Here is a 57671-nt window from a genome sequence, read left to right on the forward strand (position 1 = left end):
GGGTGAACTCCGGGATGCTGATCGGGATCGTCGCGCTGGTCCTCGGACTCGCCCCGGCGATCGTCGGGGTACGCCTGGCCTACGTCAACCCACCCGAATCCGCGGGCCGGCGCCGCGGTGTGCTGATCGCGGTGCTCGGGCTCGGGATCATCTGGATCGGCGGCTTCATCGGCGCCTTCGCCTCCCTCGGCGGCATCTGACGCTCACTCGGGCAATCGGGGTACCGCGGCGAGCAGCTCGCGGGTGTACTCGGCCTGCGGGTCGGCGTACACCTGCATGGTCGGGCCGCGTTCGACGACCCGACCCGAGCGCAGCACCAGGACCGAATCGCAGGTGTGCCGGACCACCATCAGGTCGTGGCTGACGAAGACCAGGGTCAGCCCGAAACCGGTCACCAGGTCGTTGAGCAGGTTCAGCACCTGCGCCCGTACCGAGACATCGAGGGCGGAGACCGCCTCGTCGGCGATCAGCACCTGCGGGTTGGGCGCCAGTGCCCGGGCGATCGCGATCCGCTGCCGCTGCCCGCCGGAGAACTCGTGCGGATAACGGCGCCCCGAATCGGCGGGCAGGCCGACCGCATCGAGCACCTCCCGGACCCGGGCCGGCCGGTCGGTCGGTACATCCTCGCGGCCGCGCAGCAACGGGGAGCGCAGCGGTTCGGAGATGATGTCGCTCACCCGCATCCGCGGGTTCAGCGAGGAGCGTGGATCCTGGAACACCAGCTGCACCGCCGATCGCAGGAATCCCAACCGGGATTCGGGAAGCGCGATATCGGTGCCGTTCAGCCGGATGCTGCCGGAGGTGGGCCGGTCGAGGGCCGCCATCATCCGGATCAGCGTCGATTTGCCCGACCCGGACTCCCCCACGATGCCGAGCCGCTCACCGCGGGCCAGGGTCAGGCTGACGTCGTCGACCGCGGTCACGCGACGGCCGGAGCCGGTGAACACCCGGCTCACGTTCTCGACCTCGAAGACCGGGTCGCTCATTCGATCGCCTCCCCGGCATAGAAGTCCGCGACCACCGGCAACCGGGCGCCGGGTTCGACCCGGTCCAGCTGCGCGGTCGCCAGCAGGCCGCGGGTGTAACCGTGCTGCGGGTCGCGGAGCAGCTCGGCGGTCGGCCCCCGTTCGACGATCGACCCGTCGAGCATCACCACCAGCTCGTCGCAGACCTGGGCGACGACCGCCAGGTCGTGGCTGATGAACAGGCAGGCGGCCTGCACCTCGGTCAGCGATCGGTCCAGCAACCGCAGCACCCGGGCCTGCACGGTGACATCGAGGGCGGTGGTCGGTTCGTCGCAGATCACCAGCTCGGGCCGGTTGATCAGCGCCATCGCCAGCACCACCCGTTGCCGCTGGCCGCCGGAGAGCTGGTGCGGGAAGGACTTCGCGATTCGGGCCGGGTCATCGAGCCCGACCTCCTGGAGGATCTGCAGCACCTGATCCCGACCACTGCTCCCCCGCCCGGCGCGATGCAGCTGCCAGACCTCGGCGACCTGCCGACCGATCCGCATCGTCGGGTCGAGTGCGGTCATCGGTTCCTGGAAGACCATCGACATCCGGTCCCCGCGCAGCGGTGCCACCTCCCGATCCGGGCGGCCGAGCAGTTCCCGACCGTCGAAACGCACCGATCCCTGTGTCCGTGCGGTTTCCGGGAGCAGTCCCATCAGCGCGAGCGCCGTCAGCGACTTGCCGGATCCGGATTCGCCGATCAGTCCGACCCGGGCGCCGCGCTCGATCGTCAGGTCGATGCCGTGCAGCACCTCCCGGCCGGCCGGGCCGCTGCTGTCCGCGAAGGCGACCCGCAGGTCCGCCACCTGCACCAGTGGCGCCATCAGCGGACCTCCTTCAGCCGCGGGTCGAGCAGATCCCGCAGGCCGTCGCCGAGCAGGTTGAACCCGAGCACCGCGCCGGCGATCGCCAGCCCCGGCCAGAGCGCCTGCAGCGGGTCGGTGAACAGGTAGGTCACCGCCTCCCGCAGCATCCGGCCCCAGGTCGGCGTGGGCGGCGGCGTACCCAACCCCAGATAGGAGAGCGCCGCCTCGGCGAGGATCGCTATCCCGAAGGACACCGAGGCCTGCACCCCGATCACCGGGGCCACATTGGGCAGCACATGCCGCAGCGCGATGCCCAACCGGGTGGTGCCGGCGGCCCGGGCGGCGAGCACGTAGTCGCTGCTCATCACCGACAGTGTCGCGGCCCGGGTGACCCGGGTGAAGGCGGGGATGGTGGCGATGCCGATCGCCAGCATCGCGGTCCAGGTCGAGCCACCGAGGGTGGCGGCCAGCAGGATCGCCAGCAGCAGGGCCGGGAAGGCGTACAGGATGTCCACCCCGCGCAGCAGCACCTCACCGCCCCAGCCGCGCAGCATCCCGGCGATGATGCCCAGCGGTACGCCGATCAGCGCGGCCACCGCCACCGCGATGATGCCGACCAGCAGGCAGGTCTGCGCACCGACCATCAGCATCGACAGGTTGTCCAGGCCGACGAAGTTGGCGCCGAGCAGATGCGGCCAGCCCGGTTCGGCCATCGACAGCGACGGGTCGACCAGTGTCGGGTCGAAGGGGGTCCAGACCAGCGAGACCAGCGCGGTCAGCACGACCATCCCGACCAGTACGGTCCCGATCCAGAGTCCGGCGCGCTTCATCGGTTCGACCTCAGCCGGGGATCGAGCAGCAGGTAGGACAGGTCGACCAGGGTGTTGATGAGCAGCACCGCGAAGGCCAGCAGCATCACCGTGCCCTGCACCAGCACCAGGTCGCGCTGGGAGGCGGCGGTCAGCAGCTGCGAACCCAGGCCGGGGATCGAGAACACGTTCTCGATCACGATCGCCCCCACCAGCAGGGTCGACAGCTGCAGCCCGAGCACGGTGACCACCGACAGCGATGCGTTGCGCAACCCGTGCCGCAGCAGCGCCGGCAGCTGCCGCCAGCCGATCGCCCGCGCGGTGCGGTAGTAGTCCTCGCTGAGCACCTCCAGGGTCGCCGAGCGGACGTAGCGGGCCAGGACCGCGGCCTGGACCAGTGCCAGCGAGAGCACCGGCAGCACCAGCCGGGCGGCCCAGCCGGCCGGATCCTGGGTGAGCGGGACGTAGCCGTTCGCCGGCAGCCAGCGCAGCTTCACCGCGAACAGGTAGACCGCCATGATGCCGGCCCAGAACGCCGGGATCGCCAACCCCAGCTGGGAAAGCGCGGACAGGATCACCCCGTCCAGGTGGCGCCGGCGGAGCGCGGCGAGCATCCCCACCGGCACCGCGATCAGGATCGCGACCAGCATGCCCAGCCCGACCAGCCAGGCCGTCACCCCGAGCTTGCTGATGATCTGGCTGGACACCGAGCGGCGGCTGAGCAGCGAGGTGCCGAAGTCGCCGCGCAGCATGCCGGTCACCCATTCCCAGTAGCGCTCGGACAGCGGCTGGTCCAGCCCGAGCCGCCGCCGCATCGCCTCCACCGCCATCGGGTCGGCGTTCGCACCGAGGATCACCTGGGCCAGGTCCCCGGGCAGGATCCAGCAGAGCACGAAGATCAGGATCGAGGCGATCACCAACGAGACGGCGAAGATCGCCAACCGCAGCAGGACTCGTCTCAGGACCGGTGGCATCTGGTCAGCGGGACGCGATCGTGGTCAGGTCGAAGCTGAGCGTGGTGGCGTTCTGCGGTACGCCGGTGATCTCCGGGCGGGTGATCACCAGATTGGGCAGCAGGAACAGCCAGTCGGCGGCGGCATCGCTGGACATCAGCTTCGCGGCCTCCTTGAGCTTGGGCGCCTGCTCGGCGGCCGGGCCGCGGTCGGCCTCGGCGACCAGCCGCTGGAACTCGGGATTGTCGTAGTGGAAGTAGTAGTCGGGGTTGGCGAAGCGGACGATGTCGCGGGCCTCGACATGGGAGACGATCGACATGTCGTAGTCGCCCCTGGTCAGCACGGTGTCCACCCAGCGGGCCGGGAACTCGAGCTGGTCGATGGTGGCCTCGATGCCGACCTGCTTGAGCTGGGAGGCGACGAACTGGCCGGCGGAGGTGGCGTACGGCAGGGTCGGCAAGCGCAACCGCAGCCGCAGGTTCTGCACACCCGCCTCGGCGAGCAGCTGCTTCGCCTTCTCCGGGTCGTAGGGGAAGTCACCGGTGCGGTCCTCGTACCAGGGATCGGTGGGCGGCACCATCGCACCGATCAGGAGACCCTTGCCCGCCCAGACGGTGTCCCGCAGTCCCTTCTTGTCGATCGCGTACCGGATCGCCTGCCGGACCCGCGGATCGCTGAGACCCGGCGAGCGGTTGTTCATCGACAGCACCACCTCACCGTTGGTGGTGCCCTCCACGACCGTGAACCGGGACGGGTCCTCGAACTGCGGCAGCGCCGCCGGCGCCTGCAGGTTGGAGATGATGTCCAGCTCCCCCGACAGCATCGCGGCGTTCATCGCGTTCGGATCGCTGAAGTAGCGGAAGGTGACCTCGTCGAAGCGCGCCGGGGTGGCCCAGTAGTTGGTGTTCTTGCCCAGTGTCACCGACACTCCCGGCAGCCACTCGGTGAGCTGGAACGGCCCCGAACCGGCGGTCTGCGCGGCCAGATCGGTGCCGGCCTCGGAGTCGAACACCATCCCGGCGGTCGACGACATGTCCCACAGCCACATGTTGGAGGGCCGGGTCAGCTTGACCGTGAGGGTGTTGGTGTCGGTCGCGGTGGCCTGTTCGACGAGCGAGAGCTGCCGCTTCAGGGTCGCGGTCGCGTTGCCGGAGCGGATCCGATCCATCGACCAGACCACGTCCTTCGCCGTCACCGGGCGCCCGGAGGCGAACTTCGCCGACGGATCCATGATGAAGGTGTAGGTGAGATTGTCCGGCGAGACGTCCCAGCGCTGGGCGAGCAGCGGCTGCAGCTTGCCCTGGCTGTCCACCTTCACCAGCGTCTCGTAGACGTTGTAGAGCATCACCTGGGAGATCGCGGCCGCATCGTTGGCGGTCGGATCCATCGTCGGCGGCTGGGCGGTGGCGCCGACCAGCAGGGTCTTGGTCTCGGCGTTCCCACCGCCACCCTCGCTCGGTGAGCAACCGGCCGCCAGCAGCATCAGCAGGGACAGCAGCAGGGCGAGCACGCCGGTACGCGGACGGACTCGAACCGTCCTGCGGGAACGCTGCGACATCGACGGCTCCTTCTCCGACCAGCCCACGGATGGGGTCACTGTAGCCACACCCCCGGGGTGCTCGCCCCCGTCGACGCGAACCCGGGATGATGTCGTTATGGTTCGGTTCTCCTGGCAACGGATGGCGCTGCGAGCTTTCGACCTCAGCGAGCGTTCGGTACGCCGGGGTCGCGATTCGCAGCGCCGCCGCGTCGAACGGTGGCGGAACCGGCTCTTCCTGATCTGCCAGTGCGCGATCACCGCCGGGGTGGCCTGGTGGGCGTCGATGAAACTGCTCGGCGACCCGCTGCCGGTGTTCGCGCCGGTGGCCGCGGTGGTCACCCTGGGCTCCAGCTACGGGCAGCGGTTGAGCCGCGGGGTGGAGATCGCCGTCGGGGTGGCGGTCGGGGTGTTCTTCGGCGACGTGTTCGTCTATCTGTTCGGCACCGGGGTGTGGCAGATCATCGTGGTGACGATCCTGGCCATGTCGGTGGCGACCTGGCTGGGTGCGCGGAATCTGATGATCACCCAGGCCGGGGTGCAGGCGATCATCGTGATGACCCTGCTGCCGAACCCGGGTGCCGGGTTCGGGCGGTGGCTGACCGCGCTGATCGGCTGTGCGCTCGCGCTGCTGGTGACCACGGTGGCCCCGGCGGGCCCGCTGACCCGGCCGCGGATCCTGGCGGCGGGCGTGCTCAGCGAGGCCGCCGACACCCTGAATGCGATCCGCGAGGCGCTCACCGACGGCGACCCGGAGGCCGGTGACCGGGTGCTGGACCGGGCCCGGCGCAGCGAGGGCGCCCTGGAGCGGTTGAACGATGCGGTCGAGGAAGGGATGGCGGTGGTGCGCTATTCGCCGTTCCGGCGGCGCAATCTGCCGCACATGCAGGACCTGTCCCAGATCGTCGACCCGCTGGACCGGATGGCCCGCAACCTGCGGGTGCTGGCCCGGCGCAGTGCGGTGGCGCTCTATCGCAGCGAGACCATCCCGCAGGCGTACCTGTCGTTGATGGGTTCCCTGGCCGAGGACATCAAGTGGTGCTCCGGTGAGCTGTACGCCCGGCGGCTGCCGACCGGCATCCGGCAGCGGATGGAGACCCTCGGCGAACGCAGCTCCCACCTGATGCTGTCGGAGTCGTTGTCGGCGGTGGTGCTGTTCGCCCAGATGCGATCGATCATGGTCGACCTGGTGCAGCTCTCCGGCATGGACTACGCCGACGCCCGCGAGCTCATCCCCGACATGGACTGACCCGACGCTCGTCGAGTAGCGACCCATGCGCAGCGAAGCGGAGCAATGGGTCGCGTGTCGAGATGAGCCCCGCACGTCGGCTGGGCTGGTCGAAGCCCCGGTTCACCCCGATTTTGGATCCCGGCCCGACGCGTGTAATGTATTCCAAGCACAACGACGCGGGGTGGAGCAGCTCGGTAGCTCGCTGGGCTCATAACCCAGAGGTCACAGGTTCAAATCCTGTCCCCGCTACCAAAGTGCGAGAGGCCCTGCCGGGAACCGGCAGGGCCTCTTGTCATCCCTCGCGGAGCCAACCGCGCACGGAGTCCCTCACGCACCGCCGGCCACTCGGACCGCAGGATCGAGAACACCACGGTGTCCCGGAAGGTGCCGTCATGACGGCGCAGGTCCCGCCGGATCACCCCTTCGCGGACGGCGCCGAGCTTGGCGATCGCCGCCTGGGAACGCTCGTTGTTCGCATCGGTCTGGATCTTGATCCGACCGAACCCGCAGTCCTCGAAAAGATGGCGCAACAGCAGGTATTTCACCTCGGGATTCACTCTCGTACCCCAGGTCGACGGGCTGAGCATCGTGCTGCCGATGTGCGCCTTCTCGTTGTGCAGGTCGATGTCCATGATCGAAGTGGTCCCGACGACCGCGCCGCCGGCCAGGTCACGGATCGTGTACTGCACCTTCACCGCGGGATCCCAGATCAGCTCCCGGGCGTATTCCTCGGCATCGCGCGGGCGTCCCGCCGCCACCGATGGATTGACCTCCCAGACCCGTGGGTCGTCCATGGCGGCGAACAGCTCCGGGGCATCGGCAGGGGTGGTCGCGGTCAGTCGGACGGTCTCGCCGACGAGTTCACGATGATCGGGACGCATGGTCATGGGCACAGGTTTGCACGCCCCCGGCAGTCGGAACCGATCCGTCCAAGGACACCGCTCGCAGCGCGTTCCGTAAGCTTGGACCATGCAGCTCGACGAGGCCCAGCTCGACCGCGCGATCGGGGCGTTGACCGGCGCGGCGTGCGGGGACGCGCTCGGCGCCGGTTACGAGTTCGAGACCGTCGAACTGGACGGCCGGCCCGAGATGATCGGCGGTGGACTCGGGGATTTCGCCCCCGGTGAATGGACCGACGACACCGCCCAGACCTTCGCCATCGCCCGGGTCGCGGCGACCGGTCGGGACCTGCGCGACACCACGGCCCTGAACGCCATCGCCCGCGGCTTCGCGGCCTGGTACGCCGGCGATCCGCCCGATGTCGGGGTGCATACCAGCAATGTCCTGGGAGCCGCCGGTCACCATCCCACCGCGGCCACCATGCGCGCCGTCTCCGACTCCATCGCCGCCCGCGGGCAGCGCACCGGTGGCAACGGCACCCTGATGCGTACCGCACCGGTCGCACTCGCCCACCTCGACGACCCGGCCGCCCTGATCGAAGCGGCCGGGCTGATCGCCCGACTCACCCATCACGATCCCGTCGGCGCCCAGGCCTGCGCGCTCTGGTGCCTGGCGATCCGGCACACGATCCTCACCGGTGAACTGCCCGCCCTGATCGACCTGGTCGATCAGCTCCCCCGGACCAGCCAGGACTTCTGGCGGACGGCGATCGAGAAGGCGGAATCCCTTCCCTCACAGCATTTCAACCCGAACGGCTACGTCGTCACCGCGCTGCAGGCGGCCTGGTCGGCGATCACCTCCTCCGACGGGCTGGTACCCGGCCTCGAGGCCGCCATCGCGATCGGCAACGACACCGACACCGTCGCCTGCATCGCCGGAGCGCTGCTCGGTGCGCGCTGGGGCCACTCCGCGATCCCGGACCAGTGGCGGGAGATCGTGCACGGCTGGGAGAACGCGCGGCTCGACGATCTGGCCGAGCTGGCGGTCCGCACGGTCCGCGGCGGAGCGGCCGGCTAGGTCAACAACCCGGCCATCAACGCCCGGGCCCGGGCACCCCTGGTGACGATGTCACCGTGCCCGCTGTCCACCACGCGCACCCCGACATCGACCCCCTGCCGACCCAGCGAGACCGCGAGCCCGATGGTCAGCGGCAGCGGTACCGAGGTGTCCCGCCAGCCCTGCAGAATCCGAACCGGGGCAGGGATTCCGGTCGGCACCCTGACCCGCTCCCGCAGCTGCCGACCCAGACCACCCCGGCCCGCCGGGTGGCGCAGCAGGGACGGCACCTCGAACCCCGACACCAGCTCCATGATCTCGAAGATCTCCAGCTCCCGGATCTCCCGCAGCACCCGCTGCCCGAGCGGGGTAAACGAGTCGCTCACCCGCAGGTCCGGGCGGACCAGGTCCGCCGCCGCGGCGACCATCAGCAGCGGGCTGCCGCAACCGGCCGCGATCCGGGCCGGGGTGCGCGGGCCGATCAGTCCGAAGATCCACTCGAGCTGACTGGCCGGACAGAGCGCCACCACCCCGGCCAGCTCCAGTTCGGGTGCCAGCTCCGGCGCCCGATACCCGGCCCAGAGCGCCGCATGCCCACCCTGGGAGCCACCGGTGGACAGCCATTTCCTGCCCAGCTGGGGTTCGTGACGCCTGGCGGCCTGCAGGCCGCGGACCATCGCCAACGCCTCGTCCGGTCCGTCCAGATAGGAATGGATGCCGTTGACGATCAGATAGTCCGGCGCCACCACGGCCCACCCCCGGGCCAGCAGCCCGGTGAGATAGTCGTTCTCCTCCGGTGGCCGGGGCCGGTGCTCGGGAGTGGTCAGCGGTCCGAGACCGTTCGTCCCGTGGCCGTGCACGACCACCGGCCAACCGCCCGCCGGCGGCGTACCCTCGGGAAGCTGCAGCTCGGTGACGGCGATCGTGTCGAAACCGTCGGTGGACCGCACCGGATGCCGCAGCCGCACCCCCCGGCCAGCGTCGATCAACGGGGTGATCTGTTCGGCCACCGGTTCCGCGACGGTCATCGGACGCCCTTGATCGGCAGCACCGCCAGGGCCCCGAGCGCGGCCAGCACGATCGTGAACAGGAACAGATTCGTGTAGTTCGAGCCGCCGCCGAGCCCCACCACCCAGGCACCGACGATCGGCCCGATCACCTGTGGCAGCTGATAGGACAGCGCCACGATGCCGAGGTCCTTACCGGCGTCGTCGACCGAGGGGATCAGTTCGGTCATCATCGCCACATCGACCGAGATGAAGGCGCCCTGCCCGGCGCCGACGATGCCCAACCCGATCAGGAACATCGTCTGATCGCCGGCCAGCATCGCCACCACCAGGCCGGCCACGGTCAGCGCACTGGCGGAGAACACGATCGTCTTGCGTCGGCCGGTGCGATCGGAGATCCAGCCGAAGAGCACGGTGGTCACCATGTTGGCGACCACGAAGACGCTGTAGCTGACCGCCTGCACCGCCGAGGCGCGCTCCGGTGGGACACCGAGGGAGTCGATGATCAGGAAGAGCAGGAACAGCGACACCGTCAGGATCGACATGGTGATGCAGAACCGGCACACCCAGGCCCACGCGAAATCCTTGTAGCGCACGGGATTCAGCCAGTAGGTGGCCAGAATCTCGCGGGCCCGCAACGGTTCGACCGGGGTGGTCCGTCGGGCGTCGCGGTAGCCGAAGCAGAGCGCCAGGTTGAGCACCAGGCAGATCGTCCCGGGCACCAGGAACCAGGGGGCCTGTTGATCCTGCGGCAAGGCCGCGATGATCGCCGCGCCGGCGACGGTGGCGACACCGGCCGAGACCCCGGTGGCCGCCGAGACCCGGGCCCTGATCCGGGCCGGGATCTGGTCGGCGAGCAGGGTGTGCTGGCCCATCGCGACCGCCGCGATGCCGATCTGGGTGATGCACCAGCCGAGCACCAGCAGCGGCACCACGTGGGCGTACGCGAGCACCAGCGCACCGGCCAGGATGACCACGGCCCCGCCCGCCATCCACGGTCTGCGCATCCCCCAGCCCAGCCGGGTCCGGTCGCTCAACCGGCCGAACAGCGGGGTGAGCACCAGGGTGACCACACCGCCGATGCTGGTGATCACCGCCAGGTTCCGGTCCTTGCTCTCCGGGCCGAGGAGGTAGACGACCTTGGGGATCGCGGCGCCCATCATGCCGTTGAAGGCGATCGTCACGCCGAACCAGGCGAGGATGAACAGCGGCAGGAAGGCCGGGCCCTGCCGCTGCCCGATGATGCCCTCGGCGGGGGTCTCCGGGGAGTCGGTGGCCGCCGTGCTGGACATCAGCGCACCGTCCCGGGTGCGTCGTGCAGGGTCCGCAGCACCGCGATCACGCTGGCCTCCCAGTGCCGGGCGGCCAGCGAGATGCCGGCGAAGCTGTTGCTCTCATGGGTCTGCCCGGCCGCCTCGAACAGGCTGGCCGGGGTGCCCTCGGCCAGCAACCTGGTCAGATAGGCGCGGGCGTCACCGACCAACGGGTCGAGTCCGGCGGCCATCAGGTACGCCGGCGGCAGACCGGCCAGCGAGTCGGCGAGCAGCGGTGAGGCCAGTGGGTCCCGGGGATCGGCACCGGCCAGATACATCGAGACGACCTCGTTCACGTCGGCCATTGCGGCGTCCTCTCCGCCCCCGAGGTCGGAGAGGACGCCGCGATCCAGGTGGCCCCCGGTGAGGTCCAGCGCCGGGACCTCGAGCAGTTGCAACCGCACCGGGTGGTTGGCCCGGTCCCGGTTGGCCAGGCAGGCCGCGGCGGCCAGGTTGCCGCCCGCGCTGGCGCCGGTGACCGCGAGCCCGGTCGGATCGATGCCGTGGTCCGCGCCGTGGCGGGCCAGCTGGTCGAGCACCGCGTACACCTGCTCGAGCGCGTTCGGGAAGGGCAGCTCCGGTGCCAGGGCGTAGTCGACCGCGAGGATCGCGACCTCGGCGCCCACGCAGCGTTCGCGGGCGGCCGCATCGAAGCTCGGGTAGTCGATCCCGCCCTGCCGGAAGGCGCCGCCGAACAGTGCGATCACCCCGGGCAGGGCTCGGTCGCCGGCACCGGGTGGGCGATGCATCCGCACCCGGACGTCCGGTGCGTCGGGCACCGGGACCAGCCATTCGCACGTGTCGGTCCGGGGCCCGGGCCGGCCGGCGTTGCGCCACAGATCGGTGTTCACCCGCAGCGCGCGTTCCCGGCGCTCCGGCATCGGGGTGCCCGGGACGGGGTCGTCACCGGTGGCGACGCGGCGGGCGATCTCGGCGCGGACGATGGGATCCAGCGGGGCACGCGAGGTCATGACATCTCCTTCGACATCGGGCGGACCGAACGGTCTTGATGATGTTTACATGGAAACGCAGTTCAGGCAAGGGGTCTCGGGCGATGGCCGAAACGGCCCGTCGATCAGGTGGAGGCGCGCAGCACCAGCTCACCGGACAGCAGCACCCGGGCCGGCGGTCGCCGTCGGTCGGCCAGCTGGGCGAGCAGCAGGTCGGCGGCCAACCGGCCGGACTCGGCGAACGGCTGCCGGATCGTGGTCAGCCCGGCCACCGCCGCGATCTCGCCGTCGTCGACCCCGATCACCCGCAGCTGCTCCGGCACCTGCAGCCCGCGCCCGCGGGCGGCGGCCAGCACGGCCGCCCCGAGCCGGTCGTGATTGGCGACCACGGCGACCGGCCCGGCGTCGAACGCTCCCCCGTCGCTCAGCCCACCGAGCCAGTGGTCGAGCCGGCGCACCGCCTCGCCGAAGTCGGGGGTCACCGGCACCGAGGTGAGGGGCAGGCCGGCGGCCTGGATCGCATCGGAACGGACCAGACCCGCCGACCGGAAGTCGGCGGCCTGCGGTTCGTGCACGAAGTACGCCTGCCGATGCCCGAGGCCCAGCAGGTGCTCGGCGATCAGCCGACCGGCACCGGTGTCGTCGAACTCGACCCGGCTGAACGCGGGGTGATCGGAGTCGACGAGCACGACCGGCAACCGGCTCTCCTCGAGCCGGGCCGCCCCGTCGCCGGAGACCGGCACCCCCATCACGATCACCCCGGCGACATCGCTGCGCAGCGGCAGCGAATCCAGGTGCGGTTCGATGGCGGCGGCCGAGGAGGGCTGGTCGCGGACCAGGGCCTCCATCCCGCGCGGCTGCACGACCGCGAAGATCCCGTTCAGCCGCTCGGCGTACGAACCGTAGCTGGAGAACGGCGCGAGCACCGCGATCCGTGCGCCCGCCCCGCGCGCCCGGTCGGCCATCTCCGCCGAGGGCCGGTAGTCCAGCCGCCGGATCGCCTCGAGCACCTTGCGCCGAGTGGGTTCGGAGACCTGATCGGGATGGTTGATCGCCCGGGAGACGGTGGCGATGCTCACCCCCGCTTCCCGGGCGACCCCCTTGATGCTGCGTCCACCCCGGCGTTCCACGCGCCCACCCTAACGGGGGCCGCGGCACTCACCAGCCCCAGTGTCGCCGCTGCGCACTGATCGCCCAGGCATTGATCCGCGGCACATCGGCGCGCTCCGGCAGCGGGGTGCGCCGGGTGTCGAGCAGTCCGCGGACCTCGGCCGAGACCCGGGCGATCTCCTGTGACACCTCGGTCCGCGGCACCTCACCGCGCTTCACCGCGAGCACCCGTTGCCGCTGCCGTTCGGCCAACGGCAGGGTGAGGTGACCGGTCTGCGCGATCTCCCGGCCCTGGTAGGCCAATCGCAGTGCGTGGCTGCCGTACTTGACGTCCCAGCCGTACCGCGCGATCAGTTCGGGCCGGTTCGGCACGTTCCGCTTCGACTGGCCGAGCATCCGTTGGTGCTGGGAATGCATGTAACCGAGGAATCGCTCGATCGCCACCTGGGAAAGGAAAGCCGGACGCAATCCACGCAGCTCCTCCCCCAACGGCGTCCGCACGATGAGCGATTCCGGCGGTGCGAACAGCGGCAGCAACACCGTCGGATTGCCCTTGATCGCCAGCCGCAGATACTTGCGCAGCGAATAGAGGATCAGGTCGGTGTCACCCGGGCCGCTGCGCGCACCCTCGGGCTGGGTGCGCCACACGTAGTCCTCGCGGGGCCGATCGACACCGAAGACGTACGCCTCCGGTTCGAGGTAGACACCCAGCTCGTCGTGGTCGTCGGTGCCCTCGATCGCGATGCCGTGCACGCCGCTGCCGACCACCGAACGGAGGATCTCCCCGCCCAGGGCCACGGCCCGGTCGCCGTATTCGACGTTCATCGCGTTCATGCTGCTCACCTGCTCGACTCTCGATCTCCGAGGTTCCTCGCGGAACCTCAACGAGGGTACGAAATGCGGTGCGTGCGGGCCACCGATTTTGACCCCGTCCCCCAGTGCGCGAGCCCCCAGAGCGCGAACGCTCAGTGCTCGAGGTACTCCCGGGCCCATTCATCGTCATCGAGACGCAGGTAACCGTCGCGGTGCGCCTCCCGGATCACATCGACCGAGTTGCCGACCGGGCGGCCGAGGGCGGCGTACTTGCCGGCGATCCGCGAGAAGTAGGTGTTCACGGTGGTCTCGGCGATGTGCCGGCCCTCCATCTTGCGGCCGATCGCCTTCTTGGGTACGCCCTGGGCGAGCAGGGTGAGCCCTTCGACCTCGCGCGGTGCCAGTTTGGCGACCAGGTCCGGATCGTTGAGCAGCACGTACGCCAGCTCGCCGCTCACCGCGTATTCGCCGGCGGCGGCCAGTTCGACGGCCTCCAGCACCGCGCCCTCGCCGCCGTCGGCCTTCAGCACCAGGCCGACCGCACCGGCCGCCATCGCACCGCGGATCGGTATCGGGACGACCGAGGAGGTGTGCAGCACGACCTTGATCCCGCGGCCGGTCAGCTCCCGGATGGTGTCCTCCGGGTGCTCCTGGTCGCGCACCCCGAGCAGGTCGAGCAGCACCACCTCGGCGTCCAGACCGTCGGCGAGCAGTTCGGCGACCGAGTACGCCTCCCGGGTCAGCAGCAGCTTGTCGGGCCGCTCGGCGGCCAGCGCCCGCAGCCCGTAGAGGCAGACCCAGTGATCATCCAGTGCCGCCACCCGGACCGGTCCGTTGCCACGATTCATCCTCGGATCCTCATCCATCCTCGGCTCCCCTGCCAGTCATCCGATCGTGGGACAGTCCCGGGCCGACCGGGGTGGGCCGTAGCGTGCAGAACCCGTCCCCGCGCTCCAACCGCACCGCCCGGGCATCGGGCGGTGCACCGACCCAGTCACCGGCGAACACCGCCACCAGCTCACCCAGATTGCTGACCACCACCCGTTCATCGGACCACGGTTCACGGTCGAAGGCGACCAGCAGCCGCAACAATTCCTGCTCCAATCCGGCCACATCCCGGGTGCCCAGGCGCAGTTCCAGCAGCCAGCCACGCTCCCGCACCGCGATCAACCGGTTCGCCAGGGCCGGTGTCGGCCCCCCGAACTGCACCTCATCGCGCACCTCGAGCTCCAGTTGCCGCGCCCGGCGTTCGGTCGTCGGGGCACCGAGGGCCACCCGGCCGGTCGCGACCCCGGTGAGGAAGGGCACGATGCGCTGGCTCACCCGCCGCAGCCTGGCCTCCCGCACCCGGTTGCGCACCTCCCGTTCATGGGTCCGGACCTCCGCGGCGTCCAGTCGGCCCAGCTCGGCGAGCAACCGGGGCCCGTACACCCCGACCACCAGCCGGAGGATCAGGATCGCCAGCAGCAGCGTCGGTGCGGTGATCGCGCCGGCGTAGGCGACCATCGTGCGGGCCAGACCGAAACGCCACCACCCCGCCACCACGATCCCGGCCCAGACCGCCGCGGTCTGGGCCAGCCCGACCGTCAGCGGATAGACGACCAGCTGCGGCATCAGAACCGGGATCACGCCGCCGGCCAGGAAGAAGTAGAAGGCGTTACCGGTCCCGGCCGGGATCGCGAGGACGTTCAGGAACAGGCCGACCAGGCAGGCCAGCGGTGCGAGCACCGCCAGCAGGGCCGGGTTCGTACCGCGCCAGATCGCCCATCCGGTGGCGGCCCCGGCCAGGCTCACCAGCAGCGTCCCGAGGATGGCCGGAGCGAGCCGCTCCAGATCCGGCGCCAGCAGTGCCAGCATCAACACATTCCCCACCAGGATGGGAATCATCGCGATCACCGTGCCGCGCCGCATCGCCTGCCAGGTCTCCGCGAGCACCGCCGTCGAGGGTGTCGGTGCCCGCCAGCCGAGCAGCACCTGGGTGCCCTCGCCCGACGACCGGATCTCGGCGGATCCGCCGACGTCGGCCATCGGTTCGGTGATCGAGCCGACGATCCCCCCGCGCCCCGGGCCGCCACCGGTACCGCTCGCATCGAACCCGCGGCCGTCGTCGCTGATCTCGACCTCCACCCGGGGACCCGCCGAGCGCCAGTGCACCCGCACGGTGGATGCACCGGAGTGCCGGTCGGCGTTGCGGATGGCCTCCCGGATCGCACCGGTGAACGCGCTCTCCACCGGGGTCGGCAGCTCTGGGGGCTGCCCCACGGTGTCGATCCGGATCGCGACCTCGCGCTGCAACTCGCCGAGCCCGGTGAGCAGGCTCTGGTCGGTCCGCTGCCGCGAGCGGGTGAGCAGGGCGACCGTGCGCGCGGCGGCCTCCCGGATCGGGTCGACACCGATCGTCCCGGGCCGGGCGACCACGCGCAGGGTGTGCAGCACCTCATCGTGCAGGAGTTGCTCCACCGCCCGCGTCTGGCGCTGCTGCACCCGGCCCAGCTCCTCATCGAGCAGCACCCGCCGGCGATCGGTGACCGAGGCGTCCACGGTCGCTCCCACCGCGCGCAGCGCCTCCACCGCGAGCACCACGGTCCAGGCCAGTTGCAGCCCGGACACCCCTTCGGCCAACCCGGCCCGCAGCGACTCCCCCGAACCGACGATCGCGACCAGGCGTACCCCCAGACAGGCGAGCATCAGCACGATCCCGGTGCGCCAGCGGTGCCGCCCACCGAAGACCAGCACGAAGCAGAGCATCGAGTTGACCACCGTCGTCGGCCACCAGGCGATCTGCCACACCCCCGGCGGCTGACCGACCAGCAGCAGCACCAGCCCGGCCAGGCAGAGCACGCCGAGCACCCGGGCCAGCAGCGTGCGCTCCCCACTGCGGCCGAACCGCAGCGCCCCGAGCACCACCGCGACCTGGACCACCGCGATCAGCAGCAATCCGACCCGGCCCAGCGCACCCACCCGGCGGTACTCCTGGAGCACCACGGGCAGATAGAAGAAGACCGAGACGCTGATCGGCACGACGAACATCCAGCGCAGCCCGCGGTCGATCACGCTCGACCAGCCTGGCCCCCGGGGTGAGTCCGCCATAAGCGGAAGCCTAGGGACAGCGGCACCGATCGGCGCGCATTTCAGCGAATGACATCCGTCATCGGAATCGGGGCGTCATCGGAAACGGGGCGTCATCGGAATCGGGCCGTGTGGTGTGATGGCCGGTATGAAAGAACCGACCGCCGGGGCGTACCCGCTGCACGAACGGACCCTCGACAACGGACTGCGGGTGATCGTCTCCCCCGATCATCACGCGCCGGCGGTGGCGGTGAACCTCTGGTACGACGTCGGCTCGCGGCACGAGCAGCCGGGCCGGACCGGGTTCGCGCACCTGTTCGAGCATCTGATGTTCCAGGGCTCGGCGAATGTCGCCGCCGGTCAGCACATCGCGCTGCTTCAGGCGGCCGGCGCCTCGGTGAACGCGACGACCTGGTTCGACCGCACCAACTATTTCGAGGCGCTGCCCACCGGTGGGCTGGAGCTGGCGCTCTGGTTGGAGGCGGACCGGTTGGCCTCGCTGCCCGTCGCGGTCGGCCAGCAGAATCTGGACAACCAGCGCGAGGTGGTCAAGGAGGAGAAGCGTCAGCGCTACGACAACGTGCCCTATGGCGATGTGATGGAGCGCCTGGTCGAGCTCACCTTCCCCGCCGACCATCCCTACGGGCACACCACGATCGGTTCGATGGCCGACCTGGACGCCGCGACCCTGGACGACGTGCACGCCTTCTTCCGCACCTTCTATCTGCCGAACAATGCGGTGCTCACCCTGGTCGGGGATGTCGAACCGGAGCAGGGTTTCGCGCTGGCGGACCGCTACTTCGGGCAGATCCCGGCCGGGCCCGCGGCGCCACGACCGGTGGCGACACCGCTGCCGGCCATCGATGGCCTGCCGCGCGCCGAGGTGAGCGCGGCGGTACCGGCGGACGCGGCGTACTTCAGCTGGCGGTTGCCCGCCCTGGGTACCCGGGAGCAGGACGCGGTCGACCTGGCGCTGTCGGTGCTCGGCGGGTCGCAGACCAGCCGGTTGCACCGCGAGCTGGTACGCCGCAGCGAGGTCGCCACCGATGCCTCGGCCAGCGCGCTGCCGCTGATCGGCGGCACCTCCTTCGGCTTCGCCTCGGTCCGCTGCCGGGAGGGCACCAGCCCCGAGCGCGCCGAACAGGCCCTGGTCGCCGAGCTGACCCGGTTGGCCGAGGACGGGCCGAGTGAGGAGGAGCTGCAGCGGGCCCGCGCCCAGTTCGAGCGCGCCTGGCTGCAATCGCTGTCCAGGTTGGAAACCCGGGCCGATCAGATCTCCGGGAGCGCAACCCTGCTCGATGACCCCGGCCGGGTCAACACCCGGGTCGGTGAGGTGCTCTCGATCGGTGCCGACGAGGTCCGCCGGGCGGCCCGCACGCACCTGGATCCCGAGCACCGGGCCACCCTGATCTACCGCCGAAGCGAGGAGTCCCGATGAGCAGCACCGCTCCCGAGGTCCGCGCGCCCGAGACCTGGCACTACCCCACCCCGGAGGAATCCTTTCTGGACAACGGAATCCGGGTGCTGGTGCATCAGATGCCCGGCCAGCAGGTGATCTCGGCGGTGCTGCAGCTGGACCTGCCGCTGACCGCCGAGCCGCGCGAACTGGAGGGTGTCGCGACGATCTGTGCCCGCGTGCTCGACGAGGGCTCGGTCGCCCATCCCGGTGATCGGTTCGCCGAGGTGCTGGAGACCGAGGGTGCGGCTTTCTATGCAGCACAGGGATTCTCCGGTCTGCAGGCGATGATCGACGTGCCCGCCCGCCGGCTCGGGCCTGCGCTGGAACTGCTCGCCGAGGCGGTTCGGCGCCCCGAGTTGAACGCCTCCGACGTGGAGCGTCAGGTGGCGCTGCGGCTGGCCGAGATCGACCAGTTGCGCGCCAATTCGGCCCAGCTCGCCTCGACCAGTTTCCGCGAGCTGGTCTTCGATCCGATCAGCCGCGTGCAGCGGATGGCCGGCGGCGGCCCGGAGACCGTCCGGGCGATCACCCCGGACGCGGTGCGGGCCTTCCACCGCGACCACTACGGCCCGCGGGGGGCGACGCTGATCCTCGCCGGTGACTTCACCGAGGACCCGGTGCCGCTGGCCGCCGCGGCCCTCGGCGACTGGTCGGTGGCCGACCAGGCCCCGGCCTCGCATCCGGCGGCCGTCCCGGGTACGCCGGCGGCGGTGCTGCTGCCCCGGCCGGGTGCCGTGCAGGCCGACCTGCGGCTCGGCGGGTTCGGCATCGACCGGACCGATCCCCGGTGGCCGGCGCTGCAGGTGGCCTCCTACGCCGTCGGCGGCGCCTTCTTGAGCCGGTTGAACAAGGTGCTCCGCGAGGAGCGTGGGTACACCTACGGGGTCGGGCTGCAGCAGGCACCACTGCGCGCCGGTGGCAGCTATGCGGTGGCCGGCAGTTTCCGTACCGAGGTGGCCGGCCCCGCGCTGGCCGAGGCACGGGCGCTGCTCGACCTCGGTGACGCGCCGATCACCGAGGCCGAGGTCCGCGACGCCCAGAACTTCTTCACCGGGGTGTCGCCGCTGCGATACTCGACCGCCGACGGGCTCGCCGACCAGACGGCCATGCTGGTGCAGCAGGGCCTGCAGCCGGACTGGATGAACGGTTATCTGGCCGGCATCCGCGCCACCACCGCCGAAACCGCCACCGCGGCGTACCAGCAGATCGTCGATCTCGACGCGCTCAGCCTGGTCGTCGTCGGTGACGCCGAGGCCCTCACCGACCCGATCCGCGAGGCCGGGTTCGCGGTCTGAGCGTCCCCGCGATGCAGGCCCACCAAGGAGAAATCCACGCGTCGTCCATCGCACCGGGCCCTGACCTCCCGCAAGGATCTCGACGACTGGGCCGAAGAGCGGGGTCATGGCGCGCCGCGCGCGAGCCGGCCTCAGATAGTCAGTTGCCCATCGCGGAGGCGGCCCGGCGGACGGCCGCCGCGGCCTCCTCGTTCTTCTGCTGGTAGGTCGCCAGATCGCCGGAGCGCAGGGCGTTCCCGGCCTCGGCGTACGCCCGGTCGGCGTCCTGGAGGGCCTGGCGGGCGGCCGGCAGATCCTGCGGCTGCCCCGGCCCCGGAGGCGGCGGCGCGCCACCCTCGGGCTGCTCACCGGTGGAGGCCCCCGCGGCTCCGAACACCTGGTCCAGCGCCTGCTGCAGGGTGTCGCCGACGCCGGTCTTCTCCCCGAAGCGCACGGTGACGAACTGCAGCGCCGGGAAGCTACCGGGACCGGCGTCACCGCGCTGGGTGTAGTACGGCTGGGCGTACAGCACCCCACCGGCCAGCGGCAGCGACAACAGGTTGCCCGGGATCACCGCCGCCGAGGACTGCTGGAAGGCCCGCAGCCGGTCGGCGATCTGGTTGTTGGCGCGGATGTCGTTGTAGACCTGGTTCGGGCCGCGCACCTCGGTGGCGGTCATCCGCAGGATCTGCAGCTTGCCGTAGTCGGGGCTGGTCGCCTCGGAGTTCACCGCCAGATAGGCACCCAGATTCTCACGCTGGTTGGGCACGAACACGCTGGTCTGCGAATAGGTCGGCTGCTGCTGGCCGGGCAGCCGGATGGACAGCAGATAGGGCCGTTCCTTCTGCGCCCCCGGGGTCACCGGGTCGGTCGGCAGCACCCACAGGTCGTTGCCCTGGAACCAGGCGAACGGATCGGTGACGTGGTAGCGGGTCAGCAGCTGGCGCTGCACCTTCACCTGGTCATCGGGATAGCGCAGGTGCTCCAGCAGCGCCGGCGGGATCGTCGACTTGTCCGAGACCGCACCGGGGAACACCTTGCGCCAGGTCTGCAGGATCGGGTCGGCCTCATCCCAGGCGTAGAGCTTGACGGTGCCGTCGTAGGCGTCGACCGTCGCTTTCACCGAGTTGCGCAGGTAGTTGATCTGGGTGTCCGGGCGACCCTGGGTGCCGGTCGGGGTCTGGCTGTCGGTGATCGTCTGCTGCCAGGAGATGCTGCGGCTGTTCGGGTAGTTGTTGGTGGTGGTGTAGCCGTCCAGCACCCACTGCACACGCCCGTCGACGATCGTCGGATAGGCGTTGGAGTCGATCTGCAGCCACGGTGCCGCGGCCTGGACGCGTTCCTGCGGGGTGCGGTTGTAGATGATCTTGGACTCCGGGTTCACCCGGCGCGACAGCAGGATGTTGGCGTCGGCGAAGCGGGTGGCGTAGAGCACCCGGTCGAACCAGTTCCCGATCGGTACGCCGCCCTTGCCGGTGTAGGTGGTCCGGGTCTCGCTGCCACCGGGGCCGCCGTTGGGGCTGTCGATCTCCAGCGGCGTGGAACCGGCCGGGCCGCCGACGATCGAGTAGTCGGTGTGCTGCTCGCCGAAGTAGATCCGCTTCTCGTAGTCACCCACCTGCTGCTGCAGGTCGATCCAGACCGGCGCACCGTTGGCGTCGCGCTGGTTGCCGTAGGCCGCGACCAGGCCGTAGCCGTGGGTGTAGGTGGTGCGGATGTTGTTCCAGGAGCGGTCCTGCAGGCCGCCCAGGTTGAGCTCGCGGGCCGCGACCACGGTGTCGGTCTCCCGCCCGTCGATCTGGTAGCGATCCACATCGAGCACCGACGGGAAGCTGTAGTAGCCGCGGACCTGCTGCAACTGCTCGAAAGTCGGGGCCACCACGGCCGGGTCGATCAGCCGGATACCGGGCAGCGCGTCCGCATCGGCCCGCAACTGGGCCGGGTTGGCATTGTTGGTGACCGCGTAGTTGCTGATCTCGGCATTGTCGATGCCATAGGCGTCCCGGGTGGCCGCGATGTGCTGCTCGATGTAGGGGCGTTCCTTGTCGGGCTCGTTCGGATTGACCTCGAGGCCCTGCACACCGGCCGGGTAGAGCATGGTGAGCAGCACACTGGCCACCACGGTGAGCGCCAGCGCCGCCAGCGGCAACAGCCAGCGCTGCAGCCAGATGTTGGCCAGGAACAGCGCGGCGCAGAGCGCGGTGATCACCGCGACCACCAGGGAGGCGTTCACCCGGGCGTGGTCATCGGTGTAGGACATGCCGGTCAGCAACCGGTTGGTGGTGATCTGGTAGGCGTACCGGTCGAAGAACGCGCTCACCGCGAAGCAGAGCACGGTCAGCCCGATCAGCACCGACAGGTGCGCCTGGGCCTTCGGGGAGGTGCGCCGACGCTCGTTGCGCGCCACCCGCAGCGCACCCATCACGTAGTGCATCACCGCGGCCGCGATGGTGGAGAACGCGAACAGGGTCGCGGCGAAGCTGATCACGAACCGCCACCACGGGTAGGCGAAGACGTAGAAGGAGACGTCCAGGCCGAAACGCGGGTCCACCTCGCCGAAGGGGGTGGCATTGCGCCAGGCCAGGAAGGTGGTCAGCTCGCTCGCCGCGGAGACCCCGGCGAGCAGCGCGGTGACCACGCCGAGCCCGATCATCACCTGGACGAACCGGGTCTCCATGGTCTCCCGGTAGCGCTCCAGCAGCTCGCTGGCCATCGGGCCGCTGCGGGTGGTCGGGCGCAGCCGGTAGGCCAGCGCGGTGTTGCCGACCACCGCCGCCGCCATCAGCAACCCGAAGACCGCGAACAGCCCGACCCGGGACCAGAAGGTGGTCGCGAAGACCTGCGGGAAACCCAATGAGTCGAACCACAGCTTGTCGGTCCAGATGTTGGTGAACAGCACGAACAGCAGCACCAGCACGGTCACGATGACCAACGCCGGCAGCAGGGCACCGCGCCTTCGGGGTCCGTTGTGGGTGCTGACCCCGGCGGTCTGGCTCACCTGTTCCTCCTGTGCTGACTTTCTCGGGCTGACCGATCTGGGACGGCCGTTCAGGACAGCGTAGCCGCGAGTACCTCAGCGACCCCGGGTGCGAGCTCCGCTCCCCCCAGAAGTTCATCGGGTTGTGACACCAGCCGGGCCACCGCGTGCTGGGTGCCGTCGCGGAGCACACCGACCACCAGCCGCAATTCCTCGCGCTGCGGATGCTCGGCGACGAACCGCGCGGCCTGCTCGGGATCATCGGGCAACTGGCCCTCGTGACCGGCGGGCAGGAAGGTGCGCTCCAGCGCGAGCGCGCAGCCGTGCACCGACTCGGGCCAGGCGATCCGCCCCAGCACCGCGGGCAGATCCGCCTCCTCGGGCAGCGGTTCGGCCCCCTCCTCGACCCCGGCATTGCGGAAGTTCTCCTGCTCGATCGCGGTCAGCGCGCCCGGCGGGTGGCCGTCGGCGCTGCCCCGGATGCCCAGATGGGCGGCGAGCTCGGGTTCGGCGGCGATCAGTTCGTCGGAGAGCACCAGCGCGAACAACCGCGCGGGCTGGTCCCAGCCGCCGGCGCCGACGTGGTGCTCGAGTTCGATCAGGGCCGCCACCAGGGCGTCGCTCTGTTCGGTGCTGGTCTGCTCGGGCATCTGTGCTGTCCTCAGGGTTCGGGGTGCGGGGGTACGCCTCAGCAGCGCGGTACCTGCGCGGCGGTCGCCGGGTTGCCCGCCAGCCGCAGGCCGTCGATCGCCTCGTTCAGGGTGTTCGCCCGGATCAGATTCAGGTCGGTGTCCAACCCGGCCAGGTCGCGACAGTTCGCCCCGGGCACGATGAAGATCTGCGCACCCGCCTCCTCGGCGCCGGCGATCTTCTCCTGGATGCCGCCGATCGCGCCGATCGCACCGCTGGGATTGATGGTGCCGGTGCCGGCGACCGACCGCCCGGCGAGCAGATCGGTCGGGGTGATCCGGTCATAGAGCCCGAGCGCGAACACCAGGCCGGCGCTGGGCCCGCCGATGTCGGAGCTGACGCCGAAGTTGACCATCGGGGCGTACCGGTAACCGGTGGCGACCTCCACCCCGAGCACCGGGTTCTTCGGGTCACGGCGGCTGGGGGTGGTGATGACGTCGACCCGGGTCTCCACCCGATTGCGCAGCACCAGCAGCTTCACCACGTCCCCGGGGGTGTGCCGCTGGACCATCCGGCGGACCTCCTCGGGGTTGTTGACCGCGGTGCCATCCACCGAGAGGAACAGATCGCCCGGCTGGAGCCGTTCGTTGGCCGGCCCGGACACGGTCACCGAGGACACCACCGGCATCTCGGTGACGGGCTGGTTCGCCGCCCGCAACGCGGCGACGACCGCGTCCTGCTGGGAGGTGTCCATCATCTGCCGCTCCTCGGAGCGGACCTGCTCGGTCGACTTGCCCCGCTCGTACACCGAGTCCCGCGGCAGCGCGTCGCGGCGCGGCAGCCAGTAGGCGAGCACCGCCTCCGGCAGGCTGGTGGCGGCATCGGCCCGGGTCACCGAGACCGTGGTCATCCGCAGCTGGCCACTGGTCGGATAGGTCTGGATCCCGTCCACCACGATCATCGGTCGGCCGTCGCTGCCGTTGCCGAGCACGTCATAGGCCCGGCCCTTGCTGTAGACGACGTAGGGCACCGGGACGACGGCGATCAGCAGGGCCAGCGCGACGAACCAGATCGCCGAGGTGAGCGCCAGCCAGGTCTGCCGGGTCAGATTCAGGCGGCGGCGCGGGGTGCCGCCGCCGGACTGCTCGGCACCGGCCGGCAGCGGCGTCTGGGTCGAGGTCTGGGTCACGGCAGGCCCACCCATTCGGTGTCACCGTCGGTGAACTGCTGCGCCTTCCAGATCGGGACCTGCTGCTTCAACGTGTCGATCAGGTCCCGGCAGGCCGCCAGGGCCGCGGCCCGGTGCACCGCACCGGCGGCCACGACGACGGCCAGATCACCGATCTCGAGGTGCCCGACGCGGTGCTCGGTGGCCACCGCCAGCACATCGTGGCGCTCCGCGACCTCGGCGGCCACTCGGCTCAATTCAGCTGCGGCGCTCGGGTGGGCGCTGTAGTCCAGCGAGGTCACCCCGCGCTCCCCCGCACCGTCTCCGGCGTCGTCGATGTCGCGGACCAGGCCGACGAACAGCCCGACGCCGCCGACCGAGGGCGCGCGGACGGCGTCCAGAACGCGGTCGACACTGAGCGGCTCGGCGAGGATCTCCGCCGATACCGACACTTCTCGGCTGGACTGCACGGGCCGACCATACCCGGCGTTCCTGAGCCCTGCCCAAGTGTTGGGCCGATGCGGTTGAATGGGAGGCGAGACGCAACCGGTGCCAGACACCGTCGCCGAGCAGACCAAGGAGTCGCCCGCATGGCCGACAATGACGACCCGCGCAAGCAACCGGGTGAGGACCCCGACAAGGGTCAGAACCCGTGGGAGGCGCTGTTCTCCGGCTTCGGAATGGGTGGTCCGGGACAGCCGGGACAACCGGATCTGCAGCAGCTGATGCAGCAGTTCCAGCAGATGCTGAGCCAGCTCGGGATGGGCGGCATGGGCGGCGGTGCCATGTTCGGGATGCCGGGTGGCGGTACGCAGCAGCAGGGCTGGGAGCAGATCCGCGATGTGGCCCGCCGGGTGGTCTCCGCCGCCGGCGCCGACCCGACCCCGGCGCACGAGCGCCTCACCGCGCTGCGCGACGCGGTCCGGCTCGCCGACATGTGGCTGGACGAGACCACCGAGTTCACCGGATCCGGCACCGTGGCGGTCTGGAGCCGCGCCGAATGGGTGGAGAACACGATGCCGACCTGGCGTCGGCTGATCGATCCGGTCGCCGAGTCGATGTCGGAGGCGATGGCCGATTCGGTCGCCCCGGAGGATTCCGAGGAGCAGTCCGACCAGCCCGGCATGGCCGGCCTGGAGGCGATGCTGCGGCCGTGGCTGAAGTCCAGCGGTGCCACCATCTTCGGGATGCAGGCCGGTCAGGCGATCGGCACCCTGGCCACCTCGGTGGTGAGCGCGACCGAGACCGGGCTGCCGCTGTCGGGTGAGCACGCCGGCACCATCGCCCTGGTACCGACCAATGTCGCCGCGTTCGCCGAGGGCCTGGAGCAGAGCGACGCCGATGTGCTGCTCTATCTGGCACTGCGCGAATCGGCGCGGCAGCGGCTGTTCAACGGCGCCGGCTGGCTCGGCCCGGCGATCCTCTCGCTGGTCGAGCAGTACGCCGGCGGCATCACCATCGACCTGTCCTCGATCGAGGAGGCGGTCGGCGAGCTGGATCTGAACGCCTTGAATCCGCAGGTGCTCGGCGAGCTCAGCGAGAAGCTGCAGGGCAACCTGTTCGCGCCCCGGCAGACCCCCGAGCAGCAGGCCGTGCTGGCCAAGCTGGAGACCCTGCTGGCGCTGGTCGAGGGCTGGGTGGACGAGGTCGTCGGCCAGGCCACCGCACGCTGGATGCCCAACGGCAACGCGCTGGCCGAGGTGGTCCGCCGCCGCCGCGCGACCGGCGGCCCGACCGAGGCGACCTTCGCCGCACTGGTCGGGCTGGAGCTGCGGCCCCGGCGGCTGCGCGATGCGGCGAACCTGTGGGCGGCGCTGCGTGAGGCGCGTGGCACCGAGGGTCGGGACGCGGTCTGGCGGCACCCCGATCTGCTGCCCACCGCGGTGGATCTGGACGACCCGCTGGGTTACGTCGCGGGCGAACGCGAGCAGGCCGCCGAACAGGTGCCCAGCGGTGACGACATGGACGCCGAGCTGGAGAAGCTGCTCAACCAGGCCGAGCAGGAACGCGACCAGGATCGCAAGCAGGGTGGGGATTCCGAGGACGGGCCCGCCGAGGACGGGGATTCCGGGAAGTGACCGCCGGCCTGGCCGCCGACTGCCGCGCCGAGCTGACGGCCCTGGTCGCCGGCGATGCACAGCAGCAGGAGCTGCGGGATCGTTTCCTGGCGCATCTGGACGCGCATCCCACCGACGGTTGGCTGCGGGACTGTGCCGGTGCGCACCTGACGGCGAGCTCGCTGATCTGCTCGCCCGGCGGTGACCGCGTACTGCTGGTGCACCACCGGAAACTGGGCCGCTGGTTGCAGACCGGCGGCCACCTCGAACCCGCCGACCCGTCGCTGGCCGCGGCGGCGCTGCGTGAGGCGACCGAGGAGAGCGGCCTGCCCGGGTTGCGGCTGCTGCCCGGCATCGTGCATCTGGACGCCCATCAGGTGCCCTGCGGGCCGGTACGCCCCTGCTGGCACCTGGACGTGCGCCATCTGGTGCTGGCCGATCCGGACCGGCAACCGCCCGGCAGCGCGGAATCCACCGCGGTCGGCTGGTTCGACGCCGACGATCTGCCCACCGACGAGCCCTCGGTGGTGCGGTTGGTCCGGGCCGCCCACAGCCGGCTCGCCGCTCAGGACCCGGCGGCCGCCCGCCCGTCCACCCAGCCGGCCAGATAACCCTTGGCCTCCTCGGTGCGGGGATAGGCCGCCAGCAACGCCCAGAACCGCGGCCCGTGGTCCCGCTCGGCCAGATGCGCCAGCTCGTGCAGCAGCACGTAGTCGACCACCCAGGCAGGCATCACCCGCAACCGGTCGGAGAGCCGGATGGTCGCGTTCTCCGGCGTGCACGACCCCCAGCGGCTGTTCTGGTTGGCCACCCAGGTCACGCTGATCGGGGCCCGCACCTGGTCCAGCTGCGGCGCCAGAAAACGCTGCTGCAGCGCAAGAGCGCGGGTGAGCAGCTCCGAGGGCTGCTGCGGGCCCCGGGTCCGCGCCTCGCGGGCCTGCACCTTGAGCACCATCTCCCGCACCCAGCGCGCCTCCTCGCTGCGCGACATCCGCGCCGGCAGCAGCACCACGATCCGCCCATCGCTGCGATAGGCCGACACCGTCCGCCGCCGGCGGGCGCTGCGGCGTACCTCGATCTCCTCGTCGGCGACCGGATCGCTGCTGTCGAGGGGCAATCTGTCCATGACCCACACGCTAACCCGCGGCTCCGACAGAACCCGCTCCATCCACAGCCGACGGCCAGTCGGAGCGGGTTCGCCCACCGCTCATCCACATCGCACCGGTGCTCGTGCACACCCCGTCCACACCCGATCCACAGCGTTGTCCACAGCCGGTGGAAATCTCCGGTCGATCCGGCCCCCGACCCGACTTGACGCCCGCGGGCCGAGGCCATAGTTTTCTGTGCACGAGGCCCTCAGATGGTCGACCCGCTCGCAGGGGAAGGCAAGCGGAGTTCGATTCCCTGAGGGCCTCTTCCATGCCCCCGCACCGCTGCCCGGTCCGGTTCCGGATCCGGTCGGATTTCCTGTGGACAACCCCGGTGCCACTCCCCCACGGCCGGTTCGCGCACGGCAGGCTGGTGGCATGCCCGGCGCACCCCGTCTCGATCCCGCCCTCCCGGTGCTGGAGCGCGGCGACGGCACCCTGCAGATCGGTGTCGAGACCGAGCGCGGGGCGTTGATCGCCACCACCGGCCCAGGTGACTGGGGTGCCGCGCTGCGGCTGCTGGACGGCCGGCGCAGCTGCGCCCAGGTCGCCGCCGAGACCGGGATTCCCGATACCGCACTGGCGGTGCTGGTCACCCGACTCGAGCGGCTCGGCCTGCTCACCCACGGGCCAGCACGACCCCGCCGGCGCCGCCCGCGGGTCCGGTTGCTCGGTGCGGGGGCACTGGGCCGGGCGGTCGCGGAGGCATACCTGGCCGCGGAGATCGGCCCCCTCCAGGTGGTCGATCCGGATCCCCCGGCGCTGGATCTCTATCCGGAGCTGCGGCCCAGCGCCGGGGAGACGCTGATCGCGCAGTTGCGGGCCGCCGGCCTCGGACCGGTCGGCGGTGGTGACCACTGGCACAGCGACCGGCAACCCGATCATGATCTGACCGTGGTCGCCAGCGACACCCTGGAATGCGACCGGGCGCTCACCGACACCCTGCTCCGCCAGGACCGTCCGCATCTGCTGCTCCGCCCGCTGCCCGACGGAGTGCTGCTCGGCCCGCTCGTGGTGCCCGGGGTGACCTGCTGCACCCGCTGCACCGATCTGGTCCGCCGCCGCGACCCCGCCTGGCCGCATCTGCTGGCCCAGCTCTGCCGGGCCCGCTCCCGGCCGAGCCCCGAGCTGCTCGGCTGGGCGGCGCAGACCGCGGTGCTGCAGTTGCGGTCCTGGTGGGAGAACGGTGCGGCCGAGACGCTGGGTGCCACCCTCGAGGTACGCCGGGGCCACTGGTCGGTGCGGCAGCGCTGCTGGCCGCGGCACCCCGACTGCGGCTGCGGCGGCTGGCCCTGATCGCGGGCGCGCCGGTTTCGTCCCTTGTTGTCCGGCGCGGAAGAATGGGACCATGCCGCGCCCCACCGACCGCGACCGAGAATCGGACCGCTCCGAGCAGCACGTCAGCTCCTCGGCGCTGCAACGCGGATCGCGGCTGTTGTCGCTGCCGTTCGGTGCGGCCGGCCGCGCCACCCGCGGCCTGGGTCGCCGGCTCGCCGGCGGCAGTGCCGAGACGATCAACGCCCAGTTCCGCGCCGAGACCGCCGAACAGCTGTTCCGGGTGCTCGGTGAGCTCAAGGGCGGCGCGATGAAGTTCGGTCAGGTGCTCAGCATGTTCGAGGTGATGCTGCCCGACGACATCGCCGGCCCCTACGCCGTGCAGCTGCGGAAGCTGCAGGACTCCGCACCGCCGATGCCCACCTCCCGGGTCCATGCCGTGCTGGCCCGGGAGTTCGGCTCGGACTGGCGCGAACTCTTCGACGACTTCTCCGCCCGTCCCGCCGCGGCGGCCTCGATCGGCCAGGTGCACCGGGCGGTCTGGCGCGCCACCGGCGAACCGGTCGCGGTCAAGGTGCAGTACCCGGGTGCGGACCGGGCCCTGGAATCGGATCTGAAGCAGCTGGGCCGGCTGACCAGCCTGGTCTCCCCGCTGGCCGGCGGGATGGAGGTCAAGCCGATCGTCGCCGAGATCGCCGAGCGGATCATGGAGGAGACCGACTACCAGCTGGAGGCGGCCAACCAGCAGCAGGCGGCCGAGGGCTTCGATGGGCATCCGGAGTTCTTCGTCCCCCGGGTGCTCGCCCACACCTCGCATGCGATGGTCAGCCAGTGGGTGGCGGGCACCTCGCTGGCCCGGGTCGCCGACGATCCGCCGGAGCGCCGCAACGAGCTCGGCCTGCGCTATGCCCGGTTCCTGTTCGCCGGGCCGTCCGAGGTCGGGTTGCTGCACGGCGACCCGCACCCGGGCAACTTCCTGGTGATGCCCGACAGCCGGCTCGGGGTGATCGACTTCGGCCTGGTGTCCAAGCTGCCCGACGGGCTGCCGCCGGCGATGGGCCGGCTGATGCGGATCGCCACCGAACGCGACGCCGAGCGGGTCACCGCCGGGTTGAAGGCAGAGGGCTTCATCGCCCGCAGTGCCCGCAACGTCGACGCCCAGGAGCTGTTGGACTATCTGAGCCCGTTCCTGGAGCCGGCGGCGAGCGAGGAGTTCCACTTCACCCGTTCCTGGATGCAGGCGGAGTTCAAGCGGGTGGGTGAGACCAAGGCGCACGGGTCGGTGGTCCAGCAGCTCAATCTGCCGCCGTCGTACGCGTTGATCCACCGGGTCTGGCTGGGCGGGATCGCGGTGCTGTCCCAGCTGGATGTGCGCGCCCGGTTCGCCGACATCCTCGATGAGTATCTGCCGGAGTGGAAGACCCCCTCCGATGACTGACCCGGCCGCCGCCCGACCGGCGGTCTGCGCGGGCTGCGGGCGTACGCCACGGGCGGATGAGGGCGGTGCCCCGACCCGGCCACCGTGGACCTGGTCGAACGAGACCGAGGGCGGACGGCAGCTGGTCCGCTGTCCCGACTGCACGCGTACCCACGCCCGCAGCATCGAGGCCCGCCTCGACGAGAGGTGGTGGGACCGACCCGCACCGCGATCCAGCGAACCGTGAGCACATCCCCGTGCCCTACAGGGCTGGGGAGATGCACCCAGGATTCGCTGGATCGCGTGGGCAGCCGCTCAGGCCGCCCGGGTCACCGCGGCCGGGGCCTGCGGCACGACCGGCAGCGGGTTCTTGCGGGGACGCCCACGCGGCCGCTTGCGGGCCACGACGACGCCGTTGATGAACAGCTCGCCACCCCACACGCCGCAGGCCTCCCGGCGCTGCTTCGCACCGGCGAGGCAGGCGTCCTTGACCGGGCAATCGGCACACAGGGTCTTGGCGTACTCGATCTCGGCAGGGGCCTCGGCGAAGAAGACATCGGGGTCGACGAGGTGGCACGGCAGCCCGGTGGCCGTCATGACGATCTCGTCGGTGATCGCGGTCATTGGTGGTCCTCCCATGGTGTTTGCCTGAATTGGGCCGAGAAACACGAAGGCCGTGAATCCCGGTAGCTGGATTCACGGCCTCGGAGGCTGCGGGAGGGTTCTACCCGCGTCTACTGAGGGGTCGTGGAGCCAGCAGGATGCGCTTGGTCATCGGGGCGGCGGAAACGGTGCCGAAACCGTGCAGGGTCCGGTATTCCTTGGTACGCAGGAAATCCGGGGTGAGCAGGGTGTTCGGGCGCGCGTCAGCGGCCACGCCGGTATTGGTCCAGGCCTGGTTGCACTCGATGGTGATGTCACTCATGTCGCATCCTCCTCTCCGAAACTTGGTGTCGATGTCCTTGCCGCGAGCTCTCGCACGCGCCGCAGACGGGCATGAAAGACCTTACGGACTTCCCCACGATCGCCGCAACTGATTTACCAAACTTTTTTGCCGACGCGGGCATCGGCCCCGATTGATGTCGATTTTTCCTGTGCACGCAGGAAAATCAGGAATCGGCACTCTCCTGCACGATCCGCAGCACCTCATCGCCGTAGCGATCGACCTTGGTCCTGCCGATCCCGGAGATGGCGAGCAGTCCACGTTCGTCACCCGGATTGGTCTCCGCGATCGCCTGCAGGGTGGCGTCGGTGAAGATGCAATAGGCCGGGAGCTGCTGTTCCTTGGCCTGGTCGCTGCGCCAGGACTTCAACGCGGCCAGCAGTTCCTCGTCGTAGCTGGATTCGCAACCCTCGTGCCGCCCGAGTTTGCGCTCCACCGCGCTTTCCAGGGTGCCGTCGCAGACCCGGCAACGCGCGCTCAGCTGGCTGCCCCGGCGGCGCTGCTGCCGGGTGCTGCGCACCGGGCGCGGATCGCTGCCGGCCGGGCGTACCCCGTCCAGGAAGCGGGAGGCGTTGCGATGCCCACCGCCGCCGTTGCGGCTGTGCGACCAGGAGACCCGCAGGTGCTCGCGGGCGCGGGTGACCGCGACGTAGAGCAACCGGCGTTCCTCGGCGATCTCCTCATCGCGGGTGGCCAGCACGAATGGCAGCGTCCCCTCGTGCACCCCGATCACCGCGACCGCATCCCACTCCAGACCCTTGGCGGAGTGGATCGTGCCCAGGGTGACGCCCTGGGCGACCGGGGCGTGCTGGGCGGCGGCGCGGCGTTCCAGTTCGTCGACCACCGCATCGAGGGTGGTGTACGCGTCGGCGGTGACCAGGTCGTCGGCCACCGAGGCCAACGCGGCCAGGGATTCCCACCGCTCCCGGGCCTGTCCACCGCCGGACGGCGCCTCGGTGGTCCACCCGATCCCGGTGAGGATCGCGCGCACCTGGTCGGGCACCGGTTGATTGTCTTCGGTGACCTTCGTGGCGGTCCGCAGCACGCCCATCGCCTGCCGCACCTCGGGACGCTCGTAGAAGCGTTCGGCGCCGCGCACCAGATAGGGGATGTCGCGGTCCGACAGCGCCTGTTCGAAGGCCGGCGACTGGGCGTTGATCCGGAACAGCACCGCCATCTCGCGATACTCGATTCCCAAGGCGCGCAGCGATTTCAGCCAGTCGGCGACCGCGGCGGCCTCGCTCGCCTCATCGGGTGCGGCGGCGAAGGTGGTCTCCGGGCCGGCCGCCCGCTGCGCCTCCAGGGTGACCGGACCCATGCCACCGTTGCGGGGCGCGCGGCTCATGATCGCGTTGGCGGTGCGGACCACCTGCGGGGTGGAGCGGTAGTCGCGGACCAGGCGGACCACCGTGGCGTCGGGGTGCCGGCGGCCGAACCCGGTCAGATAGTCGGCGCGCGCACCGGCGAAGGAGTGGATGGTCTGGGCCGGGTCACCCACCACACACACCTCACCGCGCTCCCCCAGCCACAGATCCAGCAGCCGCTGCTGCAGCGGGGAGACGTCCTGGTATTCGTCGACGACCAGGTGCCGGTAGGTGCGCCGGATCTCATCGGCGACCTGCGGGTGGTCGGCGAGCAGCGCGGTGGTGCACAGCAGGATGTCCTCGAAGTCGATCCGGCCGCGGGTGCGTTTGGCCTCCTCGTATCCGGCGAACACCCGGGCCACGGTCTCCGGCTCCAGCGAGGCCAGCTCGCGGCCGACGCTGCGCGCGATCGCCGGATAGTCGGCGGCGGCGACGTTCGACACCTTGGCCCAGCTGATCTCGCCGACCAGGTCGCGCAGCTTGGCGGTGTCGACACTCACCCGGAGCCGGCCGGCGGCCTCGGCGACCAGCGACATGCGGTTGTCCAGCACCTGCGGCAGCTCGCCGCCGAACGCGCGCGGCCAGAAGTACTGCGCCTGCCGCAGCGCCGCGGAGTGGAAGGTGCGGGCCTGGACACCGCTGACGCCGAGCTGCTGCAACCGGCCGCGCAGCTCACCGGCGGCACGGGTGGTGAAGGTGACCGCCAGCACGCTGGTCGGTGCGTACGCCCCGGTGCGCACCCCATAGGCGATCCGGTGGGTGATCGCGCGGGTCTTGCCGGTGCCGGCCCCCGCGATCACCGCGACCGGCCCGGTCAGCGCCGTCGCGACCTGCCGCTGCTCGGGGTCGAGCGCGTCCAGCAGGGCCTCGGGATCTGATGGTGGCAGCACGGCAGACAGATTAGTCGCCGCGGCCGACACCCCGCCCGGGGTGAACACCTCCGATCAGCGCAGCGCGAACCCGCCGTCGCTGGTGAGCACCTGGCCGACGATCCAGCGGCCGGTGTCCCCGGCCAGCCAGGCGATCAGCCGGGCCGGGTCGTCGGGGGCGCCGAAGCGGCCCATCGGCATCGCGGCCAGCGCCTCGGCGATCACCTCAGGATCCCGGTCGGCACCCTCGGCCTCCAGATAGCCGGTGTCCACCGGGCCGGGGTTGATCGTGTTCAGGATCACCCCGAGCGGCAGCAGTTCGGCGGCCACGGTCGCGGTCAACCCGGCCAGCGCGGCCTTGCTGGCGGCGTACGCCACCTCACCCGGCATCGGCCCGTCGTGCTGGCCGGAGGTCATCCAGAACACCCGCCGGGCGGCGTGCTCGTCGATGCTGCCGCGCCGCCGATCCCCCGGCCGCGCGGCCGCGTCGCCGGGGTCGGCAGCGAGCCGGGCGAACTCGGCGGTCAGCAGGATCGTCGCCCGCGCGTTCACCGCCCAGTGCCCGTCCAGCCGGTCCGCGGTCATGTCCAGGATCGACCCGTCGCCACCGGAGCGGGCCTGGTTCGCCACCAGGATGTCCAGGCTCCCGGTCACCGCGGCGGCCTCGGAGATCAACCGGGCCGGCGCCTCCGGGTCGGCCAGATCGGCCGCGATGTCGGCGAAGGCCGCACCCTCGACCTGCGCCCGGCGGATCCCGGACCGGACGGCATCCAGGTCGTCGGCACCCCAGGGCTGATCGACATCGTGCGCGCGGTGGTGGGAGATCACCAGGTGGGCTCCCTCGGCGGCCAGTGCCCGGGCCACGGCGTACCCGATCCCCTTGCGCCGGGAGACCCCGGTGACCAGCGCCGTCCTGCCCTGCAATGCACCCATGGCGGGCAGCGTACGGATGCCGCGCCGCGGAGGAAACCGATTTGTCGGTGGCCGTCGTTAGAGTGAAACCACGATGAGCAGCACCGACACCCAGCCCAGCCTCCTGGACGCCCCCGAACCGGTGTCCGCGGCGCCCTCCGCGGTGCCACTGACCGGGTTGATCGTGCATCGCTGCTCGCGCGCCGACCGGCTCGCCGATCAGCTCGCCGAGGTGCTCACCACCCCGCTGACCGACCCGTTCGCCACCGAGGTGGTCTGCGTGCCCACCCCGGGGGTGGAGCGCTGGCTCTCCCAGACCCTGGCCACCCGGCTCGGCACCAGCCCCGGCCGCGGTGACGGGGTCTGCGCCGGCATCGACTTCATCCGCCTCGACCGGCTGCTCGGGCACACCGTGGGTGAGGTGCTGGGGTTGCCGCTGCCGGCGGACCCGTGGCACGGCGACCGGCCGGTGTGGGGCCTGCTGCGAGCGCTGGATGAGAACACCGGACAGTCCTGGTTCGATTCGGTGCGGGTCGGCCTCGGCCCACAGGCCCGCAACCGGTTCCAGTCCGCGCGGCGGGTGGCCCGGCTCTTCCGGCGGTACGCCGCCCAGCGGCCGGGACTGCTGGACGCGTGGCGCTCCGGTGCCGACACCGGACCCGACGGCACGCCGCTCGATGAGTTCTCACGCTGGCAGCCGGCACTCTGGCGGGATCTGATCGCCCGGATCGAGGGGGCCGACCCGGCCCGGCGGGTCGCCGAGGTGGCGCGCCGGCTGGCCGCCGATCCGCGGTTGGTCGACCTGCCGCCCCGATTGTCGATCTTCGGGGTGACCCGGCTCAGCCCCGAACAGCTCACCCTGATCGAGGCACTGGCGGCCGATCGCGAGGTGCACCTGTTCCTGCCGCATCCCTCCCCCGCGCTCTGGTCCGAACTGGCCACCCGCGAGCTCGGTGTCGGCCCGCGGGAGGACGATCCGACCGCCGACCTGCCCGGCAACCGGTTGCTGGCCCGTCTCGGCCGCGATTCCCGCGAACTGCAGATTTCGCTGTCCTCGTTGGCTTTCCGCGACGCGCCGAGCAACGAGCCGGAGCGGCCGCCGACACTGCTCGGCCGGCTGCAGCAGGCGGTGGTCGGCAACCTCGACCCGGATACCGATGCGGGGCGGGTGTTGCGGCGTCCGGTCGCCGCCGACGACCGCTCGGTGCACTTCCACGCCTGCCACGGCCCGGACCGGCAGGTCGAGGTGTTGCGTGAGGTGGTGCTCGGGCTGCTCGCCGACGACCCCACTCTGGAACCACGCGACATCATCGTGATGTGCCCCGACATCGAGACCTTCGCCCCGCTGATCGAGGCGGCGTTCTCCCTCGACGGGGTCGCCGACGACGCCGGCCATCCCGGTCAGCGGTTGCGGATCCGGTTGGCCGATCGGGCCCTGCGCCAGCTCAACCCGTTGCTCGGCACGCTGGCCCGGTTGCTGGAGCTGCCTGTCGGGCGCTGCGGCGCCTCCGAGCTGCTGGACCTGTGCGCCGATCCGGCGGTGATGCGGAAGTTCTCCTTCACCGACAGCGAGCTGGAGCGATTGCACGAGCTGGTGCCCGCCTCCGGCGTCCGCTGGGGACTGGATGCCGAGCATCGGGAACTCTTCGCCATGCAGGGTTTCCCGCAGAACACCTGGCGCACCGGATTGCAGCGGATGCTGCTCGGGGTCGCGATGAGCGAGGACGACCAGCCCTACCGCGGGACGGTCGCACCGATGGACGACATCGATTCCAGCGACGTCGATCTGGTCGGCCGGCTGGTCGAACTGGTCACCCGCCTCGGCCGGGCCGTCGACTCCTTCTCCCGGGCCCAGCCGCTGTCGGACTGGCTGACCGCCTGCCGCGATGCGCTCACCGAGTTGACCGAGGTGCCGGCCGGCGAGCGCTGGCAACTGGCGCACGCCTGGGGCGAGCTGGCCGACCTGGCGACCGATGCGGCACCGGCCACCGATGCCGACGGCACCGAACCGGTGCTGCAACCCGCCGATCTGCGGGCGCTGCTCTCCGACGCCTTCGCCGGCCGCCCGTCACGGGCCAACTTCCGGACCGGGGCGCTCACCCTGTGCACGATGACGCCGATGCGGTCGGTGCCGCACCGGGTGGTCTGCCTGCTCGGGCTGGACGACGGCGTGTTCCCGCGTCGGGTGCATGCCGATGGTGACGACCTGCTGGCCGCGCAACCCTGGGTCGGTGATCGTGACCCGCGCAGCGAGGACCGGCAGGTGCTGCTCGATGCGGTGCTGGCGGCGACCGAACGCCTGGTGGTGGTGCATTCCGGCGCCAGCCCGCAGACCGGTGAGCCGCGCCCGGCCAGCGTCCCGGTGACCGAGCTCCGCGAGGCCCTGCACGAGCTGCTCGCCGACCCGTCCGAGGCCGAGTCGCTGGTCACCCGACATTCGCTGCAACCCTTCGACAGCAGCAATTTCCTCAGCCCCCGGCCGTTCAGCTTCGACGGCACGATGCGCGCCGCCGCACTGGCCAGCGCCACCGGGGGCACCGGGGAGTCCACCGCGCCGGCCACCGACACCCTGCTGCCGCCGCTGCCCGAGCTCAGCGGTGAGCACACCGAGATCGCGCTGAGCGACCTGCTCGCCTTCTTCGCCCACCCGGCCAGGGCCTTCCTGCGCCGCCGCGCCGGGCTCTACCCCACCGACGAGGAGCACGAGGCCCAGCTCGACGAGATGCCCCTGCAGCTCGACGGCCTGCAGCAGTGGCAGATCGGTGACCGGATGCTGCGGGCCCACCTGGCCGGTACGCCGCTGGCGGACCTGCGGATGCCGGAACTGCTGCGCGGTGAGCTGCCGCCGTTCCGGCTCGGCAGCGACCTGCTCGACGAGGTGGCACGCAAGGTGGTGGCGATCGCCGGGGCGGCCGAACCGCACCTGGGCGAGCGCGCCGAGAGCCGCTGGATCGACATCGACCTCGGCGGTTCGCGGATCACCGGGTTGGTCCCCGGCATCCACGGCAGCAAGGCCGTCGAGGTCGGATTCTCTGCCATCAAAGGGAAACAGCGATTGCGTGCCTGGATCACCCTGCTCGCGCTGCGCTGCAGCCACCCCGAGATCGACTGGCGCACCGTCTGCGTCGGCGGGCGCGGCCGGACGGTCACCCTCGGCCCGATCTCGACCACCGACGCCCGGGCCCGGCTCAACGAACTGGTCGCGCTCTATGCCCAGGGGTTGCGGGAGTGGCTGCCGCTGCCGCCGAACACCTCCGCCGCCGAGGTGTCCCTCACCCGGCGCGGTGGCGATCCCAAGTGGCTGCGTACCGACTGGGAACGCGAGCACGACGCCGCCTGGGGGATGTTCCTCGGCAACGATCTCGATTCGCTGCGCGGCGTGCCCAGCACCCCGGCCGATCGCACCACCACCCGCTCCCGCTTCGAGGCGCTCGCCCACCGGGTCTGGGAACCGCTGCTGGATGCCGAGGTCAGCCGATGAGCAGCGCTCCCACTCCCTTCGATGTCACCGGTGAGCTGCCCGAGGGCGGCACCTGGGTGCTCGAGGCCTCCGCCGGCACCGGCAAGACCTACACCATCGCCGCCCTGGCGGTGCGCTATCTGGCCGCGGGCATCCCGCTGTCGGAACTGATGATGGTCACCTTCACCCGAGCCGCCACCCAGGAACTGCGGGAACGGATCCGGGCCAAGCTCGCCCAGGCCGAGACCGGGCTGCGCGAGGCACTCGCCGGGGCGTACCGACCCGACGACGCGGTGATCGACCTGCTCTGCCGGGGAAACCCGGAGGAACTGCAGCAGCGGCTGCGCCGGATCGGGCGCGCCCTGGCCGACTTCGATGCGGCGACGATCGCCACCACCCATGAGTTCTGCGGCCGGATGCTCGACGGGCTCGGCGTGCTCGACGACCCCGATCCGCAGGTGCGCCAGGTCGAGGAGGTGCCCGAGCTGGTCCGCGAGGTCGCGGCAGATCTGTGGCTGCGCAAGTACGCCGGCAGCTCCCCCGCGGCGGACGGCCCGCCGACGATGAGCTGGCCGGAGGCCGACGAGATCGCCCGCCGGGCGGCCGAGTTCGACGGGCCGCTGGCCCCGGACAGTGCGGAGAACCGGACCCGGCTCGGGTTCGTCACCGCCCTGCGCCGCCAGCTGTTCGAGCGCAAACGCGACCGCGGGCTGCGCACCTTCGAGGATCTGCTCACCCGGCTGCGGGACATCCTCTGCAACCCCGCCGACCCGAAGCTGGCCGACGAGGTCGCCCAGCGGTTGTCCGCCCGATTCACCCACGTGCTGATCGACGAGTTCCAGGACACCGACCCGGTCCAGTGGCAGGTCGTCGAAGCCGCCTTCATCGGCCGTTCCACGGTGGTGCTGATCGGCGACCCGAAGCAGGCCATCTATTCCTTCCGCGGCGCCGACGTGTACGCCTATCTGGAGGCAGTGGGCCAACCGGGAGTGCACGTGCACACCCTGGAACGCAACTATCGCAGCGATCCCGGGCTGCTCGCCGCGCTCGACGCGGTGCTCGGTGGCGCCGAGCTGGGTGATCCGCGGATCGCGGTGCGCCCGGTGCTCGCCCACCATCCGCACAACCGGTTGGCGAATCTGGACGCCGAGCACGATGCGCCGTTCCGGCTCCGGGTGCACCCGCTGCCGCCACCCGGCGAGTCGATTCCGCAGGTCCGCCGCACGCTGCGCCCACGGATCACCGAGGACCTCGTCTCCGACATCAGCGCGCTGCTGCAGTCCGGGGCCACCATCGAGATCGACGGTGAGTCCCGGTCGCTGCGCGCCAGCGACCTCGCGGTGCTGGTGAAGAGCAATGCGCTCGCCGAGTCGATCCGCGGTGCCCTGCAGGCCGCCGGCATCCCGGTCGTCCATGCCGGCGCCACCTCGGTCTACGGCACCCGGGAGGCGAAGGATTGGCTGACCCTGCTGCGCGCGCTCGAGCAGCCGCGGCCCGGCACCATCCGGCTGGTCGCGCTGAGCAGTTTCGTCGGCTGGACGCTGGCCGAGCTCACCGAGGCCAGCGAGACCGCCCTCAACGATCTCTCCGCCCGGGTCCGCGGCTGGGCCCGGGTGCTCGCCCGGCACGGTGTCGCCGCCCTGATGGAGACCATGAACGCCCCCACCGACGACCATCCCGGGCTGGCGGCCCGGTTGCTCAGCGAACCCGGCGGTGAGCGGCGGCTCACCGATATCCGACACATCGCCCAGTCCCTGCACGCGGCCCGCAGCCGCGATCAGCTGGGTGTCACCGCACTGATCGAGTGGCTCACCGAGCGCTGCCAGGAGGCCGGCGGCGGCGATGAGCGGACCCGGCGCCTGGACACCGACCGGGATGCGGTGCAGGTGATGACCGTGCACCGGTCCAAGGGGCTCGAGTTCCCGATCGTCTATCTGCCCGACCAGTGGGACCGCTGGCTGCGGGAGGCCCACGAGGACACCCGGCCGTTCACCTTCCACGCCGACGGCACCCGCACCCTGTTCCTGCCCGGTGCGGCGGCGGAGCGCCCGGACGCGTACGCCGAGCACCGCCTGGAACAGGCCGGGGAGGATCTGCGGTTGCTCTATGTGGCCCTCACCCGGGCCCAGTGCCAGGTCGTCGCCTGGTATGCGTTCAACGGCTCCAACACCCCGCGCGGGGCGCTCACCCGGATGCTGTTCCGAGCCGGCGCCCCCGCGCCGGCCCAGCAGTACGCGAGCCGCACCCATCCCCGCGAGCTGCCGCAGCTGCGGCTCCCACAGCTCGCGGTGCAGGAGCTCACCGCGGTCCACAATCCCTTCCCGGCAAGGGTTCCCGACGATCCGGACACCCTCCAGGTGCGCCGCTTCGAGCGGACCACCGACGAGGAGTGGCGGCGCACCTCCTATTCCGGACTGACCGCCGCCGCCCACCAGGCCCAGCACGGTGCCGACGATGCGGTGCCGGCGCCGGTCAGCGACGACGAGCTGGCCGCCTCCTCCGACGAGGTCGAGGTCGCCGCCGATGATGCGGTCGCCCCGCAGGTCCCGGCCGTCGATGGCCTGGCGGCCGCCTCGCCGATGGCCGAGCTGCCGCGCGGCACCGACTTCGGCACCCTGGTGCACACCGTCTACGAACACTTCGACCCGGCCGCGGCCGACCTGCGCGCCGAACTCTCCCGAGTCGCCGCCGAGACCCTGCTCCGGCTGCCCAGCGGTGAGCTGACCGCCGCCCAGCTCGCCGAGGCGATGCTGCCCGCGGTGCTCACCCCGCTCGGCCCGGTCGCCGACGGCCTGCGGCTGGCCGACATCCCCGCGAAGGATCGGCTGCCCGAGCTCGACTTCGAATACCCGCTCGCCGGTGGCGACCGGCCGACCGCCCGGGTGCTGCTCGGTCAGGTCGCCGACCTGCTCCGCCGCCACCTGGCCGCCGACGATCCGCTGGCCGCCTATCCGGAGCGCCTCGGCGACCCGGAGCTGGCCGAGCAGGTGCTGCGCGGGTTCCTGATCGGCTCGATCGACGCGGTGCTGCGGATCCCCGCAGAACCCACGACAGCAGGGAATCCGGCGTACCGCTATCTGGTGGTGGACTACAAGACCAACTGGCTCGGTTCGCTGGCCCCGGGTGCGCCGCTGCTGCTGTCGCACTACACCCGGACCGCGATGGCCGAGGCGATGATGGCCGCGCACTATCCGCTGCAGGCACTGCTCTATGCGGTCGCGCTGCACCGGTATCTGCGCTGGCGCCAGCCCGGGTACGATCCCGGCCAGCATCTCGGCGGGGTGGCGTATCTGTTCGTCCGCGGGATGGCCGGTGAGGACACCCCGACGGTCGACGGCACCCCGACCGGGGTGTTCAGCTGGTACCCGCCGGCGGCGCTGGTCGTCGAACTCTCCGATCTGCTCGACGGTTCCTCTGCCGAGACCGAGGGGGCGGCATGAGCGTCGATGCCGGCAGCACGCTGCTCACCCCGTTCACCGAATCCGGGCTGCTCGGCCCGGCCGATCTGCACACCGCCGACCTGCTGGCTGAGTTGTGGACCGAGCCGGATGAGCGGGTACTCCTGGCGGCGGCCCTGGTGGTGCGTGCGCTGCGCGCCGGCTCGGTGTGTGTCGACGTACCGCGGCTGAACGAGATCGTGCTGGACGCCGAAGACGCCCCCGCCACCGGTGAGCTGCCCTGGCCGGAGGCCGACCAGTGGCTGGCGGCCATCCGCGCCTCGCCGATGGTGCTGGTCGGCACCGACCCCGGCGCCGGCGGCGATCAGGCCCGGCCCTTGCGGCTGGTCGACGACCTGCTCTATCTGGAGCGTTACTGGCAGCAGGAGGAGACGGTACGCCGCGAGCTCGGCCGCCGCGCCCTGCCCTCGGCCGAGGACGTGCAGCCGGCCCAGCTCGCCCGGTTGCTCGATGAGCTCTTCGACGGTGCCGGGTTGGCGCCCGACGAGCCGGATCAGCAACGGCTCGCGGCGACCATGGCGGTGCTGAATCCGCTCACCGTGGTCGCCGGCGGCCCCGGTACCGGCAAGACGACCACGGTCGCCCGGGTGCTCGGACTGCTCGCCGCCGTCTCCCCCACCCCACCGTCGATCGCGCTGGCCGCCCCCACCGGCAAGGCCGCGGCCCGGCTGGAGGAGGCGGTGCGAGCCGCGCTGGCGGACCTCGGTGAACCGTGGCAGAGCCGGGTCGGTGAGGTCCGCGCCCGTACCCTGCACAAGCTGCTCGGCTGGCTGCCGGGGCGGCGGACCCGGTTCCGGCACCATCCGCAGAATCCGCTGCCGCATGACATCGTCGTGGTCGATGAGCTGTCGATGGTGTCGTTGACGCTGATGGCTCGGTTGCTGGAGGCGCTGCGGCCGCAGGCCCGGGTGGTGTTGGTCGGTGACCCGGACCAGCTCACCTCGGTGGAGGCCGGGGCGGTGCTGGCCGATATCACCCGCGCCCAGTTGCCGCTCGCCCCCGCGCTGCAGCAACGCCTCGACGAGCTCGCCCCGGCGGGCCGTCCGGCGGCCCGCCCGACCTCGGGCCAGGTGGTCACCCTGCAGCACACCTGGCGCTTCGACGGCGGCATCGATGCGCTGGCGCGGGCGATCCGCGGTGGTGACGACGAGGCCGCGCTGGCGGTGCTGCGCTCGGGTGCGCCCGAGCTCACCTTCACCGAGGCCGACCTGTTGCAGTCACCGGCCGAGGCGCTGGATTCCCTGCGCCACAAGGCGATCGCGGCCGGTCGGGCGATGCACGGTGCTGCCGTCGCCGGTGACGTGGCCGGTGCGCTGGCCGCACTCGATGAGCATCGGGTGCTGTGCGCGCACCGGCACGGGCCGTTCGGGGTGGCGCGCTGGGAGCGGCAGGTGGAGTTCTGGCTGCGGGACGCGGTGCCCGGTTACGGCACCGAGGGTGACTGGTATCCGGGGTTGCCGCTGATGGTGACCGCCAACGACCCGGACGCCGGTCTCTACAACGGCGACACCGGCGTACTCGTGGACACCCCGCACGGTCTGCGGGCCGCCTTCGCCCGCGGCGGGGCGCCGATGCTGTTCTCCACCATCCAGCTCGATTCGGTGGTGCCGGTGCACGCGATGACCGTGCACAAGTCCCAGGGCAGCCAGTTCGGTGAGCTGTCGCTGCTGCTGCCACCGCCGGATTCGCCGCTGCTCACCCGCGAACTGCTCTACACCGCGGTGACCCGGGCCAGCGGACACGTCGAGGTGATCGGCCCCGCCGAGTCGGTACGCCGGGCCATCCGGCGGCCGGCGAACCGGGCGTCGGGGCTGGGCCAGCGTTGGAGCTAGCTGGGCGGACCCGTCAGCGGGTGTCACGCCAGCGTTCGACCAGTTTGGGGAGCTCGGCACGGAGGAAGGCGAAGAAGTCGGCGGTCTCGCCGAGCCGTGCGACGGCCCGTGAGTCCGTGGTGGCATTGGCGCCGTCGGTGAGGATGCCTTCGAGAGCGCGCAATTCGGAGTCCCGGCTGGCGAAGGCTGACATCCAGGCGTCCGGGCGGACCTCGTAGACGATCTGGCGGTCGCTCTGCCGCGTCACGTCGACCAGGCTGAGGGTGCGGAGCATCTTCGCGCCGTTGGAGATCGCGGAGGGGCCGACGCCGAGCCGCGCGGACAGCTCACTGGCGGTGCGTGCGCCGCTGGGTGTGGCCATCAGCACGGCGAAGATGCGGGCCGACATCCGTGGCCATCCCGATCGGGCGAGCACGTCGGCGAACCGCTCCATGAACTTGTCGTCCCGCTCCTCCACCATGGCCTCCTGTCCAGGGGTTGCTCCTCACGGCATCCTAACGCCACTTCACTTACTTCACGAAACATGTGTATTATGAACCTCAGGGCGAACGTTGTGGAGCTGGAGCGGATCACGAAGTCGTTCGGGCATGCCCGTGCCCTGGACGGGTTGGACCTGACCATCAGCGCTGGGGAGGTGCACGGGCTGCTTGGCCCGAACGGGGCGGGCAAGTCCACCACCATCCGGGTGCTGCTGGGGATGCTGCACGCCGACAGCGGGACGGCTCGCGTGCTCGGACAGGACCCGTGGACGTCCGCGCCCCAGGTCCGAGGGCGGCTGGCGTACGTGCCGGGCGATGTGAGCCTGTGGCCGAATCTGACCGGCGGTGAGGTCATCGACCTGCTCGCCAGGATGCACGGCGGTGCGGACCGCACCCGTCGGGACGCGCTGATCGAGCGGTTCGAGCTGGACCCGACCAAGCGGTCCCGCACCTACTCCAAGGGCAACCGGCAGAAGGTCGGCCTGGTCTCCGCGCTCAGTGTGACTGCGGAGCTGCTGATCCTGGACGAGCCGACCTCGGGCCTGGACCCGCTGATGGAGGATGTGTTCAAGCAGTGCGTGACCGAAGCCCGCGACGAGGGGCGAACCGTGCTGTTGTCGAGCCACATCCTCTCCGAGGTCGAACAGCTCTGCGACCGGGTCAGCATCGTCCGTGCCGGGAAGATCGTGGACACCGGCACCCTGGCCGAGCTGCGCGGACACGCCACGACGGTGGTGACCGCGACGCTGACGCGAGAACCCTCCGGGCTGGCTGACCTGCCCGGCATCGAGCAGGTCGCCGTGGACGGGCATCGGGTCGAGCTGACCACGACCCGGTTCGACGAGGTGATGGCCCGGCTCGTCTCGTTCGGCATCGAGACGCTCACCGTCGCCCCGCCCACCCTGGAGGACCTGTTCCTGCACTACTACGACCAGACCGGCACCAGCCTGGGTCGGGTGGGGGCAACGGCATGAGTGCTCCGGCTCGAACCGCCCCGGCCGCAGCCGCACCGGCAACCGCGCTGGTCGGCACCCGCCCGCTGCTCGGGCTCACGCTGCGCCGGGAACGGCTGCACGGCTCCGCGTGGTATCTGCTCTCGGGGTTGTTGCTGCTGCTGGTGGCCGCAGGCATCGTCGCCACCTACCCGACCGCTGCCGACCGGGAATCCTTGGCCGCCTCGGTCAATGCCAGTGCGGGCGAACTGTTCATGATCGGCCCCGTCGCCAGCACCGATGTCGGCGGGATCGGGCTGTGGCGGATGCAGGGGATCGCAGCGATCTTCATCAGCCTCGCCTCGATCCTGACGGTTGTCCGCAACACCCGCGCCCCCGAGGAGAGCGGTACCAGCGAGATGCTCGGCTCCGCGGCCATCGGCCGGGCCGCACCCTTGGCCGCCGCCCTCGGTGTCGCCGCGGCCGGCTCCCTGGCAGCCGGGTTCCTTGTTGCCGGGGGCTTCGTCGCCATCGGCGCATCGGGCACCGGTTCGATGCTCGTCGGCGCGCAGGTCGCCGCATTCGGGCTGCTCGCCGCGGCACTGGCGGGGCTGACCGGGCAGATCGTGCAGACCGCCCGGGCGGCGACCGGCATCGCCGTCGCCGTCGTGGCCGCGTGCTACCTGCTCCGCGGCGCCGGCGACGCCATCGGCGGCAATGCCTACTGGATGTCCCCGTTCGGCTGGGTCGCGGCCGTGCGCCCCTTCGCCCACGACAACGGCTGGATGCTGCTGCCCGTGCTCGCCCTCGCTCTCGTGCTCGCCGGCGGCGCGGTGTGGACCGCCTCCCGGCGCTATCTCGGCGCGGGACTGCTTCCCGAACGGGTGGGACCCGCGCACGCCAGCGCCGCCCTGCGCGGCCCCATCTCCCTCGCCCTGCGCACCAGTCGCGGAGCTGTCATCGGCTGGGCCGCGGGAGCGCTCGTCGTCGGACTCCTCATCGGTGGCGTGTCGTCGACCGTGGACGACCAGATCGACCTCGCCCTCGGCAGCGGTGCCGGCAGCGGTGCCGGTCTCATTCAGGTCGCCCTCTACCTCTCCCCGCTGTTCGCCGCGGTCCTCGGCGTCCAGACCACCCTCCGGCTCCGCGGCGAGGTCACCAGCGGCCGCGCCGAAGCCGTCCTCTCCCGCCCGGTCGCCCGCGCACACTGGCTGCTCGCCCACACCGTCACCGGTGGCCTCGCAGCCGTCGCGGTGCTGGCCGCATTCGGGCTCGGCATCGGCCTCGCACAGCTCGGCACCGACCCCGGCTCGTTCGGAGCGCTGGCTGTCTCCGGTGCACTGCGCGCGCCCGCAGCCTGGGTGTTCATCGCCCTCACCACACTGCTGCTCGCCACCATCCCGCGGGCCGCCGCCGCTGTCGCGTTCATCGTGGTGGGCGCGTTCCAGATGCTCGAGTTCACCGTGGAGTTCCGCCTGGTACCGCCCGAGGCGCTCTACGCCTCACCCTTCGCACTGGTCCCGCAACTCCCCGACGGTGCTCTCCACCCGTGGTCGGCACTCCTGCTCATCCTCATCACCGCCGTTCTCACCGCGATCGCCGCCAGGCGCATCCGTCATCAGGACATCGACTGACGCGCGCGTCCGGCCGGACCTGTCCGGGGTGGCGACAACGGGATCCGAAGCAGACAAGGGAGAATCGCCATGCCCGGCACCGCCACCAGCTAGACCTGCCTCTGGGTCAACGGCCGCGTCACCGAGGCCACGGAGACCGGCGTCTGACCCGAACCCGTCAGGGACCCTGCACAGTGTTCGCGCAGCGCACTGGGTGATCGGCCCCAAGAGTTCGGCTCAGCGGTCGGCTGCCCGCAGCACGGCGTCGGCCCAGACGCTCGGGGCCTCGACGGGACCGAAGTGGCCGATCCCGTCCACCGGGATCAGGGTCGCCCCGGCGAAGAACTCATCAATCCGATCCGACCAGGCCCGCGGGAACAGCGGGTCGTGCTCGGGCCACAACACCGTCGTCGGGGTGGCGATGCGATCCGCGGAGCCCGGTGCCTGCTCGGCCAGTGAGCTGGCGATGGCACCGGCCCCGGCGCGGTACCAGCCGATCGAGGCGGTGAAGGCGCCCGCCGGGGCGTACGCCTCGGTGAGGTGGTCGAGCCGCGCGGCGTCCGGTTCGAAGTCCGGGCCGGACCAGTGCCGCCAGAAATGCTCGAGATAGCTGCGCACCTGGTCCGGGCGACCGTCGATGAGGGCGCTGGAGAGTTCGAGCTGGTGGAACGGCTGGTACCAGAATTCGCACTGCGCGTCGGGTTCCAGGATCCGCCGCCCGATGCCCGGCAGCGGCGGCGCGATCACCAAGGCGCGCACGCGGTCCGGCCGGGTCTTGGCGATCAGCTGCGCCACCCGGCTGCCGATGTCGTAACCGACGAGCAGCACCGGTGCGGTGATCCCGAGTTCGTCCAGCAGGGCGAGCACGTTGCGTGCCTGGGCGGCGGCCGAGTAGAGTTCCGCCGGATCACCGTCGGGTTTGTCGGATGCGCCGAAGCCACGCAGGTCGGGGATCACCAGCTCGCACCGATCCGCGAGCAGCGGGGCCAGGTCGGCGTAATCGCTGCGATCCCCCGGCCAGCCGTGCAGCAGCACCGCGGGTTGTCCGGCACCCAGCCGGTCGTGAGCCAACATCACCAGCTGCTGTCCAGCTCGATACCGGAATCCCGGTCGCCGAACTCACCGGCCAGCCAGGCGTCGATCAACCGGCGCGCGATGGTGCCGCGTCCCGGGATGGCGCGCTGCCCGGAGCGCACCGCCTCGGCGAGTTCGGCGGGGGTGAACCAGTCGGCGTACTCGATCTCGACACCATCGACGTGCTGGTCGACGCCCGCGGCGCGGGCGGCGAAGCCGACCATCAGCGAGCGTGGGAAGGGCCACGGCTGGGAGCCGAAGTAGGTCACCTCGGACAGTTGCAGCCCGGTCTCCTCGGCCATCTCGCGGTGCACCGCCTGCTCCAGCGACTCACCGGCCTCGACGAAGCCGGCGAAGGTGGAGACCCGGCCGGCGTCCCAGACGGTCTGATGGCCGAGCAGGATCCGGCCCTGGCCGTCGAGGACTGCGACGATGACGGCGGGATCGCTGCGTGGGAAGAGAATTCGGGGCTCGGGGCACTGCCGTGCGAAGCCGCCGTTGATCACCACGCTGGGTTCCCCGCAGTGCGGGCAGCGCGGGTCGAGCCGGTGCCAGTGCCCGATCGCGATCGCCGCGGTGGCGAGGTCGCGTTCACCGTCGGAGAGCTTCGCGTTCAGCCCGCGCAGGGTGTCGGACTCCCCCAGCTCGTCGGTGTCGACGACGGTGGTGAACCAGATCTTCTCATCCAGCCGGCCGAGCAGCCAGCAGCGCTCCGGGTCGTACGCCCCAGCGGCCGCGACCGGCCGCAGCGCGGCGCGGTCCGCGGTGCAGGCCACCTGTCCGGACCCATCGATCGGCAGCACGCTGGCGTGCTCCCACTGGGCGGCGATCCAGTCGGGATCGGACCGTTCGGCCTCGACGCGATCGAGCAGGCTGCCCCGGTTCCAGTAGTCCACGGCGCTCACGCTAGCGCGTCGAGCATGGCCGATACGTCGGGGAGCTCATCGGGGCGGACCAGCTGGTCGGTGCGGACGAAATAGAAGACCGCGTCGACCCGCTCCACCGGGATTTGGTGCAGCTCCGCCCAGGCCCGGCGGTAGAGCGCCAGCTGGCCCGGATCGGTCGCCTCGGCCCGGCCGGTCTTCCAGTCCACGATCTGCCAGTCGTGGCGTGGATCCTCGCTGCGATAGACGGCGTCGATCCGGCCGCGGATCAGCAAGCCGTCCAGCAGCAGCGTGAACGGCGCCTCCAGGGCGTAGGGCACCCGCTCACCGAACCGGCCGCCGGCGAACCGCGCGCACAACTCCCGCAGCGCCAGCTCGTCGGCGGCGCCGGTGTCGGCCCGGTCGGGCAGCTCGTCGGGATCGACCAGCGGCGTCGGTGCACCCCGCAGCGCATAGTGCTGCTCGATCCAGGCATGGAAGCGGGTCCCGAACCGGGCACTGCGCGACGGCGGCCGGGGCATCGGCCGCAACAGCGCCTCGGCGTACGCCTCCGGGTCGTCGACGGCGGTGAGCAGGTTGGTCGCCGAGACCGCGCTCGGCAGGGTGACCTCGCGGCGGCCGCGGCGCGCGGCCCGCGCCTCCGCGAGCAGCTGGTCGGCATCGGCGTCCCAGCCGGCGATCGTCTCGGCCTCATCGAGCAGGGCAGGTGCGGTGTCCACCGGCTCGTGCTCACCGGTCTCGGCGAACCGGGCGCGGGCGGCCTGGACGGCCCGGGCGGCATCCCGGCGCCGACCCTGGGCGTCCTCATCCAGCGGCCGCGGCCACGGTGTCGGCTCGGCCGAGCGGTCCAGCGGGTTGGTCGCATCCGGTGCCAGCGGCGGTGCCTCGGCGAGCACCCGGTCCTGCCGGGTCGCCTCGTCGATGATCGCCTGCAGATAGCCGGATCGCTTGCGTGGTTTGGAATTCTCCGGTCGCCAGACATGCCCGGTGCCGACCAGCACCTGCTTGGCGCGGGTCACCGCCACATAACCGAGCCGGTCCTCCGAATGCAGTTGCTGCTTCTTCAGCGACTCCGAGAACGCCTTCAGCCCGTCGTTGCTGACCTCCTCCAGCTGGGGGATCCACTCCCGGTCCCCGCGCAGATCGGCCGGCAGCGCCGCGGCGTTCTTGACCCAGTTGTCGAACACCTGGGTCGAGGGGAACACCCCTTCGACCAGGGCGGGCAGATAGACCTGCCGCCACTCGAGCCCTTTGGCCTTGTGCACCGTCAACAGCTTGATCGAGTCGGCCTCGGAGGGGGTGGCCTGATCCAGCCCGTTGCCCTGTTGTTCCTCGGCGAGGAGATAGGCCAGCAACCCCGACAGCGACGCATCGCCGTCGACATCGACGTAGTCGGCGACCGCGTCGGTGAACACCGCCAGCTGGTTGCGCCGCTCGGTCACCGCGAACTGGGGTGTGGAGACCAGTTCGACCTCCAGGCCGAGGGTGCCGATCACCCGCCGGGTCAGGTCCAGCACCGGTTCGTCGGCATGCGCCCGCAACCCGGCCAACTCCGCGGCGAAGGCGGCGAACCGCTCCCGCGCCGCCTCCGAATAGGGCCCCTCGCCGGGATTCTCCAGGGCGTCGAGCAGGCTGATCACACTGGTCGGGTCGACATCGGCGACCGCGTCCTGCAGGTCGGCGGTGATGCTCTCCTCGCCGTCGTCGCTGTCCTCCCGGTCCCCGGCGAGCTCGCGGGCCCGGCTGCCGAGCAGGGCCAGATCTCGCGGTCCGATCGACCAGCGCGGCCCGCTCAACAGGCGGATCAGCGCGGGGTTCGCGGTGACATCGTCGAGCACCCGCAAGGTGGCGACCACATCGCGCACCTCGGGCAGTCCGAGCAGGCCACCGAGCCCGACGATCTCGACCGGGATGTCGCGGGAGGTCAGCTCGGTATAGAGCGGGCCGATGTCGCCATTGCGCCGGGTCAGGATGGCGATCTCCGACCACTGGTCCACCGCACCGGTCTGGTGCGCGGCGGCCACCTGCTCACCGATCCAGGCGACCTCCTCGGGCCAGGTCTCGAAGGTCGCGGCCCGCACCTCACCCGGCCCGGAGCTGGCCGGTGCGACCAGCCGCGTGTCGGTGAGATCGACCGGCCCGTCAGCGAGCAGCGGGTCGCTGCGCAGCGGCGCGGCCAGCACGTTGGCGACATCGAGGATCGTCTGCCCGGATCGCCGGTTGACGGTCAGCGTGAAGTCGGGGGCCGGGCCACCGTCGGCGCGCGGGAATTCGTTGCTGAAGTTGAGAATGTTGTTCGCCGCGGCGCCCCGCCAGCCGTAGATCGCCTGGAACGGATCCCCGACCGCGGTCACCGGGTGCCCGCGGCCGTGGTCGGCGTCGGGCCCGGAGAACAGCCCCTGCAGCACCATCGCCTGGGCGGCCGAGGTGTCCTGGTATTCATCCAGCAGCACCACCTTGAACTGGTCGCGGACCAGCTCGGCGACCTCGGGGGCGGCACGCACCAGGTGCGCGGCGGTGGCCATCTGGTCGGCGAACTCGACCACCCCGAGCCGCCGCTTGAGCCCCTGGTAGTCACCGACCAGGCTGGCCAGTTCGAGCCGTTCCGCGAGCACCGCCTCCGCCCGCTCGACGTCCTTGTAGCGGCGGCCGCCCCGTGCCAGCGGGGCCTGGTCCCAGTCGGTCCGATACCGGCGGGCGTGCCGATCCAGCTCGGCGCGACCGACCAGGTGGGCCTGCAGTTCCGCGTCGAGCTTGAGCACCCGGTCGGCGACGAACTGGGGTTGCAACCGGGAGATCGCCTCGAACGGCCCGGCGGCGGCGGCAACCACCCGCGACGCCAGTCGGAACCGGGTGGCGCCGGTGATCATCGTCTGTTCGGAGTCGACCCCGATCCGCAGGCCGTGTTCGGCGACCAGGCGGGCGGCGTAGGCGTCGTAGGTCATCACCACCTGCTCACCGGCCTCGTCGATGCCGTCCAGATCGAGGACCCCGGCCCGCAGCAGGGCCGCCCGGACCCGCGCGGACAGCTCGGCGGCGGCCTTGCGGGTGAAGGTCAGCCCGAGCACCTGATCGGGGCGTACCGCACCGGAGCCGACCAACCAGACGACCCGGGCGGCCATCACCGTGGTCTTGCCGGACCCGGCGCCGGCGATGATCACGCCCGGTTCCAGCGGCGCGGTGATCGCCGTCAGCTGCTGGTCGGAGAACGGGATGCCGAGCGCCTCGGACAGTTCCTCGGGGGAACTCAGCCGATGCCTGAGCCGCAACGGGGTGACCGCGGAGATCACTGGACCACCTCCGCCGACTTGGCCGGGCAGGAATCGGCGAAAGCGCAATACCTGCAGGATTTCTGTACGCGTGCGTCGAACCGCTCTTCGCGCACGATCGCCGCCGCCTGCGCGATCTTGTCGTGCACCCAGGTCTGCCGGGTGCCCTCCTCGCCGGGCAGCTGGGGCTGATCGTCCAACGACGCCTGATTGAACACCATGGGATAGGGCTGGTCACCGGAATCCTGGAGCCGCAGATAGACCAGCTCGGCGCCGCCGACCCGGCGTTCACCGGGGGCCAGTTCGTCGAAGGCGCCCTGCTGGGCGGCGAGCTGATAGACCCCGAGCTGTTCGTGTCCGGGCAGCTCCGACTTCTCCGGCGCGGTCTTGCCGGTCTTGAAATCCACCACGTGCAGTCGGCCGTCACCGAGGCGTTCCAGCCGGTCGACGGTGCCGGTCAGCAGCACCCGTTCGCCGTCCACCTCGACCGGCAGCTTGAACGGCACCTCGGTGCCGAGCACCTCGCGGTGGGCGTTGGCGGTCAGCCAGGCGGCATGGCGTTCCACCATCGCCTCGGCCTCCACCCGTTCGACCGCGGAGCGGTAGCGCGCGGCGAAGTCAAGCTGTTCCCAGATCTCGTCGAGGTGACCGACCAGCTCGTCGGGCGGGATGTCCTCGCGGGCGGCGTGGTCGACCAGCACGTGCATCACCTCACCCGTGCTCGCGGCGGTGCGCCGCCCGGACTCGCCCTGGGCGCGCCGGGACAGGAACCACTGCCGGGGGCAGGCAAGCAGCGAACCGAGGCTCGACCCGGACAACCGCACCGGATCCCCCGGCGCCACGACCGGGTCACCGGCCCGGCTCACCGCACGCATTCCCCACCAGTTGGCCGGATCCGCGGCCGGGGCCAGCGGCCGGCCCTCGTCGTCGACCGCGTCGGCCAACCGGGCCAACCGCACCGCCGCGGCATCGCGCAGCACCGGTGACTGGTCGGGGTCGACCGAGATCCGGCGCAACTCACCGACCAGAGCCGCCAGGGTGAGCGGCCGGCGCGGCCGGCCGGTGATCTGCTGCTGCGGCGTACGCAGTTCGCTGAGGAATCGGGACGGTTGGTCACCCTCCCCCTCGGTGCCCTCGACCGCGGTCACCACCAACCGTTCCCGGGCCCGGGTGCAGGCGACGTAGAACAATCGGCGCTCCTCGGCCAACCGGGCACCGAGCGAGAGGCCCTCGGTGAGCCCGGCGCCGCCACCGGGTCCCTGCCGGCCCAGCCGATCGGCCTCCAGCAGCGAACCCCGGACCCGCAGATCGGGCCAGCCACCCTCCTGCACCCCGGCGACCACCACCAGCCGCCACTGCAGACCCTTGGCCCGGTGCGCGGTGAGCAGGCGTACGCCGCGGCCGCGCAGATCGCCCTCGCGCTGGGTGTCGGCCGGGATCTGCTGGGCCTCCACCTCGGCCAGGAAGGACTCGACCCCGCGGGCACCGACCAGTTCCTCGGAGCGGACCGCGATGTCGAACAGGGCGCAGACCGCGTCCAGGTCACGGTCGGCGCGGCGGGCGGAATCCCCACCACCGAAGGCATCGGCGCGCAACCGGGCCGGCCAGTCGGTGCCGGACCAGAGCAGCCAGAGCACCTCCTCGGCGGTGCCGCCGGACTCGATCCGGGCCCGGGCCTCGGCGAGCAGCACCGCCAGCCTGCGGGCCTGCTCCAGCTCGCGGGACGGGCCGCCGGACCGTTCCGCATCGGCCAACCGGCCGGGATCGATCAGCGCCAGCCGAGACAGCTCGGCCGACGACTCGGGCAGCGCGCCGCCGAGCTCCTCCCGCTCCGCGGCACGCAACCGCCGCCCGAGTCGGCGCACTCCCAGGCTGTCCAGGCCACCGAGCGGGGAGACCAGCAGCCGCGCGGTCTCGTCGACATCGGGCCCGTCGACGCGCAGCGCGACCTGCAGGGCCAGCAGCAGCGGCCGGACGGCGAGCTCGGCGGAGAGCGCGATCTCGTCACCGGCCACCTCGACCGGCACACCGGCGGCGGACAGGGCTCGCACCAACGGCGGCAGGTCGCGGCGCCCGCTGCGCACCAGCACCCCCATCTCGGACCAGTCGAGGCCGTCGCGCAGATGGGCCTGGCGCAGCAGATCCGCGACGTGTTCGGCCTGGGCGCCGGTGGATTCGAAGCCGTAGATCTCGACCCGGCCGGCGGGGCCGGCGGGGTCGGTGGCCGGGTGGCGGAACCGCTCGCGGACCTCCGCGGGCAGGCTGCGGGCCAGCGGCAGCCGGTCGGCCAGGTGACCGGTGGCATCGGCGATCCGGCTGCCGTAGCGGCGGGTGGTGCCGAGTGCCAGCACCGGCGCGGGATCGCCGTCGGCGGTGCGGAACCGGTCGGGGAAGTCGAGGATGCCGCGCGCCTCGGCACCGCGGAAGCCGTAGATGGACTGGTCCGGGTCACCGACCGCGACGACGGTGCCGCCGGGACCGGCCAGCTCGCTGAGCAGGGCGACCTGGGAGGGATCGGTGTCCTGGTATTCGTCGACGTAGATGCCGTCGATCTCAGCACGCAGGGTGGCGAGCACCTCGGGGTCGGTGAGCAGGATCCGGCAGCGGTGCACCAGCTCGGAGTAGTCGAGCACGCCCTCGAAATCGAGCACCTCGAGGTATTCCTCCATGAACCGGCCCACCCCGGCCCACTCCGGCCGGTCGGCCAGCTCGGCGGCGTGTTCGAGATCCTCGGGGTCGAGGCCGAGCTGCCGGGCCCGGGCGATGACCTGCCGGGCCTCGGCGGCGAACGCGCGGGTCGGATACGCCGCCCGCATGCCCGGCGGCCAGTCGGTCAGCCCCGGGTCCCGCTCGGCCAGCCCGGCGAGGGTCTCGCGGACCCGGAACTCCTGCTCGGGGGCGGTGAGCAGCCGCAGCCCGGCCGACGCCTCCGCCACCCCGGGTTCGTGATCACCGGCGCCGAAGCGGCGCAGCAGGGCGTAGCAGAAGGAGTGGAAGGTCATCGCCAACGGGGTCGCGGTGGAGCGGCCGAGGCGGGCGGTGATCCGCTCCCGCAGGTCGGCGGCGGCCCGCCGCGAGAAGGTCAGCACCAGCGGCGTACGCCCGGACTCCGACCCCGTCCCATTCGTGCGCAACCGCGCAACGACGGCCTCGACGAGGGTGGTGGTCTTGCCCGTGCCGGGTCCGGCGAGGACCAGCAAGGGGCCCCGGTCATGGTCGACGACCCGCTGCTGATCGGCATCCAGTGCCGGCACCGTCACCACGGTCTCGGCTCGCCGCAGCCCGACTCGCACCATCCCCGTCTGCCTCCTCGATCCGCCGCCTCGTCCGCTGCCGACTCCCATGCAAGCAGACCCCGCCGACAGTGCCCCTGCCGTGCCCCGGCGACTGGCCGATGTGTCCAGCATCACAACGCAGAAGGAGAGTCTCCTCATCCAGCGAATCACTATCTGACTAGGGGATATGCCACCCTCCGGATGGGAGCAAACCCCAATAATACCTAGATAAGTAGACAAAGATGGGTGAGTACGGTGCTAGCGGGGTACAGGGTGTGCAAGGCTTGTCCCACTGCAGAAGTACTTGTGTCGCGGGTTTTCTTCCGGGTCCAGGGCTTCGTCGGGTGAGCCCCAGCAGTTGCGGGGTCGCATGGCGCGGCTCCACGTTTCAAGGAGAAGGTAGAGAGAATGGCACAGGGAACCGTCAAGTGGTTCAACGCCGAAAAGGGCTACGGATTCATCGCCGTCGACGGCGGTGGCCCGAATGACGACGTCTTCGTGCACTACAGCGCGATCGAGACCACAGGCTTCCGCACCCTCGATGAGGGCCAGCGGGTTGAGTTCGAGACCACCCAGGGACCGAAGGGCCCCCAGGCGGACAAGGTTCGTCCGCTCTGATCTGATCAGAGTCGACAGCCACGGAGGCGGCACCTTGCGGGGTGCCGCCTCCTTGCATGTCCGGGCCCGGGTCGGCCCGCGTGGTCAGTATTTCGGCTGGCTCGGGTCGATCCGATCCGACCAGGCGAGTACGCCACCGGTCACGTTGAGGGCCGGGATCTCCTTGCTCAGCAGGATTTGCTGCACCTGACCCGAGCGGGCACCGGAGCGGCAGTAGAGCAGCACCTCTCCCCCGTCGGCGGCCTCGGCGAGCCGGGCCAGATCGACTGCGTCCTCCTCGAAGGCACCCTTGGGGATCAGCACCGATTCGGGGATCACGCTGATCTCCCGCTCCACCGGTTCCCGGACGTCGACCAGCACGAAGTGGTCCTCACCGCGCTCGCGGGCGGCGAGCCGATCACGCAGTTCCTCCACCGAGATCTCTTCCGCCATGCCATCGCCTTCCTCGTCGCCTTCGCCGGCCTCCGGCGTACCGCGGCCGATGCCGCAGAAATCCTGGTAATCCTCAAGCAGGGTGGTGATCCGCGGATTCGCACCGCACAGCGGGCAGTCCGGATCGGCGGACACCGGGAGTTGCTGCCAGCTGGCCCGCAGCGCGTCGTGCACCTGCAATCGGCCGAGCAGCGGGTCGCCCGCACCGAGCAGCAGTTTCACCGCCTCGGCCGCCTGGGCCGAGCCGATCGCTCCGCAGAGCAGGCCGAGTACGCCACCCTCGGCGCAGCTGGGCACCGCACCCGGCGGCGGCGGATCGGGGAAGATGCAGCGGTAGCAGGGTCCGTGGCCGGCCCAGAAGACGCTGATCTGGCCGTCGAACCGCAGGATCGAGGCCCAGACGTAGGGCTTGCCGAGCAGGGCGCAGGCGTCGTTGACCAGGTAGCGGGTGGCGAAGTTGTCGGTGCCGTCGATGACCAGGTCGTACCCGCCGATGAGCTCGAGGGCGTTGTCGGTGTCGATCCGCACCGGGTGCTTGATCAGGCGGACCAGCGGGTTGAGCCGAGCGACCGCATCGGCGGCGGAGTCGACCTTGGGCCGCCCGAGATCGGCGACGCCGTGCAGCACCTGCCGCTGCAGGTTGGATTCCTCCACCACGTCGAAGTCGACCACCCCGATCGTGCCCACCCCGGCGGCGGCGAGATAGAGCAGGGTCGGCGAGCCGAGCCCACCGGCGCCGATCACCAGGACCCGGGCGTTCTTCAGCCGGCGCTGTCCACCCACCCCGACCTCGGGCAGCGTCAGGTGCCGGGCATATCGCCGCATTTCCTCCGCGGTCAGGGATTCCGCCGGTTCCACCAAGGGGTCTGTCTGCACCCGTTCAGCGTACGCGCGCCGTGGCGGACTCCTCGGCAGCACCCACGTGGCGGCCGGTGCTGATCCGGACCAGTGGCAGGGCGATGACGGCGAAGACCCCGAGCACGGCCGCGAAGGCGAGCACCGCGACGGGCAGCCCGACCGCATCGGCCAGATAACCGGTGGCGACCGGCAGCGCACCCGCGGGCAGGTAGCCCGAGATGTTCAACGCCGCATTGGATTCCGCCCGCCGATCCGGGGCGATCCGGGTGGCGATCGGCGTCAACCCGGCGAGCTGCCCCAGCCCCTGGGCGGCACCGGAAAGCAGCGCGGCGGCGAGGAACATCGGCCACCGCCCGGCCCCCGTCACCGCGAGACCGAGCAGCACCATCGCGGCGACGGCCGCGATCGAGCTCACCCCGAGCTGGGTCCGGGTGGACCATCCGCCGACGGCGAACTGGATGCCGGTGGCGACCAGGAACATCGCGCAGGCGATCAGTCCGGCGATGAACGGGTCCCGGACGCCGACGGGCCCCGCCAGCACCGAGGGTCCGAGCGACAGCACGAAGGAGGTGGCGGTGATCCCGGGGCCGAAGGTGACCGCACCCCAGACCAGTTCCCGACGCCGATCCCGCGGCGGCCGCGGCCAGCGCCACAACCGGCCACCGGTGGCCACCGGACCCTCCGGCCGGCCGAGCGGCAGGCGTACCCCGATGCCGAAGGCGATGACCGTCAGCGCGGTCACCAGGCCGAAGACCCATGGTTGCGGCGTACCGGTCTGGCGCGCGATGGAGCCGGACAGCAGCGGCCCGAGCCCGGCGCCCAGCACCATCGACACCGAGGCGAACAGCCCACCGATCCGGCGTCGCGCCGCCGGCGCGAGGTCGACCACGGCGGCCATTCCCGCGGTCACCGACCCGCCCACCGAGATCCCGGCCAGCAGGCGAGCCACCAGCAACCAGACCACGTTCTGGGCGAAGAGGAACAGCAGTGCCGAGACGATCGCGGCGGCCAGCGCGGGCAGCAGCACGACCCGGCGTCCGTACCGGTCCGCGAGTCGCCCCGCCACGGTCAGGGTGCCGACCAGCCCGGCCATGTAGCACGCGAAGACGACCGTCAGGGTGCCGGAGGAGAACCCCCATTCGCGCTGCCAGGCCACATAGAGCGGTGTCGGTGCGTTGGAGAGCACGAACACCGACGTGACGGCGATCGCCGCCGCGATCGACCATCCCAGGCCGTGTCGTTCCACGGTTCGCATCACTGACCTCCTGTTCGATCCGACTCGTAGCAGTACGAACATAGTCGAACTGATCCACAAGTTCGAGTCTGTTCGTACTTTGGGTACGCTGGCGCCATGAGCACGCTGGCCCCCACCTATCGCAGCGACACCGAGCCCGACGGCCTGCCCGATCGGTTGCCGGAACCGGCGGTGGCGGACATCCGGTTGGAACGAGTGCTGGGTGTGCTGGCCGACCCGCTGCGGCTGACGATCG

At 71.2% G+C, this 57671-nt stretch carries 46 protein-coding genes and 1 tRNA gene (1 of these 47 cut by a window edge); 18 read left to right on the forward strand and 29 right to left on the reverse strand.

The window, feature by feature from the left end; genetic code table 11:
* The first annotated feature begins 2 nt into the window (after positions 1-2).
* On the forward strand, positions 3-200 hold the full coding sequence (locus tag C8D81_RS06055; RefSeq protein WP_094355424.1) for a hypothetical protein: 198 nt from the start codon (positions 3-5) through the stop codon (positions 198-200).
* A 3-nt stretch (positions 201-203) separates the two neighbouring features.
* Here the strand turns inward: C8D81_RS06055 and C8D81_RS06060 are convergent, their stop codons facing one another.
* The 5 genes from C8D81_RS06060 to C8D81_RS06080 are packed head-to-tail and all read right to left on the reverse strand — an operon-like array spanning position 204 to position 5136.
* Positions 204-986, reverse strand: a complete 783-nt coding sequence (locus tag C8D81_RS06060) for an ABC transporter ATP-binding protein (protein WP_094431872.1) — start codon at positions 984-986, stop codon at positions 204-206.
* Entirely contained in the window at positions 983-1834 is an 852-nt protein-coding gene (locus tag C8D81_RS06065; protein ID WP_094405236.1) for an ABC transporter ATP-binding protein, read from the reverse strand. The genes C8D81_RS06060 and C8D81_RS06065 overlap by 4 nt, the downstream gene beginning before the upstream one ends.
* Entirely contained in the window at positions 1834-2646 is an 813-nt protein-coding gene (locus tag C8D81_RS06070; RefSeq protein ID WP_094400869.1) for an ABC transporter permease, read from the reverse strand. Before C8D81_RS06070 ends, C8D81_RS06065 begins: the two co-directional genes overlap by 1 nt.
* Positions 2643-3599 (reverse strand): ABC transporter permease, encoded by a 957-nt coding sequence (locus C8D81_RS06075; RefSeq protein ID WP_094355428.1) that lies wholly within the window; start codon positions 3597-3599, stop codon positions 2643-2645. The genes C8D81_RS06070 and C8D81_RS06075 overlap by 4 nt, the downstream gene beginning before the upstream one ends.
* A 4-nt stretch (positions 3600-3603) precedes the next feature.
* Complete coding sequence (locus C8D81_RS06080) at positions 3604-5136, reverse strand: ABC transporter substrate-binding protein (protein WP_094400867.1); 1533 nt, start codon at positions 5134-5136, stop codon at positions 3604-3606.
* 97 nt (positions 5137-5233) lie between these two features.
* On the opposite strand from C8D81_RS06080, the gene C8D81_RS06085 reads away from it, so the two are divergent.
* Complete coding sequence (locus C8D81_RS06085) at positions 5234-6364, forward strand: FUSC family protein (protein ID WP_094431874.1); 1131 nt, start codon at positions 5234-5236, stop codon at positions 6362-6364.
* Between the two features lie 157 nt (positions 6365-6521).
* Positions 6522-6598: transfer RNA gene (locus C8D81_RS06090), tRNA-Met, on the forward strand.
* Here the strand turns inward: C8D81_RS06090 and C8D81_RS06095 are convergent.
* A complete protein-coding gene (locus C8D81_RS06095; RefSeq protein ID WP_094431986.1) occupies positions 6577-7233 on the reverse strand; it encodes a GNAT family N-acetyltransferase in 657 nt (218 codons plus the stop codon). The two genes, C8D81_RS06090 and C8D81_RS06095, sit on opposite strands and share 22 nt — an antisense overlap.
* 82 nt (positions 7234-7315) lie before the next feature.
* On the opposite strand from C8D81_RS06095, the gene C8D81_RS06100 reads away from it, so the two are divergent.
* Entirely contained in the window at positions 7316-8263 is a 948-nt protein-coding gene (locus C8D81_RS06100; RefSeq protein WP_094400863.1) for an ADP-ribosylglycohydrolase family protein, read from the forward strand.
* Here the strand turns inward: C8D81_RS06100 and C8D81_RS06105 are convergent.
* The 7 genes from C8D81_RS06105 to C8D81_RS06135 form a co-directional block, all read right to left on the reverse strand.
* Entirely contained in the window at positions 8260-9270 is a 1011-nt protein-coding gene (locus tag C8D81_RS06105) for a lipase family protein (RefSeq protein WP_094431876.1), read from the reverse strand. The genes C8D81_RS06100 and C8D81_RS06105 overlap by 4 nt on opposite strands.
* Positions 9267-10541, reverse strand: a complete 1275-nt coding sequence (locus C8D81_RS06110) for an MFS transporter (RefSeq protein ID WP_094355433.1) — start codon at positions 10539-10541, stop codon at positions 9267-9269. Before C8D81_RS06110 ends, C8D81_RS06105 begins: the two co-directional genes overlap by 4 nt.
* Positions 10541-11533, reverse strand: a complete 993-nt coding sequence (locus tag C8D81_RS06115) for an alpha/beta hydrolase fold domain-containing protein (RefSeq protein ID WP_094355434.1) — start codon at positions 11531-11533, stop codon at positions 10541-10543. Before C8D81_RS06115 ends, C8D81_RS06110 begins: the two co-directional genes overlap by 1 nt.
* A 104-nt stretch (positions 11534-11637) precedes the next feature.
* Positions 11638-12642, reverse strand: coding sequence for a LacI family DNA-binding transcriptional regulator (locus C8D81_RS06120; RefSeq protein ID WP_094431878.1), 1005 nt, complete (start codon positions 12640-12642; stop codon positions 11638-11640).
* Positions 12643-12670: 28 nt separating this feature from the next.
* A complete protein-coding gene (locus C8D81_RS06125; protein WP_094431880.1) occupies positions 12671-13456 on the reverse strand; it encodes a nucleotidyltransferase domain-containing protein in 786 nt (261 codons plus the stop codon).
* A 131-nt stretch (positions 13457-13587) separates the two neighbouring features.
* The gene (locus C8D81_RS06130; protein WP_094355437.1) at positions 13588-14283 is read right to left on the reverse strand and encodes a LuxR C-terminal-related transcriptional regulator; all 696 of its coding nucleotides are present in this window, start codon (positions 14281-14283) and stop codon (positions 13588-13590) included.
* Positions 14284-14293: 10 nt separating this feature from the next.
* Positions 14294-16489 (reverse strand): ATP-binding protein, encoded by a 2196-nt coding sequence (locus C8D81_RS06135; protein WP_094431883.1) that lies wholly within the window; start codon positions 16487-16489, stop codon positions 14294-14296.
* A gap of 163 nt (positions 16490-16652) precedes the next feature.
* Between C8D81_RS06135 and C8D81_RS06140 the strand changes: the two genes are divergently transcribed.
* A complete protein-coding gene (locus C8D81_RS06140; RefSeq protein ID WP_166646692.1) occupies positions 16653-17942 on the forward strand; it encodes a M16 family metallopeptidase in 1290 nt (429 codons plus the stop codon).
* On the forward strand, positions 17939-19258 hold the full coding sequence (locus tag C8D81_RS06145; RefSeq protein ID WP_094431887.1) for a M16 family metallopeptidase: 1320 nt from the start codon (positions 17939-17941) through the stop codon (positions 19256-19258). The genes C8D81_RS06140 and C8D81_RS06145 overlap by 4 nt, the downstream gene beginning before the upstream one ends.
* 139 nt (positions 19259-19397) lie before the next feature.
* Here C8D81_RS06145 and C8D81_RS06150 read toward each other — a convergent pair whose 3' ends face one another.
* Genes C8D81_RS06150 through C8D81_RS06165 form a run of 4 tightly spaced genes read right to left on the reverse strand, consistent with a single transcriptional unit; the run spans position 19398 to position 24482 of the window.
* Complete coding sequence (locus tag C8D81_RS06150; RefSeq protein ID WP_094355441.1) at positions 19398-22235, reverse strand: UPF0182 family membrane protein; 2838 nt, start codon at positions 22233-22235, stop codon at positions 19398-19400.
* Between the two features lie 50 nt (positions 22236-22285).
* Positions 22286-22864, reverse strand: a complete 579-nt coding sequence (locus C8D81_RS06155; RefSeq protein WP_094400847.1) for a PPA1309 family protein — start codon at positions 22862-22864, stop codon at positions 22286-22288.
* Positions 22865-22902: 38 nt separating this feature from the next.
* The gene (locus C8D81_RS06160) at positions 22903-24033 is read right to left on the reverse strand and encodes a YlbL family protein (protein ID WP_229119217.1); all 1131 of its coding nucleotides are present in this window, start codon (positions 24031-24033) and stop codon (positions 22903-22905) included.
* Complete coding sequence (locus C8D81_RS06165; protein ID WP_229119216.1) at positions 24030-24482, reverse strand: molybdenum cofactor biosynthesis protein MoaE; 453 nt, start codon at positions 24480-24482, stop codon at positions 24030-24032. The genes C8D81_RS06160 and C8D81_RS06165 overlap by 4 nt, the downstream gene beginning before the upstream one ends.
* A gap of 210 nt (positions 24483-24692) precedes the next feature.
* Here C8D81_RS06165 and C8D81_RS06170 point away from each other — a divergent pair, with 210 nt between their 5' ends.
* Positions 24693-26090, forward strand: a complete 1398-nt coding sequence (locus tag C8D81_RS06170; RefSeq protein ID WP_094431987.1) for a zinc-dependent metalloprotease — start codon at positions 24693-24695, stop codon at positions 26088-26090.
* On the forward strand, positions 26087-26680 hold the full coding sequence (locus tag C8D81_RS06175) for an NUDIX hydrolase (protein ID WP_229119618.1): 594 nt from the start codon (positions 26087-26089) through the stop codon (positions 26678-26680). The genes C8D81_RS06170 and C8D81_RS06175 overlap by 4 nt, the downstream gene beginning before the upstream one ends.
* Here C8D81_RS06175 and C8D81_RS06180 read toward each other — a convergent pair.
* Positions 26635-27195 carry a M48 metallopeptidase family protein gene (locus C8D81_RS06180; protein WP_094401519.1) on the reverse strand — a complete coding sequence of 187 codons (561 nt, stop codon included), beginning with the start codon at positions 27193-27195 and terminating at the stop codon, positions 26635-26637. The genes C8D81_RS06175 and C8D81_RS06180 overlap by 46 nt on opposite strands.
* 400 nt (positions 27196-27595) lie before the next feature.
* On the opposite strand from C8D81_RS06180, the gene C8D81_RS06185 reads away from it, so the two are divergent.
* From C8D81_RS06185 to C8D81_RS06195, 3 genes are read left to right on the forward strand one after another with little or no spacing between them, the layout of a single operon-like run.
* Complete coding sequence (locus C8D81_RS06185) at positions 27596-28513, forward strand: hypothetical protein (RefSeq protein WP_133625701.1); 918 nt, start codon at positions 27596-27598, stop codon at positions 28511-28513.
* Positions 28514-28565: 52 nt separating this feature from the next.
* Positions 28566-29930, forward strand: coding sequence for an ABC1 kinase family protein (locus tag C8D81_RS06190; RefSeq protein ID WP_094431891.1), 1365 nt, complete (start codon positions 28566-28568; stop codon positions 29928-29930).
* Positions 29923-30156 carry a hypothetical protein gene (locus C8D81_RS06195; protein WP_094431894.1) on the forward strand — a complete coding sequence of 78 codons (234 nt, stop codon included), beginning with the start codon at positions 29923-29925 and terminating at the stop codon, positions 30154-30156. Before C8D81_RS06190 ends, C8D81_RS06195 begins: the two co-directional genes overlap by 8 nt.
* Before the next feature lie 68 nt (positions 30157-30224).
* Here C8D81_RS06195 and C8D81_RS06200 read toward each other — a convergent pair whose 3' ends face one another.
* From C8D81_RS06200 to C8D81_RS06215, 4 genes are all read right to left on the reverse strand, one after another.
* Entirely contained in the window at positions 30225-30533 is a 309-nt protein-coding gene (locus tag C8D81_RS06200) for a WhiB family transcriptional regulator (protein ID WP_172421920.1), read from the reverse strand.
* A 100-nt stretch (positions 30534-30633) separates the two neighbouring features.
* Entirely contained in the window at positions 30634-30834 is a 201-nt protein-coding gene (locus C8D81_RS06205) for a hypothetical protein (protein WP_094431896.1), read from the reverse strand.
* 184 nt (positions 30835-31018) lie between these two features.
* Entirely contained in the window at positions 31019-33106 is a 2088-nt protein-coding gene (locus tag C8D81_RS06210) for an ATP-dependent DNA helicase UvrD2 (protein ID WP_229119619.1), read from the reverse strand.
* Between the two features lie 54 nt (positions 33107-33160).
* On the reverse strand, positions 33161-34018 hold the full coding sequence (locus C8D81_RS06215; RefSeq protein ID WP_094431899.1) for an SDR family oxidoreductase: 858 nt from the start codon (positions 34016-34018) through the stop codon (positions 33161-33163).
* A 73-nt stretch (positions 34019-34091) separates the two neighbouring features.
* On the opposite strand from C8D81_RS06215, the gene recC reads away from it, so the two are divergent.
* From recC to recD, 3 genes are read left to right on the forward strand one after another with little or no spacing between them, the layout of a single operon-like run.
* Positions 34092-37478 (forward strand): exodeoxyribonuclease V subunit gamma, encoded by a 3387-nt coding sequence (gene recC / locus C8D81_RS06220; protein ID WP_133625702.1) that lies wholly within the window; start codon positions 34092-34094, stop codon positions 37476-37478.
* Complete coding sequence (locus tag C8D81_RS06225; RefSeq protein ID WP_094431903.1) at positions 37475-40897, forward strand: UvrD-helicase domain-containing protein; 3423 nt, start codon at positions 37475-37477, stop codon at positions 40895-40897. Before recC ends, C8D81_RS06225 begins: the two co-directional genes overlap by 4 nt.
* Positions 40894-42747: an exodeoxyribonuclease V subunit alpha gene (recD, locus tag C8D81_RS06230; RefSeq protein WP_094431906.1), complete on the forward strand. Its 1854-nt coding sequence runs from the start codon at positions 40894-40896 to the stop codon at positions 42745-42747. Before C8D81_RS06225 ends, recD begins: the two co-directional genes overlap by 4 nt.
* A 13-nt stretch (positions 42748-42760) precedes the next feature.
* Here recD and C8D81_RS06235 read toward each other — a convergent pair whose 3' ends face one another.
* A complete protein-coding gene (locus C8D81_RS06235) occupies positions 42761-43204 on the reverse strand; it encodes a GbsR/MarR family transcriptional regulator (RefSeq protein ID WP_094431992.1) in 444 nt (147 codons plus the stop codon).
* Between the two features lie 75 nt (positions 43205-43279).
* On the opposite strand from C8D81_RS06235, the gene C8D81_RS06240 reads away from it, so the two are divergent.
* Positions 43280-44200, forward strand: coding sequence for an ABC transporter ATP-binding protein (locus tag C8D81_RS06240; protein WP_094431908.1), 921 nt, complete (start codon positions 43280-43282; stop codon positions 44198-44200).
* Positions 44197-45792, forward strand: a complete 1596-nt coding sequence (locus tag C8D81_RS06245; protein WP_208109127.1) for an ABC transporter permease — start codon at positions 44197-44199, stop codon at positions 45790-45792. Before C8D81_RS06240 ends, C8D81_RS06245 begins: the two co-directional genes overlap by 4 nt.
* Positions 45793-46008: 216 nt before the next feature.
* Here C8D81_RS06245 and C8D81_RS06250 read toward each other — a convergent pair whose 3' ends face one another.
* Genes C8D81_RS06250 through C8D81_RS06265 form a run of 4 tightly spaced genes read right to left on the reverse strand, consistent with a single transcriptional unit; the run spans position 46009 to position 54294 of the window.
* Positions 46009-46845, reverse strand: a complete 837-nt coding sequence (locus tag C8D81_RS06250; RefSeq protein WP_094431910.1) for an alpha/beta fold hydrolase — start codon at positions 46843-46845, stop codon at positions 46009-46011.
* Complete coding sequence (nudC, locus tag C8D81_RS06255) at positions 46845-47741, reverse strand: NAD(+) diphosphatase (protein ID WP_166646693.1); 897 nt, start codon at positions 47739-47741, stop codon at positions 46845-46847. Before nudC ends, C8D81_RS06250 begins: the two co-directional genes overlap by 1 nt.
* 5 nt (positions 47742-47746) lie before the next feature.
* Entirely contained in the window at positions 47747-51019 is a 3273-nt protein-coding gene (locus tag C8D81_RS06260; RefSeq protein WP_229119620.1) for an ATP-dependent DNA helicase, read from the reverse strand.
* Positions 51016-54294 (reverse strand): ATP-dependent helicase, encoded by a 3279-nt coding sequence (locus tag C8D81_RS06265; protein WP_133625703.1) that lies wholly within the window; start codon positions 54292-54294, stop codon positions 51016-51018. Before C8D81_RS06265 ends, C8D81_RS06260 begins: the two co-directional genes overlap by 4 nt.
* Before the next feature lie 387 nt (positions 54295-54681).
* On the opposite strand from C8D81_RS06265, the gene C8D81_RS06270 reads away from it, so the two are divergent.
* Positions 54682-54891 (forward strand): cold-shock protein, encoded by a 210-nt coding sequence (locus tag C8D81_RS06270; RefSeq protein WP_094355457.1) that lies wholly within the window; start codon positions 54682-54684, stop codon positions 54889-54891.
* Between the two features lie 84 nt (positions 54892-54975).
* Here C8D81_RS06270 and moeB read toward each other — a convergent pair whose 3' ends face one another.
* Together moeB and C8D81_RS06280 are read right to left on the reverse strand one after the other, a co-directional pair.
* Positions 54976-56199 (reverse strand): molybdopterin-synthase adenylyltransferase MoeB, encoded by a 1224-nt coding sequence (gene moeB / locus C8D81_RS06275; protein WP_094431916.1) that lies wholly within the window; start codon positions 56197-56199, stop codon positions 54976-54978.
* 4 nt (positions 56200-56203) lie between these two features.
* Positions 56204-57436 (reverse strand): MFS transporter, encoded by a 1233-nt coding sequence (locus C8D81_RS06280; RefSeq protein WP_133625704.1) that lies wholly within the window; start codon positions 57434-57436, stop codon positions 56204-56206.
* A gap of 96 nt (positions 57437-57532) precedes the next feature.
* Between C8D81_RS06280 and C8D81_RS06285 the strand changes: the two genes are divergently transcribed.
* On the forward strand, positions 57533-57671 hold the 5' end (the start) of the coding sequence (locus tag C8D81_RS06285) for an ArsR/SmtB family transcription factor (RefSeq protein WP_094400815.1). The gene runs 233 nt beyond the window's last position; the window shows 139 of its 372 coding nt (coding positions 1-139); it begins with the start codon at positions 57533-57535; its stop codon lies off the right edge, out of view.

It is taken from the genome of Enemella evansiae, assembly GCF_004362375.1.
GTDB lineage: Bacteria > Actinomycetota > Actinomycetes > Propionibacteriales > Propionibacteriaceae > Enemella > Enemella evansiae.

Coding starts and splice junctions, on each gene's coding strand:
- C8D81_RS06080 (WP_094400867.1), bottom strand. CDS start 5,136: ATGTCGCAGCGTTCCCGCAGGACGGTTCGAGTCCGTCCGCGTACCGGC.
- C8D81_RS06070 (WP_094400869.1), bottom strand. CDS start 2,646: ATGAAGCGCGCCGGACTCTGGATCGGGACCGTACTGGTCGGGATGGTC.
- C8D81_RS06140 (WP_166646692.1), top strand. CDS start 16,653: ATGAAAGAACCGACCGCCGGGGCGTACCCGCTGCACGAACGGACCCTC.
- C8D81_RS06145 (WP_094431887.1), top strand. CDS start 17,939: ATGAGCAGCACCGCTCCCGAGGTCCGCGCGCCCGAGACCTGGCACTAC.
- C8D81_RS06075 (WP_094355428.1), bottom strand. CDS start 3,599: ATGCCACCGGTCCTGAGACGAGTCCTGCTGCGGTTGGCGATCTTCGCC.
- C8D81_RS06115 (WP_094355434.1), bottom strand. CDS start 11,533: ATGACCTCGCGTGCCCCGCTGGATCCCATCGTCCGCGCCGAGATCGCC.
- C8D81_RS06105 (WP_094431876.1), bottom strand. CDS start 9,270: ATGACCGTCGCGGAACCGGTGGCCGAACAGATCACCCCGTTGATCGAC.
- C8D81_RS06245 (WP_208109127.1), top strand. CDS start 44,197: ATGAGTGCTCCGGCTCGAACCGCCCCGGCCGCAGCCGCACCGGCAACC.
- C8D81_RS06225 (WP_094431903.1), top strand. CDS start 37,475: ATGAGCAGCGCTCCCACTCCCTTCGATGTCACCGGTGAGCTGCCCGAG.
- C8D81_RS06240 (WP_094431908.1), top strand. CDS start 43,280: ATGAACCTCAGGGCGAACGTTGTGGAGCTGGAGCGGATCACGAAGTCG.
- C8D81_RS06180 (WP_094401519.1), bottom strand. CDS start 27,195: ATGGACAGATTGCCCCTCGACAGCAGCGATCCGGTCGCCGACGAGGAG.
- C8D81_RS06065 (WP_094405236.1), bottom strand. CDS start 1,834: ATGGCGCCACTGGTGCAGGTGGCGGACCTGCGGGTCGCCTTCGCGGAC.
- C8D81_RS06250 (WP_094431910.1), bottom strand. CDS start 46,845: ATGTTGGCTCACGACCGGCTGGGTGCCGGACAACCCGCGGTGCTGCTG.
- C8D81_RS06270 (WP_094355457.1), top strand. CDS start 54,682: ATGGCACAGGGAACCGTCAAGTGGTTCAACGCCGAAAAGGGCTACGGA.
- C8D81_RS06215 (WP_094431899.1), bottom strand. CDS start 34,018: ATGGGTGCATTGCAGGGCAGGACGGCGCTGGTCACCGGGGTCTCCCGG.
- recC (WP_133625702.1), top strand. CDS start 34,092: ATGAGCAGCACCGACACCCAGCCCAGCCTCCTGGACGCCCCCGAACCG.
- C8D81_RS06060 (WP_094431872.1), bottom strand. CDS start 986: ATGAGCGACCCGGTCTTCGAGGTCGAGAACGTGAGCCGGGTGTTCACC.
- C8D81_RS06155 (WP_094400847.1), bottom strand. CDS start 22,864: ATGCCCGAGCAGACCAGCACCGAACAGAGCGACGCCCTGGTGGCGGCC.
- C8D81_RS06190 (WP_094431891.1), top strand. CDS start 28,566: ATGCCGCGCCCCACCGACCGCGACCGAGAATCGGACCGCTCCGAGCAG.
- C8D81_RS06265 (WP_133625703.1), bottom strand. CDS start 54,294: ATGGTGCGAGTCGGGCTGCGGCGAGCCGAGACCGTGGTGACGGTGCCG.
- C8D81_RS06170 (WP_094431987.1), top strand. CDS start 24,693: ATGGGTGGTCCGGGACAGCCGGGACAACCGGATCTGCAGCAGCTGATG.
- C8D81_RS06200 (WP_172421920.1), bottom strand. CDS start 30,533: ATGACCGCGATCACCGACGAGATCGTCATGACGGCCACCGGGCTGCCG.
- C8D81_RS06110 (WP_094355433.1), bottom strand. CDS start 10,541: ATGTCCAGCACGGCGGCCACCGACTCCCCGGAGACCCCCGCCGAGGGC.
- C8D81_RS06085 (WP_094431874.1), top strand. CDS start 5,234: ATGGTTCGGTTCTCCTGGCAACGGATGGCGCTGCGAGCTTTCGACCTC.
- C8D81_RS06280 (WP_133625704.1), bottom strand. CDS start 57,436: ATGCGAACCGTGGAACGACACGGCCTGGGATGGTCGATCGCGGCGGCG.
- C8D81_RS06185 (WP_133625701.1), top strand. CDS start 27,596: ATGCCCGGCGCACCCCGTCTCGATCCCGCCCTCCCGGTGCTGGAGCGC.
- C8D81_RS06125 (WP_094431880.1), bottom strand. CDS start 13,456: ATGAACGCGATGAACGTCGAATACGGCGACCGGGCCGTGGCCCTGGGC.
- C8D81_RS06130 (WP_094355437.1), bottom strand. CDS start 14,283: ATGAATCGTGGCAACGGACCGGTCCGGGTGGCGGCACTGGATGATCAC.
- C8D81_RS06100 (WP_094400863.1), top strand. CDS start 7,316: ATGCAGCTCGACGAGGCCCAGCTCGACCGCGCGATCGGGGCGTTGACC.
- C8D81_RS06205 (WP_094431896.1), bottom strand. CDS start 30,834: ATGAGTGACATCACCATCGAGTGCAACCAGGCCTGGACCAATACCGGC.
- recD (WP_094431906.1), top strand. CDS start 40,894: ATGAGCGTCGATGCCGGCAGCACGCTGCTCACCCCGTTCACCGAATCC.
- C8D81_RS06195 (WP_094431894.1), top strand. CDS start 29,923: ATGACTGACCCGGCCGCCGCCCGACCGGCGGTCTGCGCGGGCTGCGGG.
- C8D81_RS06095 (WP_094431986.1), bottom strand. CDS start 7,233: ATGACCATGCGTCCCGATCATCGTGAACTCGTCGGCGAGACCGTCCGA.